This is a genomic window from Streptomyces ziwulingensis, assembly GCF_039542605.1.
Taxonomy (GTDB): Bacteria; Actinomycetota; Actinomycetes; order Streptomycetales; family Streptomycetaceae; genus Streptomyces; species Streptomyces ziwulingensis.
Genome location: NZ_BAABIG010000010.1, coordinates 113,347 through 169,137 on the forward strand (window position 1 = coordinate 113,347; position 55,791 = coordinate 169,137).

Annotated in this window: 57 protein-coding genes and 1 other RNA gene (1 of these 58 only partly in view); 35 read left to right on the forward strand and 23 right to left on the reverse strand. The window is 71.7% G+C overall.

Features of this window, described 5'->3' with window-relative positions; genetic code table 11:
• The 5 genes from ABEB00_RS05505 to ABEB00_RS05525 all read right to left on the reverse strand — a co-directional run.
• A protein-coding gene (locus tag ABEB00_RS05505) for an SCO6880 family protein (protein ID WP_345617761.1) crosses the window boundary here: on the reverse strand, positions 1–182 show its 5' end (the start). 1,315 nt of this gene lie to the left of the window's left edge; 182 of the gene's 1,497 nt are visible here — the first part of the coding sequence; the start codon lies at positions 180–182; its stop codon lies off the left edge, out of view.
• Entirely contained in the window at positions 172–1,506 is a 1,335-nt protein-coding gene (locus tag ABEB00_RS05510) for a TrbL/VirB6 family protein (protein WP_345617762.1), read from the reverse strand. Before ABEB00_RS05510 ends, ABEB00_RS05505 begins: the two co-directional genes overlap by 11 nt.
• Positions 1,506–2,264, reverse strand: coding sequence for a DUF8175 domain-containg protein (locus tag ABEB00_RS05515; protein WP_345617763.1), 759 nt, complete (start codon positions 2,262–2,264; stop codon positions 1,506–1,508). Before ABEB00_RS05515 ends, ABEB00_RS05510 begins: the two co-directional genes overlap by 1 nt.
• A gap of 105 nt (positions 2,265–2,369) precedes the next feature.
• Positions 2,370–2,690 (reverse strand): hypothetical protein, encoded by a 321-nt coding sequence (locus ABEB00_RS05520; protein WP_345617764.1) that lies wholly within the window; start codon positions 2,688–2,690, stop codon positions 2,370–2,372.
• 23 nt (positions 2,691–2,713) lie between these two features.
• A complete protein-coding gene (locus ABEB00_RS05525; protein ID WP_345617765.1) occupies positions 2,714–3,223 on the reverse strand; it encodes a DUF6668 family protein in 510 nt (169 codons plus the stop codon).
• Positions 3,224–3,477: 254 nt separating this feature from the next.
• Here ABEB00_RS05525 and ABEB00_RS05530 point away from each other — a divergent pair, with 254 nt between their 5' ends.
• The 3 genes from ABEB00_RS05530 to ABEB00_RS05540 all read left to right on the forward strand — a co-directional run bounded on the left by ABEB00_RS05530 (position 3,478) and on the right by ABEB00_RS05540 (position 6,463).
• A complete protein-coding gene (locus ABEB00_RS05530; protein WP_345617766.1) occupies positions 3,478–4,584 on the forward strand; it encodes a C40 family peptidase in 1,107 nt (368 codons plus the stop codon).
• Positions 4,581–5,303 (forward strand): hypothetical protein, encoded by a 723-nt coding sequence (locus tag ABEB00_RS05535; RefSeq protein ID WP_345617767.1) that lies wholly within the window; start codon positions 4,581–4,583, stop codon positions 5,301–5,303. Before ABEB00_RS05530 ends, ABEB00_RS05535 begins: the two co-directional genes overlap by 4 nt.
• Before the next feature lie 71 nt (positions 5,304–5,374).
• Positions 5,375–6,463, forward strand: coding sequence for a hypothetical protein (locus tag ABEB00_RS05540; RefSeq protein WP_345617768.1), 1,089 nt, complete (start codon positions 5,375–5,377; stop codon positions 6,461–6,463).
• Between the two features lie 76 nt (positions 6,464–6,539).
• On the opposite strand, the gene ABEB00_RS05545 is transcribed toward ABEB00_RS05540, so the two are convergent.
• The 3 genes from ABEB00_RS05545 to ABEB00_RS05555 form a co-directional block, all read right to left on the reverse strand.
• Complete coding sequence (locus ABEB00_RS05545) at positions 6,540–7,199, reverse strand: sigma-70 family RNA polymerase sigma factor (protein ID WP_345617769.1); 660 nt, start codon at positions 7,197–7,199, stop codon at positions 6,540–6,542.
• A 286-nt stretch (positions 7,200–7,485) separates the two neighbouring features.
• A complete protein-coding gene (locus ABEB00_RS05550; RefSeq protein ID WP_345617770.1) occupies positions 7,486–8,265 on the reverse strand; it encodes a hypothetical protein in 780 nt (259 codons plus the stop codon).
• Positions 8,262–9,110, reverse strand: a complete 849-nt coding sequence (locus ABEB00_RS05555; RefSeq protein ID WP_345617771.1) for a transglycosylase SLT domain-containing protein — start codon at positions 9,108–9,110, stop codon at positions 8,262–8,264. Before ABEB00_RS05555 ends, ABEB00_RS05550 begins: the two co-directional genes overlap by 4 nt.
• 193 nt (positions 9,111–9,303) lie before the next feature.
• Between ABEB00_RS05555 and ABEB00_RS05560 the strand changes: the two genes are divergently transcribed.
• The 8 genes from ABEB00_RS05560 (at position 9,304) to ABEB00_RS05595 (ending at position 17,672) form a co-directional block, all read left to right on the forward strand.
• Positions 9,304–9,900 carry a DUF6668 family protein gene (locus ABEB00_RS05560; protein ID WP_345617772.1) on the forward strand — a complete coding sequence of 199 codons (597 nt, stop codon included), beginning with the start codon at positions 9,304–9,306 and terminating at the stop codon, positions 9,898–9,900.
• Positions 9,897–10,175, forward strand: coding sequence for a hypothetical protein (locus tag ABEB00_RS05565; protein WP_345617773.1), 279 nt, complete (start codon positions 9,897–9,899; stop codon positions 10,173–10,175). The genes ABEB00_RS05560 and ABEB00_RS05565 overlap by 4 nt, the downstream gene beginning before the upstream one ends.
• 97 nt (positions 10,176–10,272) lie before the next feature.
• Positions 10,273–10,584, forward strand: a complete 312-nt coding sequence (locus tag ABEB00_RS05570; protein WP_345617821.1) for a hypothetical protein — start codon at positions 10,273–10,275, stop codon at positions 10,582–10,584.
• 24 nt (positions 10,585–10,608) lie between these two features.
• Positions 10,609–11,397, forward strand: coding sequence for a DUF8175 domain-containg protein (locus ABEB00_RS05575; RefSeq protein ID WP_345617774.1), 789 nt, complete (start codon positions 10,609–10,611; stop codon positions 11,395–11,397).
• 1 nt (position 11,398) lies between these two features.
• Positions 11,399–12,664, forward strand: coding sequence for a hypothetical protein (locus tag ABEB00_RS05580; RefSeq protein WP_345617775.1), 1,266 nt, complete (start codon positions 11,399–11,401; stop codon positions 12,662–12,664).
• Positions 12,665–12,769: 105 nt separating this feature from the next.
• A complete protein-coding gene (locus ABEB00_RS05585; RefSeq protein WP_345617776.1) occupies positions 12,770–14,266 on the forward strand; it encodes an SCO6880 family protein in 1,497 nt (498 codons plus the stop codon).
• Positions 14,267–14,394: 128 nt separating this feature from the next.
• Positions 14,395–15,858, forward strand: coding sequence for an ATP/GTP-binding protein (locus tag ABEB00_RS05590; protein ID WP_345617822.1), 1,464 nt, complete (start codon positions 14,395–14,397; stop codon positions 15,856–15,858).
• Positions 15,855–17,672: a type IV secretory system conjugative DNA transfer family protein gene (locus ABEB00_RS05595; RefSeq protein WP_345617777.1), complete on the forward strand. Its 1,818-nt coding sequence runs from the start codon at positions 15,855–15,857 to the stop codon at positions 17,670–17,672. Before ABEB00_RS05590 ends, ABEB00_RS05595 begins: the two co-directional genes overlap by 4 nt.
• A gap of 3 nt (positions 17,673–17,675) precedes the next feature.
• Here ABEB00_RS05595 and ABEB00_RS05600 read toward each other — a convergent pair whose 3' ends face one another.
• The gene (locus tag ABEB00_RS05600) at positions 17,676–18,875 is read right to left on the reverse strand and encodes a DUF418 domain-containing protein (protein ID WP_345617778.1); all 1,200 of its coding nucleotides are present in this window, start codon (positions 18,873–18,875) and stop codon (positions 17,676–17,678) included.
• A gap of 445 nt (positions 18,876–19,320) precedes the next feature.
• Here ABEB00_RS05600 and ABEB00_RS05605 point away from each other — a divergent pair, with 445 nt between their 5' ends.
• Entirely contained in the window at positions 19,321–20,601 is a 1,281-nt protein-coding gene (locus ABEB00_RS05605) for a DMT family transporter (RefSeq protein WP_345617779.1), read from the forward strand.
• Here the strand turns inward: ABEB00_RS05605 and ABEB00_RS05610 are convergent.
• On the reverse strand, positions 20,598–23,483 hold the full coding sequence (locus ABEB00_RS05610; RefSeq protein ID WP_345617780.1) for an AfsR/SARP family transcriptional regulator: 2,886 nt from the start codon (positions 23,481–23,483) through the stop codon (positions 20,598–20,600). The two genes, ABEB00_RS05605 and ABEB00_RS05610, sit on opposite strands and share 4 nt — an antisense overlap.
• A 1,208-nt stretch (positions 23,484–24,691) precedes the next feature.
• Positions 24,692–26,821, reverse strand: a complete 2,130-nt coding sequence (locus ABEB00_RS05615) for a tetratricopeptide repeat protein (RefSeq protein ID WP_345617781.1) — start codon at positions 26,819–26,821, stop codon at positions 24,692–24,694.
• A gap of 286 nt (positions 26,822–27,107) precedes the next feature.
• Here ABEB00_RS05615 and ABEB00_RS05620 point away from each other — a divergent pair, with 286 nt between their 5' ends.
• Together ABEB00_RS05620 and ABEB00_RS05625 are read left to right on the forward strand one after the other, a co-directional pair.
• Complete coding sequence (locus ABEB00_RS05620) at positions 27,108–27,377, forward strand: hypothetical protein (protein ID WP_345617782.1); 270 nt, start codon at positions 27,108–27,110, stop codon at positions 27,375–27,377.
• Positions 27,370–28,008 carry a DUF6879 family protein gene (locus tag ABEB00_RS05625; protein ID WP_345617783.1) on the forward strand — a complete coding sequence of 213 codons (639 nt, stop codon included), beginning with the start codon at positions 27,370–27,372 and terminating at the stop codon, positions 28,006–28,008. The genes ABEB00_RS05620 and ABEB00_RS05625 overlap by 8 nt, the downstream gene beginning before the upstream one ends.
• Before the next feature lie 68 nt (positions 28,009–28,076).
• Here the strand turns inward: ABEB00_RS05625 and ABEB00_RS05630 are convergent, their stop codons facing one another.
• Positions 28,077–28,280, reverse strand: a complete 204-nt coding sequence (locus ABEB00_RS05630; RefSeq protein ID WP_345617784.1) for a DUF397 domain-containing protein — start codon at positions 28,278–28,280, stop codon at positions 28,077–28,079.
• A complete protein-coding gene (locus ABEB00_RS05635) occupies positions 28,277–29,107 on the reverse strand; it encodes a helix-turn-helix domain-containing protein (protein ID WP_345617785.1) in 831 nt (276 codons plus the stop codon). Before ABEB00_RS05635 ends, ABEB00_RS05630 begins: the two co-directional genes overlap by 4 nt.
• 206 nt (positions 29,108–29,313) lie before the next feature.
• On the opposite strand from ABEB00_RS05635, the gene ABEB00_RS05640 reads away from it, so the two are divergent.
• The 3 genes from ABEB00_RS05640 to ABEB00_RS05655 all read left to right on the forward strand — a co-directional run bounded on the left by ABEB00_RS05640 (position 29,314) and on the right by ABEB00_RS05655 (position 32,005).
• Positions 29,314–29,922, forward strand: coding sequence for an ATP-binding protein (locus ABEB00_RS05640; protein WP_345617823.1), 609 nt, complete (start codon positions 29,314–29,316; stop codon positions 29,920–29,922).
• Positions 29,923–31,001: 1,079 nt separating this feature from the next.
• Complete coding sequence (locus ABEB00_RS05650; RefSeq protein WP_345617786.1) at positions 31,002–31,490, forward strand: hypothetical protein; 489 nt, start codon at positions 31,002–31,004, stop codon at positions 31,488–31,490.
• An 11-nt stretch (positions 31,491–31,501) separates the two neighbouring features.
• Positions 31,502–32,005: a GNAT family N-acetyltransferase gene (locus tag ABEB00_RS05655; protein WP_345617787.1), complete on the forward strand. Its 504-nt coding sequence runs from the start codon at positions 31,502–31,504 to the stop codon at positions 32,003–32,005.
• A 278-nt stretch (positions 32,006–32,283) separates the two neighbouring features.
• Here the strand turns inward: ABEB00_RS05655 and ABEB00_RS05660 are convergent, their stop codons facing one another.
• Together ABEB00_RS05660 and ABEB00_RS05665 are read right to left on the reverse strand one after the other, a co-directional pair.
• Positions 32,284–32,637 (reverse strand): hypothetical protein, encoded by a 354-nt coding sequence (locus ABEB00_RS05660; protein WP_345617788.1) that lies wholly within the window; start codon positions 32,635–32,637, stop codon positions 32,284–32,286.
• 16 nt (positions 32,638–32,653) lie between these two features.
• Positions 32,654–33,910, reverse strand: a complete 1,257-nt coding sequence (locus ABEB00_RS05665) for a helix-turn-helix domain-containing protein (protein ID WP_345617789.1) — start codon at positions 33,908–33,910, stop codon at positions 32,654–32,656.
• A 182-nt stretch (positions 33,911–34,092) separates the two neighbouring features.
• On the opposite strand from ABEB00_RS05665, the gene ABEB00_RS05670 reads away from it, so the two are divergent.
• The 8 genes from ABEB00_RS05670 to ABEB00_RS05705 all read left to right on the forward strand — a co-directional run bounded on the left by ABEB00_RS05670 (position 34,093) and on the right by ABEB00_RS05705 (position 37,910).
• Positions 34,093–34,260 carry a hypothetical protein gene (locus tag ABEB00_RS05670; RefSeq protein WP_345617790.1) on the forward strand — a complete coding sequence of 56 codons (168 nt, stop codon included), beginning with the start codon at positions 34,093–34,095 and terminating at the stop codon, positions 34,258–34,260.
• Entirely contained in the window at positions 34,257–34,463 is a 207-nt protein-coding gene (locus ABEB00_RS05675) for a hypothetical protein (protein WP_121832497.1), read from the forward strand. The genes ABEB00_RS05670 and ABEB00_RS05675 overlap by 4 nt, the downstream gene beginning before the upstream one ends.
• A gap of 79 nt (positions 34,464–34,542) precedes the next feature.
• Positions 34,543–34,803: a putative ATP-grasp-modified RiPP gene (tgmA, locus tag ABEB00_RS05680; RefSeq protein ID WP_345617791.1), complete on the forward strand. Its 261-nt coding sequence runs from the start codon at positions 34,543–34,545 to the stop codon at positions 34,801–34,803.
• 4 nt (positions 34,804–34,807) lie between these two features.
• Positions 34,808–35,767, forward strand: a complete 960-nt coding sequence (gene tgmB, locus ABEB00_RS05685; protein ID WP_345617792.1) for an ATP-grasp ribosomal peptide maturase — start codon at positions 34,808–34,810, stop codon at positions 35,765–35,767.
• Complete coding sequence (gene tgmC, locus ABEB00_RS05690) at positions 35,764–36,927, forward strand: ATP-grasp peptide maturase system methyltransferase (RefSeq protein ID WP_345617793.1); 1,164 nt, start codon at positions 35,764–35,766, stop codon at positions 36,925–36,927. The genes tgmB and tgmC overlap by 4 nt, the downstream gene beginning before the upstream one ends.
• A 17-nt stretch (positions 36,928–36,944) precedes the next feature.
• Complete coding sequence (locus tag ABEB00_RS05695) at positions 36,945–37,247, forward strand: DUF6087 family protein (protein ID WP_345617794.1); 303 nt, start codon at positions 36,945–36,947, stop codon at positions 37,245–37,247.
• Between the two features lie 81 nt (positions 37,248–37,328).
• Positions 37,329–37,502, forward strand: coding sequence for a hypothetical protein (locus ABEB00_RS05700; protein ID WP_345617795.1), 174 nt, complete (start codon positions 37,329–37,331; stop codon positions 37,500–37,502).
• A gap of 108 nt (positions 37,503–37,610) precedes the next feature.
• Positions 37,611–37,910, forward strand: coding sequence for a hypothetical protein (locus ABEB00_RS05705; protein WP_345617796.1), 300 nt, complete (start codon positions 37,611–37,613; stop codon positions 37,908–37,910).
• 242 nt (positions 37,911–38,152) lie between these two features.
• On the opposite strand, the gene rnpB is transcribed toward ABEB00_RS05705, so the two are convergent.
• Positions 38,153–38,565, reverse strand: an RNA gene (gene rnpB / locus ABEB00_RS05710) — RNase P RNA component class A.
• A 184-nt stretch (positions 38,566–38,749) separates the two neighbouring features.
• Here rnpB and yaaA point away from each other — a divergent pair.
• Both yaaA and eda read left to right on the forward strand, forming a co-directional pair.
• On the forward strand, positions 38,750–39,532 hold the full coding sequence (gene yaaA / locus ABEB00_RS05715; protein ID WP_345617797.1) for a peroxide stress protein YaaA: 783 nt from the start codon (positions 38,750–38,752) through the stop codon (positions 39,530–39,532).
• A 72-nt stretch (positions 39,533–39,604) separates the two neighbouring features.
• The gene (eda, locus tag ABEB00_RS05720; RefSeq protein WP_345617798.1) at positions 39,605–40,276 is read left to right on the forward strand and encodes a bifunctional 4-hydroxy-2-oxoglutarate aldolase/2-dehydro-3-deoxy-phosphogluconate aldolase; all 672 of its coding nucleotides are present in this window, start codon (positions 39,605–39,607) and stop codon (positions 40,274–40,276) included.
• On the opposite strand, the gene ABEB00_RS05725 is transcribed toward eda, so the two are convergent.
• From ABEB00_RS05725 to ABEB00_RS05735, 3 genes are read right to left on the reverse strand one after another with little or no spacing between them, the layout of a single operon-like run.
• The gene (locus ABEB00_RS05725) at positions 40,251–41,540 is read right to left on the reverse strand and encodes a bifunctional RNase H/acid phosphatase (protein ID WP_345617799.1); all 1,290 of its coding nucleotides are present in this window, start codon (positions 41,538–41,540) and stop codon (positions 40,251–40,253) included. The two genes, eda and ABEB00_RS05725, sit on opposite strands and share 26 nt — an antisense overlap.
• Before the next feature lie 11 nt (positions 41,541–41,551).
• Complete coding sequence (locus tag ABEB00_RS05730) at positions 41,552–42,295, reverse strand: zinc ribbon domain-containing protein (protein ID WP_345617824.1); 744 nt, start codon at positions 42,293–42,295, stop codon at positions 41,552–41,554.
• The gene (locus tag ABEB00_RS05735; RefSeq protein ID WP_345617800.1) at positions 42,292–43,182 is read right to left on the reverse strand and encodes a Nif3-like dinuclear metal center hexameric protein; all 891 of its coding nucleotides are present in this window, start codon (positions 43,180–43,182) and stop codon (positions 42,292–42,294) included. The genes ABEB00_RS05730 and ABEB00_RS05735 overlap by 4 nt, the downstream gene beginning before the upstream one ends.
• Positions 43,183–43,371: 189 nt before the next feature.
• Here ABEB00_RS05735 and ABEB00_RS05740 point away from each other — a divergent pair, with 189 nt between their 5' ends.
• Positions 43,372–44,628 (forward strand): hypothetical protein, encoded by a 1,257-nt coding sequence (locus ABEB00_RS05740; protein WP_345617801.1) that lies wholly within the window; start codon positions 43,372–43,374, stop codon positions 44,626–44,628.
• Positions 44,629–44,725: 97 nt separating this feature from the next.
• Positions 44,726–44,908 (forward strand): hypothetical protein, encoded by a 183-nt coding sequence (locus ABEB00_RS05745; protein ID WP_345617802.1) that lies wholly within the window; start codon positions 44,726–44,728, stop codon positions 44,906–44,908.
• A gap of 161 nt (positions 44,909–45,069) precedes the next feature.
• Here the strand turns inward: ABEB00_RS05745 and ABEB00_RS05750 are convergent, their stop codons facing one another.
• Positions 45,070–45,942, reverse strand: a complete 873-nt coding sequence (locus ABEB00_RS05750) for a MaoC/PaaZ C-terminal domain-containing protein (protein ID WP_345617803.1) — start codon at positions 45,940–45,942, stop codon at positions 45,070–45,072.
• A gap of 315 nt (positions 45,943–46,257) precedes the next feature.
• Here ABEB00_RS05750 and ABEB00_RS05755 point away from each other — a divergent pair, with 315 nt between their 5' ends.
• The 5 genes from ABEB00_RS05755 (at position 46,258) to ABEB00_RS05775 (ending at position 51,239) form a co-directional block, all read left to right on the forward strand.
• Positions 46,258–47,997: an MFS transporter gene (locus ABEB00_RS05755; protein ID WP_345617804.1), complete on the forward strand. Its 1,740-nt coding sequence runs from the start codon at positions 46,258–46,260 to the stop codon at positions 47,995–47,997.
• A 170-nt stretch (positions 47,998–48,167) separates the two neighbouring features.
• On the forward strand, positions 48,168–48,821 hold the full coding sequence (locus ABEB00_RS05760) for a class I SAM-dependent methyltransferase (protein WP_345617805.1): 654 nt from the start codon (positions 48,168–48,170) through the stop codon (positions 48,819–48,821).
• Between the two features lie 22 nt (positions 48,822–48,843).
• The gene (locus ABEB00_RS05765) at positions 48,844–49,794 is read left to right on the forward strand and encodes an N-acetylmuramoyl-L-alanine amidase (RefSeq protein WP_345617806.1); all 951 of its coding nucleotides are present in this window, start codon (positions 48,844–48,846) and stop codon (positions 49,792–49,794) included.
• 156 nt (positions 49,795–49,950) lie between these two features.
• Positions 49,951–50,811: a hypothetical protein gene (locus ABEB00_RS05770; protein WP_345617807.1), complete on the forward strand. Its 861-nt coding sequence runs from the start codon at positions 49,951–49,953 to the stop codon at positions 50,809–50,811.
• 140 nt (positions 50,812–50,951) lie between these two features.
• Complete coding sequence (locus tag ABEB00_RS05775) at positions 50,952–51,239, forward strand: hypothetical protein (protein ID WP_345617808.1); 288 nt, start codon at positions 50,952–50,954, stop codon at positions 51,237–51,239.
• 22 nt (positions 51,240–51,261) lie between these two features.
• Here ABEB00_RS05775 and ABEB00_RS05780 read toward each other — a convergent pair whose 3' ends face one another.
• From ABEB00_RS05780 to ABEB00_RS05790, 3 genes are read right to left on the reverse strand one after another with little or no spacing between them, the layout of a single operon-like run.
• Complete coding sequence (locus ABEB00_RS05780; protein WP_345617809.1) at positions 51,262–52,332, reverse strand: prenyltransferase/squalene oxidase repeat-containing protein; 1,071 nt, start codon at positions 52,330–52,332, stop codon at positions 51,262–51,264.
• On the reverse strand, positions 52,329–53,063 hold the full coding sequence (locus ABEB00_RS05785) for a class I SAM-dependent methyltransferase (RefSeq protein WP_345617810.1): 735 nt from the start codon (positions 53,061–53,063) through the stop codon (positions 52,329–52,331). The genes ABEB00_RS05780 and ABEB00_RS05785 overlap by 4 nt, the downstream gene beginning before the upstream one ends.
• Positions 53,057–54,532, reverse strand: a complete 1,476-nt coding sequence (locus ABEB00_RS05790; RefSeq protein ID WP_345617811.1) for a glycosyltransferase family 4 protein — start codon at positions 54,530–54,532, stop codon at positions 53,057–53,059. Before ABEB00_RS05790 ends, ABEB00_RS05785 begins: the two co-directional genes overlap by 7 nt.
• 172 nt (positions 54,533–54,704) lie before the next feature.
• Between ABEB00_RS05790 and ABEB00_RS05795 the strand changes: the two genes are divergently transcribed.
• On the forward strand, positions 54,705–55,382 hold the full coding sequence (locus tag ABEB00_RS05795; protein WP_345617812.1) for a TetR family transcriptional regulator: 678 nt from the start codon (positions 54,705–54,707) through the stop codon (positions 55,380–55,382).
• Positions 55,383–55,791 lie beyond the last annotated feature (409 nt).

Genomic DNA, 55,791 nt, shown 5'->3' on the forward strand with positions numbered 1-55,791 from the left:
ACCACCGCCAGCGTCAACGCCAGCCCCAGTGCCGCCCAGAGGGAGATCAGTGAGGCCAGCACCACCGCGACCAGCCCGGCGAGCAGCAGGAGCGTCGCGCCCAGGGACAGCCCGCGCAGTCCCGCGGTGCGCGGCTTGCGGTAGTTGCCGTAGGTACGCGGGGTGAGGTGTTCAGTGGTCACGGCGCTGCTCCTGCTGAGGGTGGTGGTCGGGGTGCCGGCGGTCCGGGACGGGTACCAGGGCCGGTGCCGGTGCCTCCGTGCGGTCCGCGGACCCTGTCTCCACGGGATGGGCCGCGGGACGGGCCGCGGGGTCGGTCACGGAGTCGGTCACGGAGGTGCCGGCGGCGTCCGGCCGGACGGGTCCGGTCGCGGGGTCGGCGGTGCCGCGGGCGCCCTCGGCGCCCCGCGTGGCCGCCGTGGTCGGCAAGGCCGGCGCGTGACGGGACCGCGGGCCGGTGGCGTTCGGGCTGACGGCGGCCCCCGCCACCGAACGGCCGGTGGCCAGACTCCGCAGGTGCGGTACGGGCAGCGCTCCGGTGCCGACGGCGGCCGGCGCGCCCGCGCCGCCCGCGGCGGACGCCTTGGCCGCACGGCCCGCGCCCGACACCGCGGCCTGGACGACGGGGGCCGCGAACCGCATCAGAGCCGGCAGCGTGAACGAGGCCAGCACGATCAGCACGACTCCGGAGACCATGGAGACGACCTCGTTGTCCTGCCGTTGGCCGGTGATCGAGAACGCGGCCGCGTACACGACGGCCGCGGCCGGTTTGTACAGCACGAAGGCGAGCAGCCAGCCCACGGACCTGCGGAACCAGAGCCGGCCGGCGGGAGTGGAACTGGCCGCCGCGGCCAGCGGCAGCGTCCCGGTGAGGATGACCAGCATCGCCACCCGCACGATCATCAGGGCGATCTGCGCGACGGTGCCGGCGATCACCAGCACGGCCATGATCAGGACGAGGAACGAGGAGTCGGTGCCGCCGAGCGCCAGCATGGCCGAGGTGCGTTTCTCGAACTCGGCGACGCACTGCGCGACCGGCTCCCCGGTCGCGCTGATCTGCCGGCACCCCGTGGACCTGTCGATGATCCAGACGCTGAACTTGTCCCCGGCCGTCGTCAGCAGACTGACCATGGCGACCCCGACCGAGGAGACGATCACCAGGTTGAGCAGCCCCTGGAGCGCCTGCCGGGCCGGCTCGCCACGCCGCTGCCAGGCGAGTTGCCCGGCCGCGACCAGCAGGAACAGTACGGCGGTGAACGAGGTGACCCAGAGGGTGGAGCCACGGAGGAAGGCCACCGGTCCGGCCTCGTCGCTCAGGTCGGGACTGCCCAGGTCCATCCAGGCGCTGCCCAGTGCCTTGACGGTCGTACTCGCCGCCTTCGCGGCGCTCTCGGCGATGTCGTCGAACGCGCTGCCGCCGAGGTCGTCCGGGGCCGTGCCGGTGCCGTCGCCCACGCAGTAGCCGCCGACCGAGGGCGCCACCCAGCCGAAGTCGCATCCGGCCATCACACGCCTCCCCACTCGGCGTAGCCGGCCAGGGAGCCGACCGGGGTGGGAGCGACCGGGTCGGCCGGGTACTCCAGCCGCCAGTCCCCGTCCTGCCAGAGGACCGTCGTGGTCGCGGCCTGCATCCGGCCGTCCGGGAAGCGCCACACCGTCTCGATCACTCCGGTGCTCGGGTGGTAGGTGACGAACCGGAATCCGGCGATCTGTCCGTGCGCGCCGCCGTCCTGGTCGGTGGAGCCCGCCTTCTCCGCCTCGGTACGTGCGGCCACGTAGGCGTCGCGGCCCGCTCCGACGGTCTGGAGCCGGGTCACCTTCCGCCAGTCGTCGGCCGCCAGATAGCGCACGCTGATCTGACTGGCGGCCAGCAGAGCGCCGACGGGAGTGTGGGCGTAACAGCGCGCCACGTCCTTACCGGCCACGGCGGGGCCGGACGCCTCGGACGTGGGAACGGCCACCGCGCCGAACAGCGCCCAGGTCACGTTCCGGGGTGCGGCGGTGGGCACGTCCTGGCGGGTGTCGGACAGTTCGGGGCAGGACTCGCCGGCGCCGGACGGGGACGGCTCCCCGGCGGCGGCACGGTCGGCGGGCGGCCGGGGAGTCGCGGCGCGGTCCTGCGGGGCGGCGGTGTCCGAGGTGAAGACGACCGCCCCGGCGATGACGGTCACGAAGCCGATGAACGCGGCGGCCAGGACGAAGCCGCCGCGCAGCCACGGACTTCGCGGCTCGTCGGTCGCCGGGTGGTTGCCGGGGTCTGCCATGGTTCCTCCCCCTCCTCATGGTGGTCGGACGAACGGGACGGGACGTTACGAATAGGACGGGACGTTACGAACGGGACGGGTGAGTGCTGAAGGTGGAGAGCGGAACTAGACGAGCGCGCCGACGATGCCCGAGGCGGAGCCGACCAGCAGGCACGCCCCGAGGACGAAACCCAGTCCTCTGGCGTGGTCCCGGCCGCCTCCCTTGGAGTGGTCGACCGCCATCCGCCCGGCGACGCCGAGGATGCCCGCGACGCACAGGACGGTCACGCTCCAGGCCACCCATCTGAGGATCTTCAGCAGGTCCTCGGCGCCGGGCGGCGCCTCACCTCCGCCGACGTCGGGCACACCGGAGGGCCGCGGTGCGGCCGCGACCGCCTGGGTCAGGTGCGGCGAGGCGTCCATGAGGGCCGCCATCAAAGTGGACAACTCGGTTCCCCTTCAGGTGGGTTCTACATGGGTTGCGTGAGTCGGGCCAGGTCGTGGGCGAGGGATACGCATTCCTTGGGCAGATGCGGCTCGCCGAGCCGCCAGGGCTCGACCCAGGGGATCTCCCACAGCCGGGGTACGGCGCCGGAGACCAGCAGCACCCGGTTGCGCAGTAGCCGGGGGCGCCGGCCGGGAGCGTCGGCGACGACGACCAGGCCGAGCAGGTCGACGCCGGTCACCATGCGGGAGGCCCACTGCTGAGCGGCGCTCTGTGCCGCGCCGAGGCCGTGCGCGCTGGAGCGGGCGACGAGGACGACCGGCTGGTTCTCCGGCGCCGACGGCCAGGCGCGCTCGGCGTCCCTGCCGCCGGGCACGGTCCGCTCCAGCGTGCTGACGCCCGCGCCCCCGTGCACGCCGAGCCACCACCAGGACCGGCCGTCACCCAGCCGCGGCCGTGCCACGGGCAGCGCCCGCTCCGGCCGCGGCACCCCCGCGCCCTGCGGTGTGCCCGGTCCGGAAAGTCCGGCCGGCATTCCTTGAACCGATTGCCGGGGTTTTCCGTTGGTGTCCCCCGGGCGGCGCGACTGCGGCAACCAGGGATTGACGACCTGCTCATCCCCTGCCAAGACATCTCCTTCGGCCGTCGACACAACTGGCCGAATAATACACATGAGTAGATAAATCGCAACAAACAACTCTTGTTGGCATTGCGGTAGTTAAGGGCGGATTTATCCATGTTCGATCTCAGGTTCTCGCGGGGGGCCGCACCGCGCGGGGGAGATCGCCGGTGAGCGGCCGCACCGCCCGGACGAGACCGGTCACGCTGGTGACGGGGTGCGCTGTCCTGGGGCTGGTCGGCTCCCTGGTCGCCCTGTCGGTCCTGGGGGCCGTGGGCCAGGAGGAACAGGACATCGCACCCGTGGGGCTGGTCACCGGGCTCAGGTCCGATCTCGTTCCACCGGAGTACGTACGGTGGATCGAGCGGGCCGGCGACCTCTGTCCGGAGGTCAGCGCGCCGCTGGTGGCCGCCCAGATCGAGGCGGAGTCGGGCTGGAACCCCAAGGCCGTGAGCCCCGCCCGCGCCGAGGGACTGAGCCAGTTCATCCCCGGCACCTGGGCGACGTGGGGGGTGGACGCGGCCGGCAAGGACGGCACGCCCGAGCCGGACGGTGTGGCCGACCCGTTCACCCCGGGCGACGCGATCATGACCCAGGCCCGCTACGACTGCTGGCTCGCGGACAAGGTCAGGGAGATGGGTATCGGCGGTGACCTCACCCGGCTGATGCTCGCCTCGTACAACGCGGGTCCCGGAGCGGTCCAGCAGGCGGGGGGAGTGCCCCCCTACCCGGAGACCCAGGGCTATGTCACCAGGATCATCACACTGATGACCAAGTACAGCGGTGTCGGAACATCCGGAACCTCCGGGAAATCCGGAACATCCGGCCCCGGCGATTCCGCCGAACCCGGCGCGGCGGACGGCTCGTTCGGGAACAGGGTGGTGGCCAACGCCAAGGAGTGGCTCGGCACCCCCTACTCATGGGGCGGCGGCGGACCGGAAGGCCCCAGCCTCGGTTTCGCCCAGGGAGCGGGCACGGTGGGGTTCGACTGCTCAAGCCTCGTGCAGAACGCCGTCTACCACGCCTCCGGCGGCCGTCTCCTCCTCCCCCGCGTCAGCCAGCTTCAGGTCAGGTCCGGCAAGGCGGTGGCGCGGGACGATCTGCGCCCCGGTGACGTGATCGGGTTCCAGCTCAACGGAAGTTACGACCACATCGGTATCTACCTGGGCGGGCGGCAGTTCATCCACGCGCCGAAGACGGGTGACGTCGTGAAGATCAGCAACCTCGACGAGCAGTACTACGCGAGCAAGCCCCAGACGGTGAGGCGATTCGGATGACTTCCCCACGAATCTGGGGCGTCGCCGCCACGGCGGCGACGGTGCTCGCGCTCGGTCTCGCGGCCGAGGGGTGCGGCTGGGGCGGCGGCGAGGAGAACGCGCGGCCGTCGTCGGACAGTCCCGCGGCCGCCGCGACTTCCCCGGCGCCCGCGGCGACCGGCACCGGACCGTATCCGACACCGTCCGCCCCGGGTACGCACACGTCCGTGGCCGTGGAGCCCTCGAAACCCCCGGGGCCCGCCACTCCCTCCGAGCCCACGGACGCCGGTACGCCAGGCGTGCGCACGGTCCGGCCCGGGGACATCGACCGTACCGACGCCGACGCGGTCAGCAAGGGCGCGCTCACCGCACTGTGGACCTTCGACACCACCGTCGATCGCGGTCCGCACGACGCCGAGCTACGTGCCGCGGACGCGGGCTGGCTGACGAAGGCGTACGCGGAACGGCTGCGTGCGCGCGAGCAGCCGCCGGTCGCCGGCGCCGAGTGGCAGACGTGGGCCGACCACCAGGCCCGTACCACGGTCGTGCCGGAGAGCACCCCGGACGCCGCCCAGCCCCCCGACACCGACACCGAGGCATGGCGGCAGTGGATCGTCACCGCCACCCCGTCGGGGCGCGCGGGGTGGTCCGGCGAGCCCGTCGTCGTCGCGGTCTACGTACGCCTGACCCGCACGGCGGCCGACAAGCCGTGGCGGGTCGCCGACGTCACCGTCCGCTAGCGCCCGTCCCGGACCGGGGCGGGCCTTCCCCGGGATCAGGTCGGGGTGTCCAACCGCACGGGAGAAACGCCATGTCAACGATGCAGGATGCCGCGGATGTACCGGCGTGGCCGGTCTACGACCTCACCGTCCACGAGGACGGCCGGGTGCTCGTGTCGGGGCCGCTGGTGCCGACGTCGGGGCACGCCACACGCGCCGCCGCCCTGGACGTCGTAGCCCACGTCGCGGCCGGGCTCGGCCGGGCCGTGCGGGCCACCGCCGCCGAGCCGGGTGGCGCCGTATGGCGGTTGATCGTCTCTCCCGAGGGAGAGGTGAGCGAGGTACCGGACAGCGCAGCGCGTGCCACGGGACCGAAGCGGCGTCGGTCGAGGCGCCGGGGGAGGTCGGCGGCCACCGGCGCGACGGCGACAAGCCCAACGGCCGCCGACGCGCCGGCGATCAGCCCGCCTCCGGTCGGCACGCCGGCGGCCGGCCGCACAGCAGTCGGCGTGCCGGTCACCGGCACGACGGTCACCGGCGCGACACCACCCGGCTCCTCCACTCCCCTCCCGGCCTCCGCCGCGCGGAGGGAGCCGCAGGCGTACAAGGAGCCGCAGGCGTACCCGGAGTCCCTGGAGCAGGTGGAGAACCATCTTGCGGCGGGCCGTGCCGACCGGGCCGGCGCGCTCGCCGCGCTGCTCGACACGCGGGCCACGGCCACCCTCGGTGTGTCCCACCCCGACACCCTGCGCATCCGCGAGGTCCGGGCCCGGGCCACCGCACTCGCGGGTGACCCGGTCGGCGGCATCCAGTTGTACCGCGACGTCGCCGAACGCTGGCACTACCGGGGGAACGCGGAGCAGGCGGAGGCGGTGGCGAGCCGCGCCGAACGGCTCTGGAAGCAGATCCCCCAGGTGGACGAGGCGCTGACCGCCGGGGTCGCCGTGATCCGGATGCGCAGCCAGATGCCGGGCCCGGGGGGCGACGCGCTGACCGCCGTCCTCGCTCACCGTGAGTCGCTGCTGCGGGCGTACGCCACGGCGAACACACCGGCGCCGCTGCCACCGCCGCCGCCGGAACCCGCCGTGGACAAGTCGCCCGCGCCGCAGAAGCCGCGGGCCACGATGTCCTGGGAGCGGCCCGCGGTGGACGACACGATGCGGCTCCAGAGTGCGGGCTGAGCCCGGCCGGCCCGAACCCCCGGCGGGACCCGCCGCGGACTTTCGCCGCCCCGCCACCGGGAGGCGATGACGAAGCTCAGGCGGCGGAGGGCAGGTACCGCGGGGACGCCTTGCCGGCTTCGTCGCGGGAGGCGCTGGAGGCGTCGGAGGCGCTGGAGGCGTCGGAGGTGCTGGAGGCGTCGGAGGTGCTGGAGGCGTCGGGGTTCTCGACCACTTCCATGGCCAGCCGCAGGGCGCGCACCGCGTGATGCACACGCGACTTGACCGTGCCGGACGGAATGCCCAGTACCTCTCCCGCCTCGCGCATCGACCTGCCGGAGAAGTACGTCTCCCACAGCGCGTCACGATGGTCGGGCGACAACTGCTTGAACGCCTCCTGGAGCAGGATGGAGGAGAGCAGCCAGTCCACGTCGTCGGGCCTGGGCTGCAGATCCTCCAGCCAGGCGTTCCCGTTGACCTCCTGGGGACGGGTCTTGCGCATCCGGTACTCGTCGATGACGAGGTTGCGGGCCACTCTGAACAGCCAGGGCCGCAGGGGCTGGTCGCCGGTCACGTCCTGCGTCCGCCAGCAGCGCAGCAACGCCTCCTGCACCACGTCCTCGGCCTTGTACCGGTCGCCGTTCAACAACTTCACCACGTAGGCGTACAGCGGGCCCGACTGTTCGTCGTGGAGCGTACGCATCGCGCGTTCCGCGGCGTTCACCGCCCCTAGAGAGCCCATCACTGTCCAGCTCACGTACTTACTCCCTCGCTACATGACCTCGGAGCCAGGTCAGGTCTTGAAGGCCGCGCTCGATGGCCTAGACCGGGGAGTGTTCCGACTGGGTATCCACATCGCGTTGACGTTCGATTGATGTCGGAGCGCCGGGTTCCGCCGAAACGGAAGGGCGCATACCGCGAAAGGGGCGGCGCCGCATATCGGACACCTGTACCGATGAGCTGTGGGTTTCCCCTCGGGTGAGGGTGTCCGCGGGCCCGGCGGTGACACTGTTGACGGGCGCGTATACATCGGTCCGCGCTTCTCAACTATTCGGCGCCGTCGCGGTTGAACCGCGTTCCGCGGCGAGCCGGGACCAGGTCGCGAGCACCGCCCGGCCGTGGTCGACGGCCGACGACGGGTCGTCGATCAGCCGCCACAGGGCGACCGCGCGCAGCAGTTCCTCGTGGGCGCGCGGGTCGTCCAACTGCCGACGGGTCTCCGCGAGTTCGAGGCAACGCGCGCCCGCGGCGGTGTAGTCGCCGCACCGGTACGTGGTGAACGCGTCCAGTGCCCGCGCCTCCAGCGTGTAGGGGTGGGTGTCGCCGTAGGTCCGTGTGGTGTGCTCCAGCAGCCGGAACGCCAGCGCCGCCGCCCGTTCCAGCGCACCGGTGTCGATGGCGACGCGTATCCGCGCGACGAGTTCGGCGAGTGCGTCCGGGACGGGTACCGGCATCGGTACCGGTACCGAGGGCGACGGCGACGCCGGTATGTCGGCGGGCCACCCGGACCCGGCCGGGCTCGGCCCGGGTCCGGAGGGGGGCTCCGCCCCGGGCACCTCCCGGCTGCTCTCGTGCCGGACGATCCGGCAGGCGCCGTCGGCGGTGACCTCGACGTGACTGGCGTACTCCGCCTGCCGGTCGACGATCGACGCCGCCACGGGGCCGCCCGCGGCCAGGGCCCGGCGGCGCATCGTGCCGAGTACGAACACCAGGACCGGTTCGCCGGCCGGCACCCGGACGGGGGCGCCGTCGACCAGCACACCGCCGTCGGAGGTGATCAGCACCTTCATGGGCAGTGCCCGGGTACGCAGAAGGTCGCTCACCGTCCGATCCCCTCCTCCTCACGGCGGCCCGGGCCGATGGAGTCGAGCGGCAGTGGGCTGACGCTGGGGTAGGTCTCCCCCTCGGGGAGGTCGACGGCGCCCGAGTACATGCCGAAGGACGTCCTGACGCCGAAGATGTAGTTCTGCGCGCCGCCCTGGGCCGGTACGCCCTTCGCCTTCTTCACCTCGTCGAGACCCACGTGGTAGGCCGCCAGGGTGAGATCGAGCCGGTCCAGGTCCTTTCCCCGCAGTTCGTTGTTGGCGATGAGGGTGTCGATGTCCTCGGCCAGGGAGCACATGTACCTGCCCTGTGCCCTGATCGAGTCGCCCGCGTCCAGGGCCGAGGTGTCATCGTTGTCGTCGTCGTCCTCGCCGAACTCGTCGAACTTGTCCGGCGGCAACTGGGAGATGCCCTCGGCCCCGTCGGGTCCGACCAGGCTCGCGTTGAACATGGACTCCTGCTGGATCTGCGCGGCGATGACGATCGGGCCGATCTGATCGCACTCCTTCCCGGCGTCCCGGATGTACTCGAAGTAGTCCGCGGACACGCTTTCCTCGATCAGCTCGCCCTTGCCGTCGCTGGCGAACGCCTCGGCGACCTTGTCGCTGTCGACGTGCGCCCCGTCCCCTCCGCCACCGCAACCGAAGATCTGACAGATGATCACAAGGGGCCAGAAGATGACCCCGATGGCGCATACCACGATCACCCCGACCAGCAGGAGCAGCAGGATCAGCGGGCTGAACAGACATCCCAGGTAGCCCGCACCCGCGCCGGCGACCACGAGCGCGGTGTTCATCCCTTTGCCGTCGGAGGACTGGGCCTTCTTGGTGCCACCTGCGCCCACGCTCCGGTCGCTCCCCTCATGTCCGCCCGCGTGAGCTGGTTTCAAACGGCGCTGAACCAGGTCACGCGATTTCCCGTAGTAGCTGCCCGACGGATCACCGCCGCCCGGCACCGACCCAACGGGCGCGGAGGCCGATCAGTTCAATGCGGGATTCATCGCCACAGTTCGGAACCGAGGGAAGGGGTGGACGCTCATGGGTGTCCCGTCGACGGCATCCGCCGGCTCGCAGATGTGGACTCGTGGTCCGGCCACTCGGCAGGCCGCTCCGGCGGCCACCGTGCCGCCGGACGCGCTGCCGAGGTCCGGCCGGCCGGGCCCGGCCGGGCCCACCGCGGAGGAGCCTTCGCCGCACCGGGGGCAGCGGATCGCCTGGGTCAACGCGCACGGCGGCGGCGGGGCGAGCACCCTCGCTCGCGTGCTGGGCGGCGCTGACCTGGGGCTGCGCTGGCCCCTGCCCGCCCGGGGTGAACCCGGCGGGGTCCTCCTGGTGGCCCGCACGCACGCCGGCGGGATGCAGGCGGCGTCCCAGTTCCTCAACGCACTGCGTCTGGGGGATCACCCCGCGGGCGTGCACCTCGTCGCCGTGGTGCTCGTCGCCGACGCGCCGGGACGGCTGCCCCGGCCGCTCGGCCGGCGGGTGCGCGTACTGCGGTCGGCCGCCGAGGTCCACCGCGTTCCGTGGGTTCCCGCGTGGCGCCTCGGCGAGGAGGCGGATCCGTTGCCGAAGCAGGTGCGAGCACTGGCGGAGCTGACCTCCGGTGCACCCGGCCGATCGGCGGGACCGCGATGAACCTCGCGGGCCCCGATCCCGAGTTCGCCCCCAACGGAACGTTCGATCCGAACCCGCAGGCAGGCGAGTTGCTGGGCAACCTCGCCTGGATCGTGACGGCCGCCGCCGTGGCCGGTGTGATCATCATCGGCACCCAGATGGCCCTGCAACTGCGCCGCGGCGAGATGGGTGAGGGGGCGACACACTTCCGAGGGTTCGCCACCGTCCTGGGCGCCTGCATCCTCGGCATCAGCGCGGGGCCCCTCGTCAATTTCGTGATCACGCCCTATCTCTGACCCGCCCCTCCCGGGGCGTTCCTGATGACACCGCACACCCGACCTTTTGATGACAGCGGAGAACCCGATGAAGGACACCTTGCACTCCCTCCATGCCATGGGCTGGAACTACCTGGCCGGAGCCGACACCGGCGGAGGCGAAGGCGGCACCAACAAGGTGCCCACCCCGGACCGGCAGGCCCCCGGCGCGCTGGCCGACGCGGTCGACACCGTGCTGGGCATCGCCGGCTGGGCCGGGACCGCCGCCGGTGTGGCCGGAGTCCTGGTCACCGGAATCATGATGGCCGTGTCCATGAAGCGCGGAGAGGGTTCCGAGCACCTCAGCCGGCTGGGCATGGTGCTGGGAGGCTGCATTCTCGTCGCCACCGCGGGCCCCATCATCTCGTTCGTCTTCGCGGACGACGCCTGATCAGCGGCGAAAGACAGCACCGACATGTTCAGCGCGATACGGAAACGGAGCCCGGCCGACGGGCCCTTCTACAAGCAGCGGGGCTGGCGGAACTCGGCCGGGTTCCTCGGTCTTCTCGTGGTCATGTCGCTGGTGGCCCTCCTGAGCGGTGTCACCACGGGCAGGTCCGTCGACGGGGAGACCGAGGTCGCGACCGTCGGCCGGGACGAGCTGTCCGGACTGACCGGCCCGCTGTCCCCCGGTGACCCGCAGCAGGTCCGCAGCGGTCCGGGCGGCCGGCCGGAGAACTGCCGTACCGACGACCGGAACACCGCGCGGCCGACCACCACACCGACGGATCTACGATGGCGAGAGCTCGTCGGCATCATGGTTCCCACCTCACCGACGGCCGGCCCGCTGCACACCGACACCTCCGTGTGGTGGTGCTTCGCCCACACACCCACGGGCGCGGTACTGGCGGCGCACGTCATACCCGTCCAGTTGAGCGGCGCCGCCTGGCGCAGCGCCGCGGAGCAGCAGGTCGTGCCCGGGACACCGCGCGACGAATTCGTCGCGGGCATGGCCGAGAAGGGGACGACGGACCTCGGCGAGAGCGCCATCGGGCGGTTCGTGGGCTTCTCGCTGTCCTCGTACGCGGCCGGCTCCGCGACCGTACGGCTGCTCCTGACCAATCCGGCCGGCGGCTATCTGTCGACGTCGGTGTCCGTGCGCTGGCGGGACGGTGACTGGAAGGTGGCTCCGCACGACGACGGGTCGCTCTACTCAGTGGTGCGGCAGGCACAACCCGGCGACTTCGCCGCGTGGGGAGATTGACGTGTACTTGGCTGCGAAATGCGGCGGTAGCCCGCTCGACTTCTTCGGCATGTTCTCCGATCCGATCGGCGAGATGATCAAGATGGTCGCCAAGATCGTGATGCGTGGCGCGCTCGGGATCTTCGATTCGGTGGGCGAGATCGACTCCTACGACGAGGCGGCGTCGAACGAGATCAACAGCCAGATCCAGTGGATCGTCGTCTACCTGTCCATCGGGTCGATCCTCTTCGCCGCGATCAAGATGGCGCTGGACCGCAGGGGCGAGGCGGGCCAGACCGCGCTGAAGGGGGTCATGCGCGTCACCCTGGTCAACACCGCCGCCAGCTCCGTGATCATCACATTCATCGTCCTCATGGACAGGTACTCGCACCACCTGTTCGAGAAGAGTCTCGAAAATCTGATGCGCGGCATCGACTGCAGCGATGACATACCCGCCATGCTGCTGCTGGTCGTCGGCTGCCTCCTGCTCCTGGCCGGCATCATCCACGCGCTCCTCATGTGGATCCGGCTCGGCGTGATGATCATCCTGATGGGGACGTTCCCCCTGGCCGCCGCCGCCTCCATGTCGGACTGGGGCGGCAACTGGTGGCGCAAGCACCTCGGCTGGCTGATCGCCTGGCTGCTGTACAAGCCCACGGTCAGCCTCGTGCTCTACTCGGGCTCCGTCATGGTGAACGCGGACAACACCAGCCAGACCAATACGCAGATCGCCGGCATGGGAGTACTCCTGCTGTCGGCCATCGCCCTGCCGGCGCTGATGCGAGTGATCGTTCCGGCGACGGAGGCCCTCGGCGGCGACTCGGTCGGGCAGGCCACCATGGGCATCGCCGGCGGCATCGCCTCCGGAGCGAAGTCGATCGCCGGCGGCGCCCTCACCCGGGCGAACCCCGCGGCCGCCGCGGCCACCGCGGCCAAGGCACCCACGGGGGCCAGCGGCAGTTCCGGTTCCTCGCCCGGCCGCGCCTCGGGCGGCAGCGGCGGAGGGGGAGGAGGAAGCGGCGGCCGAAGCGGCGGCGGCAGCGGCGAGAGCAGGGCGTCGGGCTCGTCCGGCGGAGGCGGCTCGTCGTCGGGCGGCGGAGGTTCGTCGTCGGGCGGCGGAGGTTCGTCGTCGGGCGGGGGCAGCGCCGCCGCCGCGCGGGCGCCACTGCCCGTCATCGGCGCCGCGGTGCTCGGCGCCGCGGCGGTCGCCGCCAAGACCGCCAAGGGCGCCGCGAACATCACCGCGAGCGGGGTGTCGGACGCCAACCGGAACAGTGACAGGCACTGATCGCCGGCACCCACCCGGTTCGCGGGCACCGACCGCACAACACGGGCCGTACGCCCTCCTCGTCGGCCGCACGATCCACTCACCGGAAGCGAAGCAGGTACCCCCATGTCCACCGAAGCCTCCGTCGTCCAGCCCACGTACGGGAACTGGCGCAGGCCCAGACGGCCCGGGCTGGGGCCGCTCGGCCTGATCGGCACCGTCGGGGTGTTCGGCGGGATCGTCCTCGACCTCATGCTGTCCCTGATCTCGCTTCAGGTCACCCTGGTCGCCGTCGTCATCCAGGCCGTGCTCCTGCTGCCGCTGACCGCGCGCACCCAGGACGGGCGGAACGTCTACCAGCTCATCGCCCTGCGCCTCAGTTGGTTCCAGCGCAAGGCCAAGGGATCGACCACCTATGTGTCGGGTCCGCTGGCCTCCCGGCCGGGCGGCCGGTTCCGTCCGCCGGGGCTGCTGAGCCGGGTGCAGGTCAAGGAGGGCAGGGACGCCTATGACCAGCCCTTCGGTGTACTGCACCACCGCAGCCGCAACCTCTACACCATCGTGCTCGGCTGCGAACCCGACGGCGGTTCCCTCGTCGACCCCGACCAGGTGGACACCTGGGTGGCGTCCTGGGGCCACTGGCTGGCCCGCCTCTCCGCCGAGCCGGGCCTGCGCGGCGCCGCCGTGGTGGTGGAGACCGCCCCGGACACGGGCAACCGGCTGGCCAACGAACTGATGCCGCGGATCCGCCCCGACGCCCCGGCCGCGGCACGGGCGGTGATGGAGGAGGTGGTCCAGCGCTACCCCGCCGCCTCCTCCGAGATGCACACCTACATCTCGCTGACCTACGGGCCGGCCAACGGCCAGCGGCGCAAGAGCGACGAGATCATCACCGACCTGGCCATTCGCATCCCCGGCCTGCTGGCGGGCATCGTGGGCGCGGGCGGCGGACCGGCCACCCCCCTGTCCGCCGAGCGCATCGCCGAGGTCGTACGGGTCGCCTACGACCCGGCCGTCGCGGGCGACGTCCTCGACGCCCGTGCCCAGCACGGCGGTACCGGACTCGACTGGGACGACGCGGGCCCCACCGCGACCCTGGAGACGGCCAACGCCTACCTGCACGACTCCGGGGTGTCCCGGACCTGGATGCTGACCCTCGCACCGCGCGGCACGGTCCGTGCCAACGTGCTGCACGGTCTGCTGGAGGCCACTGCGGGCACCCGCCGCAAGCGGGTCGCGCTGCTGTACCGCCCCATCGACCCGGCGACCTCCGCGCGCATCGTCGAGGCGGACCGGCGTTCCGCCCAGTTCATGGCGACCTCCCGGCGCGGCATGGTGCAGGCGCGGGCCGCCAACGAGGTGAGCGCGGCCGAGCAGACCGCGGTGGAGGAGGCCACCGGTGCCGGCCTGGTGGAGTTCTCGCTGATGGTCACGGTGACGGTCGACTCCGAGGCCGACCTGGACGACGCGAACGCCTCGGTGCGCAACCAACTGGCCGGCGCCCGGCTGCTGATGCGCCCGGCCGACCGGATGCAGGCGGCGGCGTTCAGTTGCACCCTGCCGACCGGAATCCTGCCGTGGGAGTACACCCTGGTCCCGCGCGAGCTGAAGGAAGCGCTGTGAGAACGACGAACAAGGCGACGAAGCAGGCGACCAGGCAGGCGGCGAAGAAGGCCGCCGGGAAGGCGCCCGCCCGGCCCCGGGAACAGACCGTCCCGGCCCGCGGCTGGCCCGGCCCCGGGGGCGGCCAGGTGGCCAACCTGGACCCCCCGACGATGTGGCGGGCCACGACCGTGCAGGCGTGCGGGCTCTGGCCGTTCGCCGCGGGCTCGGGCGCCCCCATGAGCGGCGTCCCGCTGGGCCAGCACCTGTACACCGGGGCCACCGTGTGCGGCGATCCGCTGTCCTGGTTCACCCGCGCCCACTACATCTCCAACCCCTCGCTGTTCATGCTCGGCATGCCCGGCCTGGGCAAGTCCACCCTGGTCAACCGCATGCTGATCGGACTCGCCGCCACCGGTGTGGTGCCGCTGGTGCTGGGCGACCTCAAGCCCGACTACGCGGACACCGTGCGCGCCCTGGGCGGCCAGGTCATCTCGATCGGGCGCGGGGTCGGCGGCATCAACGTCCTCGACCCCGGCGCCATGGGTGCCGCCGCCCGGCGGATCGGCGGCGAGGCCGGCCGGGTGCTGAGCGCCGAGACCCACGGCCGGGTCCTCAACATGGTCGCCGCGCTGGTCACCATCGTGCGGGACCGTCCCGTGGACGACCACGAACAGTCGGTGCTGTCCGCCGCGTTGCACCACCTGCGCGAGCGCACGCCGCCCGACCGCCAGCCGCTCCTGCCCGACCTGCTGCGCATCCTCGCCGAAGGGCCGGACCGGGTGCGGGCGGTGACCCTGGACCGCGGCGACGAGACCCGCTACCGGGACGCCGTGGACCCGCTGCACCGCTCGCTGCTGGGCGTCCTGGACGGACCGCTGGGTGACACGTTCGCCTCCGAGACGTCCACCCGCATCGACCTGGACTCACCGGCGGTGTGCGTGGACATCTCCCGGATCGGCGAGGCGGACACCCAGCTCACCGCGGCCGCGATGCTGGCCGCCTGGTCGGACGGCCTGGGCACGGTGGCCGCCTCGCACGCCCTGGCGGACGCCGGACTGCGGCCCCGCCGCTGGTTCTTCACCGTGCTCGACGAGCTGTGGCGGCCGCTGCGGGCCGCCTCGGGCATCGTGGACCGCATCGACGCGCTGACCCGCCTCAACCGAAGCCTCGGCCTGGGCGACGCCAAGATCACCCACACGCTGAAGGACGCCGAGGCGCTGGGCACCGACGCCGACCGGGTCAAGGCACGCGGTTTCGTCGAGCGGGCCGGCATGGTGGTCTGCGCGGGGCTGCCGCGCCAGGAGATGGAGGAGCTGGGCCAGATCGTGGGCCTGTCCCGCCGGGAGATCGAACTGGTCTCGTCCTGGTCCTCGCCCCCGGGCTGGGCCGCACACGGAGACCGCGAGGAACCACCCGGTCGCGGACGTTTCCTGATCAAGGTCGGTGGCCGGCCCGGCATCCCGATCCAGGTCGCCATCACCGACACCGAACGGCGGCTGCACGACACCAACAAGCGCTGGATCGAGAACGAGGACGTCATCGAGAAGGCGTCCGCGCGGGCCGCCGAGGGCGTCAAGCGGTGGCACGCGGAAGGAGCGCCGACCGCATGAGCGAGGCGGCGGCCAAGGGCCGGGGGTACGGCAGCGAACTGGCGCCGTGGGCCATCGTCCTCGTGGCGGGGGCCGGCGCGGTGCTCTTCGGCGGGGTGTGGCTCGGCGGGACCCTGGGCGCCGCGCTGACCGGCTCGGGCTGGCACCCCCCGCCGTTCACCCTGGCGACCTTCGGCACCTTCCTCTCCGACGGACCCGCGCACCTGTGGCCGGGCGCTCCGGCGGCCGGGGTGTTTTTCGGTGTCGCCCTGGTCTTCGGCTCGGCCGTCGCCGCCGCCGTCCTGACCGCGCGGCGGGTCCTGCGGTACGTCTCCCGGCCCCGGGGACTGGCCGACAACCGGGAGCTGGCCGCCCTGGCCCCGGCCGGCATCGCGGAGCGGGCCCGTGATCTGCGCCCCTCGCTCAAGGGCCGCGCCCACCTCCATCCCGACGAGACCGGCAACCTCCTCGGCGACCTCGCTCCGAACGGCCCGGAACTGCGTTCCTCCTTCGAGGACGTGGAACTGGACCTGATGGCTCCCCGGGCGGGCAAGTCCACCGGCATCGCCGTCCCCCGGGTGCTGCGCGCCCAGGGCGCGGTGCTGCTGACGTCCAACAAGTCCGATGTGTACGCCGTCACCCGCGCCGCGCGCGAGAAGGCCGGCCGGGTCTGGACGTTCGACCCGCAGGGCATCGCCCACACTCCGCGCACCATGTGGTGGGACATCCTCTCCGACTGCCACACCATCGAGGGCGCCCGTCGTCTGGCCGGGCACTTCGTCGCCTCCGTCAACGACGACCAGTCGAAGAAGGACTTCTGGATCTCCGCCGCCCAGAACACCCTCACCTCCCTGTTCCTGGCCGCCGCCCGCGGCGGGGCTTCCGTGCTCGACCTGCTGGCCTGGCTCGCCGACCCCGCCGACCGCACCCCCATCGACCTGCTGCGCGACGTCGACATGACCGCGATGGCCGAGCAGTTGCAGGGCACGGTCCGGGGCGCTGTGGAGACCCGCGACGGCATCTACGAGACCGCCCGGCAGTGCGTGGCCTGTCTGCTCGACCCCGAGATCGTGGCCTGGGTGACTCCCGATCCCGCGCTCGCGCAGTTCAAGCCGCACCAGCACGTGCTGGGCCGGGACACCCTCTACCTGCTGTCGAAGGACGGCGGCGGCTCGGCCGCGGGCGTCATCGCGGGACTCGCCGACACGACGATGCGGGCGGGCGTCGTCGCCGCCGAGCGCATGGGCGGCCGGCTCGACCCGCCGATGACCGCCGTCCTCGACGAGGCGGCCAACGTCTGCCGCATCTCCGACCTGCCGGACCTGTACAGCCACTTCGGCTCCCGGGGCATCAACGTCGTGACGTTGCTGCAGAGTTACCGTCAGGGCAGCCGGGTGTGGGGCGAGGCGGGCATGGACGCCCTGTGGAGCGCGGCCACCATCAAGCTGCTCGGCGCCGGACTCGACGACGCCGACTTCGTGGAGAAGATCTCCAAGCTCGTCGGCAACCAGGACGTACGCACCGCGTCCGTCTCCAGGAGCAAGGACGGCACCTCCCGCTCGTACTCGTACCGGCTCGACCCGGTGCTGCCCGCGGACCGTATCCGGGCGCTGCCCAAGGGCACCGCCCTGCTGCTGGCCACCGGTGTACGGCCGGCGCTGATCCGCCTGCGCCCCTGGTACAAGGAGCCCGACGCCGGTGTCATCTCGGCGGCGGCCAAGGCCGAGACGGCCGCCATCACCGAGCGGGCCACCCGCTCCTGGACCGCGTCCGCCGGCCCCGCGGACGGCGCGAGCCGTTGGGAGCGGGACGCGGTGTCCCTGCGCAAGCCGTAGTCCTCAGGGTCTGCGGGCCAGCGTCACCGCGCGCAGCAGCCACTCGGCCGGCCCGTACCGGACCCGGCCCGACAGCCACGTGCTGTAGGCGAGTTGGGCGCCGTACAGGGCGCAGCAGCCGATCAGCAGGGTCACGGTGCCGAAGCGGCCGTACCACGCCAGTCCGTAACCGGTGAAGACCAGTGCCATGACCAGCGACTGGGTGAGGTAGTGGGTCAGGGCCAGGCGGCCGGCCGCGGCCAGCGGGCCGGCCGCCCGGCGGCCGGGCCGGGTGCGCGACAGGAGCAGCACACCGCAGGCGTAGGCGGCCGTCAGCGCCGGGGCGGTGAGCATGCCGACGGCCGAGCCGACGTCGTACCAGCGGGTGTCGAGCGGCCCGTTGCGGCAGACCGCCATGAAGGCACCGCCGGCCAGGCCGAGGGGAAGCGCGCTGACCGTGATCTGCACCAGCCACGCGCGGTACCGGTGGCTGTCGGCGAGGAGCCGGCGGCGGCCGGCGGCGAGCCCCAGCAGGAAGGCCGCCAGCATGTCGGCGCCGTACAGGATGTTCCACCCCAGCGCGTCGCGCCACTGCCCCGCGTTGGCCGCTACGGCCGACCCGAAGTCATCGGGGCGGGCCGCCGCCATCTCCTGGATCACGACGGTGATGTCCCGCGCCCGCGCCGGCTCCGCGAGGGCGACCGTGAACAGCCCCGAGGCCAGCAGACCCGCCGCGACCACCGCGATGAGGCAGACCGCGATCCGTACGGCTGTGCGCGGCGCGAGGTCGCGGGCCGCGAACAGTACGAGGCTCAGGACCGCGTAGACCACCAGGACGTCGCCGGGGAAGAGGAGGACGGCGTGCGCGAGGCCCAGGAGGAACAGCGCGGTCAGCCGGCGCAGGTGCCGGGGTGCGAAAGGCGCGCCCGCGCGTTCGGCGGCGGCCCGCTGCAGCGTGAAGCTGTACCCGAACAGGAAGGAGAAGAGCAGGTAGAACTTGCCGCTGACCAAGGCCGTGACCAGCCATCGGGCCACCGCGTCCGCCCGTGACGCGTCCAGCGCCCCGCCCGCACCGATGTGCGGCCCGGCCATGACGGTGGCGTTGACCAGGAGGATGCCGAACAGGGCGAACCCGCGCAGTACGTCGACGTCCGGTATCCGCGGGGGCTGGGGGGATGCGGGGGGCGAGGACCGCGGGTCGGTGCCCCTGGTGACGTTGTCCACTCGGCGCAACCCGGCTCAGCCCGCGCGGTGCGCTGGGTTCCGCCCGGATTCCTCCAGGTACGCGGCGGCTTCCGGCGACAGGTCGAACCCCTCGGGCAGGGGGAGCAGAGCGGCGGGGGGCGGGGATACCGGAATCCGCACCGTAGTGGCGCGAGGCGCCGCGGGCCGCGGCGAGGGGGCCGCGGCCGCGGCCGCTCCGGTCTTCCGCCACTTCAGCAGACCGTTCGACGGGAAACGACGGTCCGGAGGTCGTTCAGGCAACGCGTTCTCCTTGGCGGGTCGGCCGGGGGTGGACGGGAGGCATAACGGCATCGGCGCCCGAACAGTTCACCGCCACTCGTACGAGCGTCGAGTGAACCGTTCCAGGTTCCGATGAACCGTTCCCGGTTCCGATCCGTCGCGTGGGGTGCACGGCCGCCCTCCCAGTTAAGGCCCCTGTCTCGTCATGCGCTCCAGACTCGACGCCACCTCCCTGCTCGCGGTGCTCCTCACCGTCATCGCCTTCTCCGCGACCGCGCCCCTGACCGCGTTCGCCACCGCGCCCGCGCTCACCCTGGCACTGGGCCGCAACGCGCTCGGGCTGTTCACCATGGGCCCGGTCCTCCTCGCGATCCGACGGGGCGAACTGCGCGGCATCCTCCGGAAGGAACGGCGCCTCGTCCGGGACCGGCAACGCCGCGCCGTGCTCTACAGCGTCCTGGCCGGCACCGCGCTGGCCGTCCACTTCACCACCTTCATGACCGGCGCGAAGATGACGAGCGTCGCGATGGCGACCGCCATGGTCGCCACCCAGCCGGTGTGGCAGGCCGCCATCGCCACGGTGCAGGGCACCCGCCTCTCGCGTACGGCGTGGCTGGGACTCTCGGTGTCGGTGCTGGGGGCGGTGCTCGCGAGCGGCGCGGACCTGCGGGCCGGCTCCGCGGCCCTCGTCGGCGACCTCCTCGCCCTCGCGGGAGCGATGGCGCTCGCCGGTTACACGGCACTCAGCGAGCAGGCCCGCCCCGGTCTCAGCACTCCGCTGCACTCGGTCCTGTGCTCCACCGTGTGCGCCGTGGAGCTGTTCGTCCTCTGCCTGGCCACGGGCACCCCGGTCGTCGTCTCCACCACCGAGACCTGGATCGCTCTCCTGGGCCTGCTGCTCCTGCCCCAGTTGCTCGGGCTGTTCTCCCTGAACTTCGCGCTCGGCCGGGCACCGGCCACAGCCGTCAGCGTGCTGCTCCTGCTGGAGGCGCCCGCGGCCGCGATCATCGCCTGGCTGTGGCTGGGGCAACTGCCGGGCGGGATCGCGTATCCGGGACTTCTCATGATCATGATCGGGGTGGTCGCGGTCGTGGCGGGCCGGACCCGCGACACCGGTGCCGTCGTGCCCGGGGTGGCCGGCCCCCTCGGACACGTCCCGGATCTGCTCCACGCGCGCACCTCGACGACGCCGGCGGACGACCACAGTCACCTGTACGACGCGGCGTACGACGGAAGACTCGATGAGGTGGAGGCCGAGATCGCGAGACGGGAGAGGCGGGACATCGGAGCCCACGGCGTGCGGTCGCCCGAGGCGATCGGCTGGATCGAGGTGCGGGCCGACGTCGCACGTATCTCGGGCGACTCCGAACTGGCCGCCCGGCTGTGGACGGCCGCCGCCCGCTTCCACGCGGACGCGCCGCGTTCCGGTCCCGAAGCGGTACGGGCGTGTCTGGACCGCGCCCGCCTGGAGTGGGACAACCCTTAGGGCCCGTCCGGTGCCGCGTCGTGCGGGGGTTCGTTCAGGCGGCGGAGCCGGTTCCGCATGCTTTCGGCGTCGGGGTGATCGAAGTTCTTCCAGATCGCCAGCGCCCGGAGCCAGCTTGTGCGCGCCTCGTCGACGTTGCCCATCGCGAGCTGGATGTCGCCCAGATGGTGCAGGGTGTGGCCCTCCCCCCATTGGTGGGCGACGTCCCGATGCGCCTCAAGAGCCTGCTCGTAGTGTTCGACGGCCGCGTCGTAGCGGTGCAACTGGTGGTCGACCGTGCCGAGGATGTCGAGTACGACACCTTCGACCCAGCGATTGCCGACGGACCGGAGAACCGTCAACGACTGCTCCAGGCACTCGTCGGCCTCGGCGAACCTGCCGAGCTGCTGGTAGGCGTCCCCCAGGTTGGCCAGGGCGATCGCCTCTCCCCAGGCGTAGCCGCGGTGCCTCACCATCATGAGTCCTCGTCGGCAGTACTCGACGGCCTTGTCGAACCTGCCGCTGTTCAGGTACACGTTGCCGAGGTTGCTCACGGCATGCGCCTTGCCGTCCACGTCGCCCAGTTCCCTGCAGAGGACCATCGCCCGCCGGTAGTGGTCGATGCTCTCGTCGAACCGGCGCAGGTGCGTCAGGGCGCCGGCCACGTCGGCGAGGCTCTGCGCCTCGCCCCTGCGGTCGCCGGCACCGCGGGCGGCGGCGAGCGCCGTCCGGGAGGTGTCGAGCCAGTCGTGCAGGTGACTGCGGAGATAGAAGAAGGCCCAGGAGGCCGCCGCGAGCCGCCAGGCGGTGCCCGCCCGGCCGGAGGCCGCGGCCTGGTGGACGGCGGCGACGAGGTTGGCCCGCTCGACCTCGCACCACTGCAGTGCCTGGTCGTGAGCGGCGAACTGGAGCGGGAGGCAGTCCGGTGGCGCCGGCTCCAGGAGAATCCGTCGGCGGTGCGGGGCGAGCAGGGGGTAGGCCGCGTCCGCGGTGTGCAGATACCAGGCCAGGAGCCGGTCGACCGCCTGCTCCCGCTCCTTCTCGGTCTCTTCGATGCTCAGCCGTTCGCGGGAGTAGACGCGCAGCAGGTCGTGCACGGTGTACCGGCCGGGTGAGCGTTCCACGAGCAGGTGCGCGTGGGAGAGTTCCCTGAGCACGGTACGGGTCTCCCGCAGCGGGAGTCCGGCCAGGGCGGCCGCGGCGGGTGCGGAGATGTCCGGCCCGGTGTGCAGGCCCAGCAGGCGGAACAGGCGTGCGGCCGGGCCCGGGAGAGCGTCGTACGACCACGAGAAGATGGCGCGTACGTCGGTGCTGAGGTCGCCGCTGGCGAAGGCGTCGAGGCTGTCCTGGCCGTCCCGGAGTTCGTCGGCGATGGCGCTGAGCGGGAAGTCGGGATTGGTCACCGCCCGGGCGGCGACGATGGCCAGCGCCAGCGGCAGCCGGCCGCAGCGGGTGATGATCTCGTCCACCGCCAGGGGCTGTGCCGAGAGTCGCTTCGGGCCGAGGCGCAGCCTCAGGAAGTCGTGCGCGTCCGCGGGGGTCAGTTGCTGCAGAGTGAGCGGCTGCGCTCCCTCGCCGGCGATCAGACTGGTGAGCCGGTTGCGGCTGGTGACGATCACCAGGCAGCCCGGCGAACCGGGCAGCAGCGGACGCACGTGGTCGGCGTCGCGCGCGTTGTCGAGAAGGACCAGGACGCGTCGGCGGGCCAGCAGGGTGCGGTACAGCAGGGCCTGGGCCTCGGGCTGCGCGGGGATGCGCTGCGGGGGGATGCCCAGCGCGTCGAGGAAGATGCGGATGGCCTCCTCCGGCGTCATGATCGAGCCGGTCGCCTCGAACCCCCGCAGGTTGATGAAAAGCTGCCCGTCGGGGAAACGGTCGGCTATCTCGTGGGCCAGGTGCACGGCCAGCGTCGTCTTGCCCACCCCGGCCATGCCGCTCACCACGCTGGTGGTCATCGACTCGGCGCGCTCGTCGCCGGCCGGCAGCAGGGCGCGCACCTCCTCCAGCTCGCTGTGCCGGCCGGTGAAGGCGGGCAGGTCGGCCGGGAGCTGCGCGGGACGGAGGGACGGCGTGGGGGGCGCCGGCACCGGGGCGCTCGCCGGCGCGGGCAGTCGTGGCGAGGGCGGGGAGTACTCGAGTGACGCGTCGGCGGTCAGGATGTCGTGATGGAGTTTGCGCAGCGGCGCACCGGGTTCGATGCCCAGCTCCGCCACCAGGGTGCTCCGGGTGACGCGGTAGCACGCCAGCGCCTCCGCCTGACGCCCCGACCGGTACAGGGCGATCATGAGCAACTGGCACAGGCGCTCCCGCAGCGGGTGCTGGTCGCTCAGGGCACGCAGCTCGGGGATCACCTTCTCGTGCCGCCCGAGTTGCACATCCACGTCGATCCGGACCTCAAGGGTACTGAGCCGGGTCTCGTTCAGCCGGGACCGCTCACTCTCGGCGAGCGGGCCGGTGAGGCCGGCCAGCGGGGTCTCGGACCACTCGTGGAGCGCGGCGTGCAGGAGCTGGGAGGCGGCGGACAACTCGCCCGCGGCCCGCGACTTCGTCGCCCGGGCGACCCGCTGCTCGAACACGCCCAGGTCCACCGCGTCCTCGGAAACCCTGGCGAGGTACCCGTCGGCGGCCGAGATGATCACCCGGGACTCGTCGGAGGCCCGGACCGGCTCCAGGACCTTGCGCAGCCGGGACACGTAGGTGCGCAGCACGGGCACGGCGGCCGAGGGCGGTTCCTCACCCCACACGGCGTGGACGAGTTCAGCGGTGGTGACAAGGCGCCCGCGGCGCAGCAGCAGCGCCGCCAGCACCACCCGTTGCTGGGGTGAGCCGAGCAGCAGTTCCTCCGCGCCACGCCACACCCGGACCGGCCCCAGCACGGCGAAGCGCAGGGAGGCTGTTTCCACGTCGTGATTGAACAAGGGATGTCCTACGGTCCTCGGTCGAACCCAATGGATGAGCCGGATGTGCCACGTGAGTGTGCGCAGCGGACGATCCGGCCGGGGTGGACAACCGTTCCCTCATGGTCAAGCGAGGAGACTGCCACCTGGCGGCAACCATTGCAAACGCCGTATGCCTGACTTCTCCACCCGCCCCGGCTCGACTGCTCCTGTCCGGCGGTGCGCAGTGCCGGTCCCAGTGCCAGTGCCAGTGCCTGAACCGTCTGTCGCTCTTGAGCCGCGTGATGCCATGCCCGCACTACGTGGTCCGCCCGCCCGCGGTTCACCTGCCGGCCGCCGCACGGGGCGACGGCCGATCTGAACCAACCCTCCGGCGAGGACGTTGTCCCCCGCGCGGGAACCCACGTCCATGGAGAGAAGGGTCAGTAAGTGGATGACTACAGCGGCTCCGACGATTCCGACGGCTACGAGGAACCAGACCAATACACCTCAAATCAGCAAGCGAGTCTCCGCTATTTGGAAGCGCTGCGGGACAGCAACGTGGAGCGCGGATTCCTTCAGGATTACCACGCGGGGCGTTTCCCCGGTCTTACAGCGGGGGAGGTCGACACCGCCGCGAGAGCCCAAGATCGTTTCCGGCAAACCGGACAGGCACTCGACAGGGTCGCGGATTCCTGGCAGCGTCACCCGGAATCGCAGTCCCGACAAGCGGCTTACCACACCGCGTCAAATCATCACGACATGGCTCTCCAGCGGTGGGTCGACGTCGGGATACCGTTCCATGAGCGCGTGGCGGCCGGCCTGAATGAGCGGGACGTGCAGGAGGCTGCCGCTGTCAGAGAGGCGGCCTACGCACGGGCCGTAGCCGCGCAGGCAGGACAGGGAGCGGCTGCACAGCCGGCGCAGGGAACGCAGGGAGCGCAGGGAGCGCAGAATCCTATGGCCGCCTACGCGAACTTCCTCGGTGAGAGAGCAACGGAGGTGGAGGCGGAGATCACGGCGGCCACGAGAAGGCGCGATACCCAGAGCAGTCGCCGTGACCGCCGCAATGGGACCTCACATGGTGGGTCCTCACACGGCGGGTCCTCTCGCAATGGAGCGAACGGACAGGGCGGCACACGCAGACGCCCTTCCCGAGGCTGACGTCTCGTCGGTCCCGAGGCCCGCTGTCACCTCTGAAGCGGCCGTTCCCCGTCGCGGCACCCGTCGTCATGTCAGCGGCCCGACCGGTACGTGTCCAGGAGCCGGCGGCCCGCGGCGGTGAAGGGGTGCTCGGGGCCCAGGCCGCGTTCTCGCCGGGTGACGACGTCGGTCATCAGCTCGATCGCCTCGTCCACCTGGCCGAGCGCGGCCCGGGTCCGGGAGAACAGGTGCCGGGCCGCGAGCACGATCGGGTACTCCGGCCCGAAGCGCCGTACATACGCTTCGGTGACGAGCCGGATCTCGCGGTCGGCCTCGTCGAACCGGCCCAGGAGGTACAGCGCCCACGCGTGGTTGTGTCCGGCGCCCAGCGTCACCGTGTGGTCGGGGCCGAGCAGCCGCTCGCACTCCGAGGGCAACGAGAGCAGCGCACCGTCCTCCTCGGTGACCACCTCGGTCGCGGGCAGCATCTCCAGCAGGCTGGCACGGGCGCGCAGGGTCAGCGGATGCGCGGGGCCGAGCACCGAGCGCCGACCGGCGACGGTGGTTCTGAGCAACGCGATCGACTCCTCGCGTCCGCCCTGGTTGGCCAGTACGAGCTGGAGGCCGTAGGAGGTGTCCAGGGTGTCGGCGTCGTCGGCCCCGAACAAGCTCTCCTGCGTGGTACGGACACCGCGCAGCAGCGACTCGGCCTCCGCGAACCTGCCCAGGCGGAACAGCGCCCGCCCGGCCCTGGAACGGGCGGCCAGCACGCCGCGGTGGTCCGCGCCGAGCAGTCGCCGCGCGAGGTCAGCGGCGGTGCGGGAGGTCTCCCAGGCCGAGAGGTAGTCACCGGTCCGGTGCAGCGCGACCGACAGCCTCGTCGCCACGGCCAGGGCCTCGGCGGCGGCCGGCGGCTCACCGACGCGCCGCAGCAAGGCCAGCGCATGCGGTACCAGCAGGCGCAGTCGCGGCTCGTGCGGCCCGGCGTCCGGTACGCCGGGTAAGGCCGCGTCGAGCAGTCGGACGGCCGCCGTGTCGAGCGCGGGCGCCAGTGCGGCGGGGGTCGCCGCGCAGACGCTGTCGAGCAGGACGCCATGGCTCTGCACGCACCGCATGCCGACGATGTCGACCAGTTCGGACAGCGACTGGTCGAGCAGGGCCCGCAGAGCCGTCTCGGTACGGGCCCGGGGCAGGACACCGCCGATGCCGTCGTGGTTGAGCAGGGCCAGCGGCAGCGGTTCGGCGGCGAACCGGGCCAGCAGTCTCAGCAGGGCCGCGGCCTCGGGCAGTCCGCGCGCCTCGAACGTGTCGAGGGTCAACTGCCAGGTCAGGCCGACCAGATGCCGGGGGTCCGTGGCGAGCAGCGGGTCGGCTCCGCGGTCGATCAACTGAACCCGTTCGTCTCCGTCGAGACGATGTCCGTACGCCTCCATCGTCCAGGGGTCGAGCACCTGGTGGGAGAGGAAACCGCCGGCCAGGGTGAGGGCGAGCGGCAGCCGTCCGAGCCGGTCCGCGATCCGCGCCGCCTGCTCCGTCGTACCGCTGTGCGGGGCGAGGTCGCGCAGCACGAGCGCGGCGTCCTCCCGCGGCAGTACGCCGATGTGCTGGAGTTCGGCGCCCGGCCACCAGCGGGCCGCCGCCCTGCGTGTGGTCACCACGACGATGCCGCGCGGGCTGGTGCGCAGCCAACTGCCGTCCCGCAGGATCTCCGGCTCGTCGGCGTTGTCCAGGACCAGCAGCCAGGGCTCGGCGGAGCGGTCGAGGTACCGCCAGACGAGATCGGCCGCGGGCCGCAGGCCGTTGCGGGCGGCCAGCAGTTCGCCGTCGCCCGCCCCCCGGTCGGCGGCAACGGCCAGCATGCCGCCGCGCAGGCTCGCACGGTCGGCCACATTGACCCACAGGGCTGCCCGGCCGCGCTCGCCGGCCACCTCCTGGAAGAGGGTGCACGCGACCGCCGTCTTGCCCGAGCCACCCATGCCGTACAGCACGTACACCTCGCCGCCGCGCCCCGCCGCGACGCTCGCCCGCAGGCGTTCCATCACCTCGCTGCGGTCCCGCAGTACGACGGGAGGCCGCCCCACCGCCGGGCGGCGCACCGAGTCCGGGCCGCTGGGCTCGGGGCCGTCCCCGCCGTAGTGGTGGTGCTCGTTGATGTGCTGATCGCCGGAACTCTGGAAAACCCGACCGCGGTCCTCGGCGTGACCGTCCATCCCACCCGTCATCGCTCTGCGCTCTGTGCGAGTGACGTCACTTCCGGGTCCACAGCCACCCCTCCATTCACCCGATTTTCCGACAGCACACCAGGAAAAACGTGCCTGCCAGGCGTGGGCAAGATTTTCTTTCCCATCAATATCATTCCACCACCGAGCAACATGAGACAAGGAGGAACCAATCCTCGCCACTACCCTCGGGGACCGGTCCTCACACATGGTCAGGCAAGCCCGTTGCAAGCTACAGTGAGACCTTCCGTACCGACCGACCGACCGAACGAACGAGGGGGCGACGAGAATGACCAGACCTTGGGAAGCAGATCCGGACACGACTTTCAAACGGCGGCTGGGAAAAACACCCCAGGAACTCGGAAATACAACCGGCACTCCCGAATGCCCCGACATCTGGGAACTCGCCAACGGGGACATCGCCGTCATCGGCCGTGACCTCACCCGGTCGCTCGCCAAGAACCTGCCCGACGGGGTCTCGATCGGTTCGGACGAACGCCTCGTGGTCATCCCCAGGAACATGCTCATCGCGGCGAAGCCGGACATCCCCAGTGTTTGACTCCTTCCCGGCCGGCGTCTCCCGCCGTATGGACCGCCCTGCGTACCACGCGGACCTCGCCCGGGTCTACACCAGCGGCATCGGCTTCCTGAACAAGCTGGAGCGCGGACAGCACTTCGAGGAACGTGGCTTCGCCAGTTGGGAGGCTTTCGCCGCAGGCGACTGGAACCGGGCCCTGTCCGCGGCCGACGAAAGCCGCGAGGAATACGCGCAGGAACTCCGTCGGGCCAGCAGGCTGGGAATCTCACACCGTCGCCTCCGCGTGGTCGAATTCCCGATCACACCGTACGTGCAATGGGAGCTGTCCGTCCTGCGCGTACGCGTGGACCTCGGCGACCAGATCAGAATCCTCGACGCCCGGGAAATCACGGACATCGAACAGAGCCACCCGGTACCGGAAGTGGTGATCCTCGGCGATGCGGTGATGTACGAGGTCGTTTACGACGACGCCGGAAACGCGGACGGCGCCAATCGGTACACCGACCGGTCGTTGATCCGGGAGACCAACCTGGGATTCAACGCGCTCTATGGACGCGGCGAGGATTTCCACGAATTCTTCGAGCGGGAGATCGAGCCACTCCCCCCGCCCAAGCCCGCCAGAAGCGGAGCGGGTTGCCACGACCGGGGCTGACCCCCGGTGCATCGCGTGGGCGGCCCGCTCCAGGAGGAGCGGGCCGCCCAGCGAGGGTCCTGCCCCTGTCAGAGTGCCGCGAACTCCACGAACGCGGTCCACGCCGTGGGCTCTACGGTCAACGTGGCACGGGTGGTGTCCTTTGAGTCGCGGACGTGGACCCGGTCGGGGCGGGGGGCGACCTCTACGCACTCGCCGCCGGAGCCCGTGCTGTAACTGCTCTTGCGCCAGGCCGAATCAGGTACCGGCTTTATGAGCTGTTGGGCATTCATCTCTCTCCAAGCAACTTCTCGATGAGGGCCAGCGACTCGCGCGGAGTGAGGGCCTGGGCGCGAAGGATGCCGTACTGCTCCTCGATCTCGCGTACCTGCCTCCGCTCCGTGTAGAGGCGGCTGTCCTTGTACGCCTCCACGTAGGCGATCCTCTGCCCTTCGTGTGTCTCGATCAAGGTGAAGGGACCTTCCAACCCGGCGTGCTCGTCCCGTTCGATCGGCATCACCTGGATCTCCACGTTGCGCCGGTGCCCGTGCAACAGCGTCTGCTCCAACTGGCCCTGCATCACGGTCCGTCCACCGAGCGGTCGCCGCAGGACGAACTCCTCGATGACGAAGCTGATGGTGGGTGACAGCGGCCGGGAGAAGACCTCCTGGCGTGCCAGGCGAGCCGCGACCCGTTGATTGATGGTCCCCTCGTCCAGCAGCGGCCGCCACATGGAGAACACCGCTCGTGCGTACTCTTCCGTCTGCAAGAGCCCTGGTACGGCCTTGGTGGCGTAAACATGAAGGGCTGCCGCCTTGGCCTCCAACCGGGCCGCATCCCGAAAGAACGCCGGATACTGAGCCCGAGCCACCTCCTCCTTACCCGCGCTCAACACGCCACCGGCGTCCAGTACCTCATCGGCCCGGTCGATGAACTTCGGTGGCGGGATACGCCTGCCCTGCTCGAACGACGCGATGGTGGAGGCCGAGTACCCGGTCAGTGACCCGAGCCTCGCCCGGTCCATCCCCGCCCGCTCCCGGAACAGCTTCAACTGGCGCCCGAACACGCACAGAATGCCCGTCCCGAACTCGTACTCCGGCTGCTGAACCTCGTCGTCCATGCCGCGTCTCCTCCCGTACGACCATCGCGGTCACCGAGCACCACCCGCCCAACGCGGGGCCCGGAAACCGGTCACGCCCGACACCACGTACAGGCGCACCACCGACGTGTACACCCCGCACCCGTCAGCCAGTCACTCCTGTTCAACGCTACGCAGTGTCCGCGACCGTTTACCGCATGAAGTCAGCAACTCCCCCGAACGGGCAGATGTCACCCCACCCGGCACGTGAGCGCGAGTTCACCATGCGCTTCACCTCGACACCGCGCGGTGCCCGCCTCGCCCGCCGACTCGTCTCGCACCGCCTGAACGACTGGGGCCACCCGTACCCGACCCCGGTCAACGAGACGCTCACCCTCATCACGGCGGAACTGACCGCCAACGCCGTACAGCACGGCCACGTCCCCGGCCGCGACTTCCACGTGCGACTCACGTTGACCGAGGGCGTGCTGCGCGTCGAGGTGACCGACACCCGCGGCGAGCAGCGACCCCCTTCCAGCGCTCCGGCGGCCCCCGATGCCGCGTCCGAGTCCGGCCGCGGCCTCTTTCACGTCGCCGCCCTCGCGGACGAGTGGGGCGTCACCCCTCGCCCGACCGCCCCCGGCAAAACGGTCTGGGCGGAGCTGCGCGTACGCCCCGAAGGCCGCCCGCACACCGACCCGCCGGCCCCTCATCCGGCAGACGCGGCCTCGGTCACCACAGACCTCTGGCACCACTACGGCCGCACCCGTGCCGAGCAGGACCGCGCCGTGCCCGACATCTTCCACTGGATTGGAGTCAGGACCGCGGCCCCGGCGCCGAGGTGCTGGGCGACCTGACGGGCAGGGTCGTCGGAGACCTCGGCGGGGGAGCCCGCTCCGGAGGTTTTTCCCCGGAGCGGGCTCGAATAGGCAGTCGCATCAGGTATCAGCCCGGTATCTGCCGAATGCGGTTGGCCGCTGGCTCGCGTCGCGCGGCGATTCCCCATCCTCCTCGTTACCGGCGTGACGAAGGCTTCTTGGGAAACGCCCCGGCGCTCACATGTTTCGTCATCGGTGAGCCCTGTGCACGGTGGTCCTCATGAGGCGCGTTGTTGTACTCCTGCTGAGTTTTGTGAGCTTGTTCTTGCCTGGCTGCCCACGCTGTTTGCCACGTTTTTTTGCTCAGTACGGCCTGTTGGTCCTTCAGTAGATCCGCCATGACGCTGTTGCCAGCAGGGGGGTCCGTGGGTGGCATGTCTCTCCTCGACTAGGGATCGGATGGGTCTACCCACCTCAACGGCAGGGCCTAGGGAACGGTTCGGTGGGACCTGGTAAAGCCGTTGCTGCCGTCGGCACAGCGCCTCGGCCGGGGCTGTGGTGTGACACGTTCCGGTATTTCCGCACGCTGGGTGACGTCGGGGCCGATGTCCACCGTGACGACGCGGCCGTGCTCGCCCACCAGCGAGGTAAGCGGCATTCACCCCGCCGGAACCGATCTCCAGGACGTTCATCCCCGGCTGGATGTCGGCCTGCTCGATCTGGATGATGTCCACCCCGGTCTCGTCGGTCTTGGTGATCAGCGCGTTCTCGGCGCCCGCGCGCCGAGGTTTCCGGATGGGGCGATGCGGTGTCGGCGCCCGGGCCCACCAGAGGGGCGTAGACCCGGCGCCGGTCCGGATGCCTGAATCGACGGCTTGACGCCTGAGTTACGCCGGAGTTACGCCGGTCTCGGTAAGTGCTGCCTCCAGAGGGCACCGTGAGCAGGTCGGCGGCTTACCCTCGTAGCACTGAGGAGAAGCAGCCGTGTTGTTCTTCAGGCTCCTGCTGGAGCGGCGAGGAATCCGAAGCGCTGAGGAATTCCTCCCTCAGTACGTGAGAGCGGCGAGCAATCTCCGCGTCGAACCCACACCGCCCGCGCCCGCGCTGCGGACGATCGAATGCGGGACCTCAACGTCAAGGGCGCGGTGCTCTCCTTCCTGGTGGCGAAGGGGTTCAACGATCTCCAAGTGCCGCACCAGGCCATGACGATGACCCGAGTCGCTGCGGCGTGTGCCCGGGATGCTGAACACCCAGGACTCATTGCTCTCACCGACGGCCTCAAGTCGCTCATCGCCTACTGGGCAGAAAGGCCAGAGGACGCCCACCACTACGCCCGCCAGGGCGCCGAGACGGCGGCTCAGCTTCGCGGCACCGTCGGCCTCTGGCTGCTCGGCTTGCAGGCTCGCGCCGCTGCTGCCATGGGTGACGAGGCAACCGTGCGAGACCTGAACCAGCGGGCGGCGGACCGGAGAGACCGCGTCATGAGCGCACGGCGCGTCCGGCGGGCCCTGGTGGCTGGTCGCGCCCAGGATGCAGTCGCCGCCCGCAACCTCCGCGCGGAGATCGAGGCTTTCCCGGCGAGTCGGCCAGCGCTGCCCCGTGGGTAGGGTCCCTCCCCATGCACCCGGTTCAACGCTCCGATTCACACCTTTTCCTGCGCGAACTGCTGCTCACCGATGTGGAGGCGGTCTACGCCGTCTACGGCAGCCAAGTGGCAACAGAACACCTCTCGTTCGAGCCGCGCACTCTGCAACAGGTCGAAGGGATCGTGACGCGCTCCATCGCCGCAGCCACAGCGTCACCCCGCACTGAGTACGGCCTGGCGGTCGTGGATCAGACCACAGCCGACCTCGTCGGCTTCGGCCGGCTGGCCCTTGACCCCCACCAGCAACGCGGGGCCACCATAGGGTTCGCTCTACACCCGGGGACATGGGGGGGCTACGGCACAGAAACTGTACGGCTACTACTCAGCCTCGCTTTCGAAGACCTCCGACTCCATCGGGTACGGATCGAGGAGGGGACGATCCCAGAGCACGTGATGAAGGCCAGCGTGTGGCGAGACTCCGTTGTTCACTCGATCCTCGACCGCGAATGGACCGGACAGCCGTCAACGGACAGGTGACGCCGGTCCCCCCAGCGTGTGGCAGGGGCTGACCGTGGTCGAGACCGCCGGGCGTCCGCTGGGCTGCTGGGGTAGGTGGTGGGCTCCCGATCCGCGAGGACCCGGCCTTGCTCGGCATGCTCCGAGATCTGCCGCGAACGCCCAGCCCAGAGGCCTCGCCCGCCCCTCCGCTCCGGGGACTTCTCAGGGACTTCCGGCGCTGTCCGAGGGACTTTCCGCCGATAACAAGACGTCCCCGTCCGGATCGGCCCCGGACGGAGACGTCGTCGCTCCCGAGGTCAGACGGTCCGCTCGATGCGTTCGAAGATGTCCGTGTCCGTCTCCTGCTGCCAGGTCGGCAGGTCGGCCCAGTCCGCGACGTATCCGGGCTTGGGGTCCTCGAAGTGCTTGAACATCTGGGCGGTCCAGCAGATCGCGACGAATCGGCCCTTCTGCTCACGGGTGAGCCGGGCCGCATGCCCGTCGCTGACCTGGATGAAGTCGCGCACCTGCCCGTACACAGCGGCGGCGGCTTGGCGCTCCCACTCCGGCGTCTCGTCCCACGGCGTGACGTAGCCGGGCTTCGGCTCGCCGGGATAGTGCTTGTTCACACCGTCGATCCACGCCTCGCGGAAGATCCGGCCGTCGTTCATGCGCGTGTCCCTCTCGTCATGCGGTGCGCGTAAGCGCCGCGATTCGGTGATCAAGAGTCGAGACTCGATCATCGGACATGAGCGGGGCAAGACGTCCCCGAAGCCCGTCCAGCTTCTTGCCGATGAATCCCGAATTCGACCGGTCGGCCAGTCCGAGTGATTGCTCCGCGTAGTGCACGACCTGGTCGATGTCCCGCCTGTGCGCCCCGAGCACGGCGAGGTCGCTCAGAACAGCAGCGCGGCGACGCAGGGACAGAGGCTGGGCAAGGGCTGCGGTGAGCGCTTCCTCTGCGAGATCGGGGCGGCCGAGTTGGAGGTAGCAGGCCCCTCTCTCCTCTGCCAGGCGGGAGCCGTCGAAGCGGAGCCAGCCACCGTTGTGCGAGTGAACGCCGTCGAGGGCGTGCACTTTCTCAGCTTCGTCCAGAGCCCGGTTGCACGCATCGAGATCGCCTACGGCCGCGTACGCCTGCGCCTGAACGGCCGCGACCCAGTGACGGGTGGAGAGAGTGTCGTCGCCACTCCGGGCGATGCGGAAAGCCGCCGTGAGCAGGGGTTGGGCAGCGTGTGCGCGGCGCGCGTACAGCTCGACGTACGCGTGGCGGGTCATGGCACAAGCCCACAGGTCGTGGTCACCACCGGCGTGGGCCGCGTTGGCGGCCAGTGTGTAGCAGTGCGCGGCGTCGGTGTACCGGTTGGCGTCGAAGAACAGCTCACCGACGAGCTGGTAGAGGTCAGCCGTCATCCGACACAGTCGGGACCGATCCACAGCGATACGGGTCTCGGTCAGCCCCTTCGCCATCGCATCGAGCTGTGTGCGCACCGCGGGGAAGACGACCTGCTTCGAGTCCGACAGCGCGTAGACCTGCCAGAGGCTGCGATGTAAGACGTCCCCCGTCTCCAGGAGCGTCGATGCAGCCCGCCCGCGGGCGGCCTCGCCGGAATCGGGAAGAGCGACCAGCGCACCCGTGACGGTGAGCAGACCCAGGACTTCGCGGCGCTTCATGTCGTCATCATCACCATGGAGGAGGGGTGGAGCAGCGGGGAGCCTGGCTGCCTCGGCCTGCTGTTCTTCGGAGAGAAGGGCCTCCAGCTCGGGGAGGGTCACTCCCAACAGCTTTGCGATCTTCGGCCGTTGGTGGGGGCGCGGGGCGGCGCGACCACTTTCCCAACGGACCACGGTGGACGCGGCCACCGAGAGCGCTTCTGCGAATTCCTCCTGAGAGTAACCCCGGGCCGCACGCCGTTCCGCAAAGTGCTTCCGTCTCGACGTCATAGGTCTCCCCTCACGAGAACCCTTTCACGCGCTCATGCCGCCATGCGCCAACGCTTGGAAAACGCCCGGGTACTGCGCGAGCTTCGCTCTGGGAGAAGGTAACGGATCGCCGTTCACTGGTGACACACCGCTCGGAGGCCGAAGGGCACTCCGGGCGACTCCCCACAGAGAGGAGCGACCGCGTGACGACCTCCGGACTGCCCCGCAGGAACCCTGCCGCCAGTGGCCGTACGTACACGCCGCCGGAGCCCCGGCCGGGTGCGCCGAGCCGGGCTCTGCGGGTACGGGCGGCCGGCGGGTGGGAGAGATTCATGCGCCGCGCCGAGGCCCGGCAGGAGCCGGAGGAGTGAACCCGGTCGGTTCCGACGGCTACGAGCACCACCCGCTCCTGGACACCCGTGTCCGTGACATCGCCTCGCGTGGGGAGGGCGTGCTCGTCGCCGTCACACACGAGCTCCACAGCCACGGCACGGTCCGCATTGCGCACATCCGACCTGCGTCCGGAGTCGAGTGGACGACCGCGGCCGACAACATCCAGGCCGCTCGCCCCTGAGGCGCCGCCCACAGATCGCCGTCCGTGCCCTCTGGCGCAGGCGGTTTCCTGCACCACACCCTTCAACCCAAGGAGCCTCATGACCACCTCTGTCACACTCCCTTCCCCCACGCGGCCGTGGGGCGCGAGCCGACTCGCGCCCTACCCGACGGTCATCCATCGACCCCACGCCACGGTCGCCATCGACCCCACGACGCAGCTCGGGGTGTTCCGCGACCGCGTCGGGCAGGTGGTCGACATGGGCAAGCACGGCACCAGCTCCGGGACCGAGACCTCCACGACGACGAACTCGGACTCCAAGAACGACCAGGGCCACGACCAGGACAGCAATCAGGACTGATGCCATGACCGAGGAGAGGCCGGTTCTGGTGGTCACCGAGGCGGACGACATCACCGCCGACATGGTGATCACCGAACTCAACCGGCGCAATGTGCCGGTGGTCCGGTTCAATCCCGCCGACATCGGTGAGGACCTCATGATCTCGGCTCGGTTCGGCACCTGCCCGGCCCCTGTGGTCGGGCAGGTGCGCACCCCGTCGAGAACCGCTGATGTGGCTCAAGTCCGATCGGTGTACTGGCGCCGCCCGGAATGGCCTGCGTTCCCCCACCTGTCCGCTGACGACTCACGATTCGCGGCGGCGCAGGTGCGCTACGGACTCGGTGGCACCCTCTACGCCTTGGGTGGCCCGCTCTGGGTCAACCACCCCCTGCGCATTGCCGCAGCCGACTACAAACCCGCTCAGCTCGTTCTCGCCCAGCAACTCGGCTTCACCATCCCGCCCACCCTTGTCACCAACGACCCGGACGAGGCCCGCGAGTTCGTCCACGCTCAGGGACAGGCGATCTCCAAGACGCTGCGATGGACCCCCTATACGCGCGACAACGTACCGGTGACCGGCTGGGCGGACCCGGTCACCGCCGCCGAGATCGACGACAGCGTCCGGGTCACCCCCCACTTGTTCCAGGCTCGTGTGGACAAGGTCGCCGATGTCCGCGTGCTGATCGCCGGTCGGCATACATTCGCCGTACGCATCGACTCCGACCTCCTGGACTGGCGCAAGGACTACAGCGCCCTGACCTACACCGTGGAGCACCTTCCCGACCGGGTGGCCAAGGGCCTGCATGCCTACCTGAACCGACTGGATCTGGTATCGGGGAGCTTCGACCTCGCGGTCGACCGCGTGGGGGACTACTGGTGGCTGGAACTGAATCCCAACGGACAGTGGGGATGGCTCGAGACCGAGACCGGCCTCCCGATGTCCGCTGCCTTCGCCGACCTACTCGCACAAGGAGACCGCCGATGACCGACCCGGCATCCGAGCGACGCCGCATGGCGACCGTGCTCATGAGCGAAGGTGTACTGAAATCCCCCTGGCTGCGTGCGTCCGTCGAGGTCGTCCCCCGTGAGCGGTTCCTCCGCCCGGGAGTCTTCCTGGACGAGGAGCGGACCTGGCGGCCCGTCACCGCCGCCGACACGGACCCGGATGAGTGGCTGAAGATCGCATACAGCGTCGACACCCTCACCACCCAGCTCGACGGCCACCTCACTGCCGACCAGGCCGACGAACCCGTCGTGGGTGTGCCCACGTCCTCCTCGACCGACCCGGCCACCGTCGTCGGCATGATCGAGACCCTGGACCTCGCGCCGGGCCACCGAGTCCTGGAGATCGGCACGGGCACCGGCTACTCCACTGCCCTGATGTGCCATTGCCTCGGCGAGGACAACGTCACCACGGTCGAGGTCGACGCACAAGTGGCGGCACGCGCCGATGCCGCTCTCGAAGCCGCCGGCTTCTCGACGTGGACGGTGACGGGCGACGGGATCCTCGGCCACCCGTACCGGGCACCGTACGATCGTGTCATCGCCACCTGCGCGGTCCGCCGCATCCCGTACACGTGGATCAAGCAGACTAGACCCGGAGGCGTCGTCCTCGGTACGGTCGGCTCGTGGCCGTGGGGAACCGGCCTCGGGAAACTGACCGTCGGCGATGACGGCACCGCCGAGGGCTCGATCGTCGGGCGCTCCTCCTTCATGCAGGCGCGGGCCCAGGCAGCGGCCCCCGTGGCTGGCGACCTCTCCGCCCGGACCGCGTACGCGGACAGTGAGCGGCACACTCAGGTGTCTCCTCTTGTCCTGGAGGAGTGGATGCCCGCCTTCCTCACACAGTTGGCGGCGCCCGGCGCTCAGTTCGTCCGCGCGACGGGCGGAGACGGTTCGCCCTTGCGGTACCTGTTCGATCCGGAGAGGGAGTCGTTCGCCGAGTTCCTCGTCGACGGCGAGAACTGGACCGTCCGCCAAGGCGGCCCAGTGGCCCTGTGGGACGACGTGGAACGTTCCCTCGTCGCCTGGCGGAACGCCGGGGCGCCGGAGATCGACTCCGTACGGCTCCGCGTGACGCCCGCGTCCCACCTGTACTGGGTCGACCAAGCCCCTTCCCTGCGGTGGGAACACCGGATCACGTGACCTACTACGCTCCGGCCATGGACGACGAACCGCTCGCAGAGTGGGCCGAGCGCCGGGACGCGAGGATCGGGCAGCTCCGTGCCGTGCCCCTCGTGACCGGCGACGGTCCGAGGGCATCGCATCTGAACCCCGATGCTCCCCGCGCGATCCAGCGGTGGAACGGCCATCTGTGGGAGCCGCACGGCTTCGCGGCGAACCTCGCGGAAGCAAGACTCCTCCTCTTTCCCCACACTGAGGCTGCCCCTCCCTCTGTCCCTGGGGCAACACCGAAGCTCGGCCCCGGGAGCGGCAGACATCGGAAGCCTACGACGCCCCGATAACTCGGCGGGAGAGTAGCGGCCCATGCCATACCGCTGAAATCTGCTCCTACCCGGTAGACCACCGACGGCACAATGACGCCCGTGAGCAACGACATATCCGATGACCCATGGGCCCAGCGGGTGTATCTGATGTGGCTGGCCCGCGACACTCGCTACGCTCTGGCCGCCCTGACTGCCCTGATCGCCTACGCGCAGAACACTCCGGTCCCGCCAGCCGCCTGGGTCTGCTTCGAGGACTTCCTCTCCTTCCTCTGAAAGGTTTCCCGAACTCTGTGGCCCACCCCTGGGAAGGTTCCGAACGGGACCGACAGGGGCTTGGAGTGGCGGACGAAGCGAGGTCCGTTTCTACGAAAGATCCTTGAGGTGAAGGACTCGTCCCCGCTGAAGGCCCGCGAAGTCCGTAACGGAAGTGAGCATTTCGACCAGCGCCTTGACGAGTGGATCGTCAGCCTGCCTCGCCCCACCGCCGAGGAGTGGCAGGCAGGCACCAAGCCCACGTTCCCGGCTTCTCCCATGCGCTTCATAAACGTAGCGGCAGGAACGATCCAAGTCGCCGGCGCGGACCTGGATCTGCGTTTCATGGCCGAGGAACCTCAGCGACTCCTGAGCAAGATCGAGGAGCGTGCCCGCGCAGAACCCTGGTGGCATTCGAGCCTGGCTTGACGAACAGAGTTCCACCGCCCCCGAGACCGCAATGGGAGACACCGAGGTGTAGACACATGGCGTGGAAGGCCCCCCCGGCCCAGCCGATTCCCATGCCAAGCCGCCCAGCGTGGCTACCTTCATGGCTACCTTCGTAGCGGTGAGGTCCGGTTTGAACCGGTACGAACAGGGGTGAGGCGACACTTACGATTCCGCGGAGAAAGGCCCCTGACCTGCGGTATCGAAGGTCACGGGCCTAAGGGCAGACGAGTCGGGCTGTACGCCGGGTTCTGTTCCCCGGGGTCCTCGCGGGCCCCGGGGCGACGGCCATCCATCTACGACCGGCGTTGCCGCCGGCCTCCAGCGGTCTACCCGCGGACTCGGGCGGGCAGCCCTCGAACGTCCGCGCAGAAGCGCCCCGTATCCCTACGGGTCCTTCCTTTTGACCTTGCTCCGGGTGGGGTTTACCTAGCTGCCCAGGTCGCCCTGGGCACTGGTGGTCTCTTACACCACCGTTTCACCCTTACCGGGGACCGAGGTCCCCGGCGGTCTGTTTTCTGTGGCACTGTCCCGCGGGTCACCCCGGGTGGCCGTTAGCCATCACCCTGCCCTGTGGAGCCCGGACGTTCCTCGGGAAGTCCCGTGAGGGACTCCACGCGGCCGCCCGCCCGGCTCGTCTGCCGTGTCGACCATGCTACCGGGCGCGCGCTCCGCCTCGGGCCCTCGCCAGCGGGCCGGACCGGGATCAGAGGAAGTCGACCAGAAGGTAAAGGGGGATCGTGGCCCACGAGTGCGGGCCGGGGGTGTCGGACGGACCGCCGTACCCTGTCCGGGGGCCGAACCGAATTCGAGGAGTACGCGTGCTTGTCCTGTTGCCGCCGTCCGAGGGGAAGGCGTCGTCCGGGGCCGGGGTCCCCTTGAAGCCGGAGTCCTTGTCGTTGCCGGGGCTGGCCGGCGCTCGTGCCGCCGTGCTCGACGAGCTGGTCGAGTTGTGTGCCGGGGACGAGGAGAAGGCGCGTGAGGTGCTCGGGCTGAGTGAGGGGCTGCGAGGCGAGGTGGCCAAGAACGCCGGGCTGCGTACGTCGGGGGCGCGGCCGGCCGGGGAGATCTACACCGGTGTGCTGTACGACGCCCTGGACCTCGGTTCGCTCGGCGCGGACGCCAAGCGGCGGGCCGGCCGTGAGCTGCTGGTCTTCTCCGGGTTGTGGGGTGCGGTCCGGGTGACGGACCGGATTCCGTCGTACCGCTGCTCGATGGGGGTGAGGCTGCCCGGCCTCGGGGCGCTGGCCGGGCACTGGCGGGCGCCGATGGCCGAGGTGCTGCCGGAGGCGGCCGGGGACGGGCTGGTGCTGGACCTGCGGTCGGCGGCGTACGCGGCGGCCTGGAAGCCCAAGGGCGAGGTGGCGGCGCGCACGGCGACGGTACGGGTGCTGCACGCGCCGACCCGCAAGGTGGTCAGCCACTTCAACAAGGCGACGAAGGGGCGGATCGTACGGAGTCTGCTGGCGGAAGGGGTCTCGCCCGCCGGTCCCGCCGCGCTGGTGGAGGCGTTGCGGGACCTCGGTCACGAGGTGGAGGCCGAGGCGCCCGCGAAGGCCGGGCGGCCGTGGTCGCTGGACGTGCTGGTGAGCGCCGTTCACTGACCGGACGGACAGTGCGTTGCAGCTAGCGCAACGGGCTTTGCGCATGGTGCTTCTCGCGGGCACGATGTGGCCATGACCTCTGCGCTGCCCGCCTCCGCCTCCGTCCCCGCCCCGGCCTCCGTGCTGGACCTCGCGCCCGTCGTGCCCGTCGTGGTGATCGAGGACGCCGCCGACGCCGTACCGCTCGCACGGGCGCTGGTCGCGGGCGGGCTGCCCGCGATCGAGGTCACGCTGCGTACGCCCGCCGCGCTCGACGCGATCCGGGCGATCGCGGCCGAGGTGCCGGGGGCCGTGGTGGGCGCGGGGACCCTGCTGACGCCGGCGCAGGTGGCGGAGGTCGTGGCGGCCGGGGCGCGGTTCCTGGTCAGCCCGGGGTGGACGGACGTACTGCTGGCGGCGATGCGGGCGTCCGGGGTGCCGTTCCTGCCGGGGGTGTCGACCACCTCGGAGGTGGTGGCGCTGCTGGAGCGCGGGGTGCGGGAGATGAAGTTCTTCCCGGCCGAGGCCGCGGGCGGCACCGCGTATCTCAAGGCGCTCGCCTCGCCGCTGCCGCAGGCCCGTTTCTGCCCGACCGGCGGTATCGGCGCGGCCTCGGCGCCGGAGTACCTCGCGCTGCCCAACGTCGGTTGCGTGGGCGGCAGTTGGATGCTGCCGAAGGACGCGGTCGACGCCCGGGACTGGGGCCGGGTGGCGGCGCTGGCCCGTGCGGCCGCCGCGCTCAGCGCAGGTGCGACGTCTCGTTGAAGAGTCTGACGCTGGCGCCGCCGTCGGCGTAGTACGCCACCGCGGAGAGCGAGGCCGCCGACAGCTCCATGCGGAACAGCGACTCGGGCGGGGCGCCGAGGGCGAGCTGGACGAAGGTCTTGATCGGCGTGACGTGCGAGACCAGCAGGACGGTGCGGCCGGCGTAGGCCGTGACCAGCCTGTCGCGGGTGGCGGCGATCCTGGCGCCGGTCGCCGCGAAGCTCTCGCCGCCGCCGGTGGGTTCGGCGTCGGGGGAGGCGAGCCAGGCGTCCAGGTCCTGCGGGTACCGCTCGCGGACCTCGCCGAAGGTGAGACCCTCCCAGGCCCCGAAGTCGGTCTCGCGCAGACCCTCGTCCACGGTGACGTCCAGGCCGAGGCGGGCGGCGACGATCCGGGCGGTCTCCCGGGTGCGGGCGAGGGGCGAGGCCACGATCGCCTCAATCCCCTGAGTTCCCTGAGTTCCCTGGCTTCCCTGGCTTCCCTGGATCGGCCCGAACGCCTGGCCGGTGGCGCGTCGGGCGAGGCTCTCGGCGACCCGCTCGGCCTGGTCCCGGCCGACCGCCGACAGCGCGGGGTCGCCGCCGCCACTGCCCGAGAACCGCTTCTGCGGCGTCAGGGGCGTCTCCCCGTGCCGCAGCAGTACGAAGGTGGCGGGGGCGCTCATGTCGGGCGGGCCCCAGCCGGGGGCGGCCACGGTCGTCGCGGCCCGCGTGTCGGAGTCGGGTGCGGTGCCACCGGGCTCCCTGTGCGCCTGCGCGCGCTCCCCGGCGGCCGGAGCACCCACCGCTCCCCCGGTCCGCCGTGCGCCCCCCGCGTCCAGTTCCGCCGTCGACGCCGACGCCGACCACCGCTCGCCGCGCGCGCCCGCGTCCATCGCCTCGTTGGCGAGCCGGTCGGCGTGCTTGTTCTCGGCGCGCGGGATCCACTCGTAGGTCACCCGGCCCGGCGGGAAGACCCGCCCCGCCTCGGCCGCCAGCGGCTTCATGTCGGGGTGCTTGATCTTCCAGCGGCCCGACATCTGCTCCACGACGAGCTTGGAGTCCATCCGGACGTGGACCGACGCCCGCGGGTCCAGGGCGTGCGCGGCCCGCAGGCCGGCCAGCAGGCCCCGGTACTCGGCGACGTTGTTGGTGACCACACCGAGGTACTCGGCGGCCTCGGCGAGGGTCTCCCCCGTGGCCGGGTCCAGCACCACCGCTCCGTAGCCCGCGGGCCCCGGGTTGCCCCGCGACCCGCCGTCGGCCTCGACCACGAACTCCCGCACCGCCCGCGCCCCTACAGGCCGGAGTCGGCGGTGCGCACCAGGATGCGGCGGCAGTTCTCGCACCGCACCACCGTGTCCGGCGCCGCCGCGCGGATCTCGTTGATGTCGGTGATCGCCAGTTCCTGGCGGCAGCCCTGGCAGGTGCGCTGGTACAGCTTGGCCGCGCCGACGCCGCCCTGCTGCCCGCGCAGCTTGTCGTAGAGCCCCAGCAGGTCCGCGGGGACCGAGCCGGCCACGACCTCGCGCTGCTTGGTCGCCGAGGCCGCCTCGGTGTCGATCTCCTCGAACGCGGCGTCCCGGCGGCCGGTCGCGTCGTCGATCTTCGCCTGCACCGAGGAGACCCGCTCGGTCAGCTCGGCGACCCGCTCCTGCGCGGACTCCCGGCGCTCCATGACCTCCAGGACGACGTCCTCCAGGTCACCCTGGCGCTTGGCGAGGGAGACGATCTCGCGCTGGAGGTTCTCCAGGTCCTTGGACGAGGTGACGGCACCGGAGTCCAGGCGCTGCTGGTCACGGGCGGCGCGCTGGCGCACCTGGTCCACGTCCCGCTCGGCCTTGGTCTGCTCGCGGGCGCAGTCGCTCTCCTCGGTCTGCGCGGCCACGAGCAGGTCGCGGAGCTGAGCGGCGTCCTTGCCCAGCGACTCCAGCTCGGCGTGCTCGGGCAGTGACTCACGCTTGTACTCAAGCTGCTGGAGGCGGGCGTCGAGGTCCTGGACGTCGAGGAGACGGATCTGGTCGGCGGGCGCGGCGTTCAGTTGGGGGCTCCTGCTGTGGGTTCGAAGGACGCCGCGTGGGCGGTCCAGGGGTCGGTGACCGTCTTGGAGACGTGGACGCGCAGGTCCCATCCGTGCCGGTCGGAGATCTCGTCGAGCTGTGTCGCGGCCAGCTCGCACCAGGGCCATTCGGTGGCCCAGTGCGCGGCGTCGAGCAGGGCGAGGGGAGGGAGGGAGGTGAGGGGGGCGGGGGCGGTCGTGGGGGCGCGGCCGGCGACGAACTCGGAGACCGGGTGGTGGCGCAGGTCCGCGGTGAGGAAGGCGTCGACGCCGGCCGCCCGTACCTGGTCGAAGAGGCTGTCGCCGGAGCCGCCGCTGACGGCGACCGTGCGGACGACCGCGTCGGGGTCGCCGGCGACCCGGATGCCCTGCGCGGTGGCGGGCAGCCGCTCGGCGGCGCGGGCGGCCAGTTCACGGACGGTCAGCGGGTGGTCCAGGGCGCAGATCCGGCCCAGGCCGCGGCGGCCGGCCGGGTCGCCCGGGTCCGGCACGAGGGGCCCGGTGACCCGCAGGTCCAGCGCGCCGGCGAGCGCGTCGGAGACGCCCGGGTCGGCGGAGTCGGCGTTGGTGTGGGCGACGTGCAGCGCGATGTCGTGCTTGATCAGCGTGTGCACGACGCGGCCCTTGACGGTGGAGGCGGCGACCGTGGTCGTGCCCCGCAGATACAGGGGGTGGTGGGTGACCAGCAGGTCGGCGCCCAGCTTCACCGCCTCGTCGACGATCCCCTGGACCGGGTCCACGGCGAACAGGACGCGGGAGACCTCCTGTTCGGGGTCGCCCACGACCGTGCCGACCGCGTCCCAGGACTCGGCCCGCTCGGCCGGCCACAGGTTCTCCAGCGCGGCGATGACTTCTGACAGACGGGGCACGCAGGCAAGGCTACCTGCCTGTTCTGCGGCGCAGTACCGCGACCGCCGACCCGGTTCCCGGTCAGCACGGCCACCTCGGTTTCCTCAGGAGAATCGTTCCTGAGCCATCCGTTCGTGTGAAGGGGACGGCCGACGGTGCCACGTCTGTGCGGGCGAAAACTAGCGTTCGTCGCCGGAGGTGACCGAACGATGACAGCCTGTGCGATCGAGCCTTCGGCGGACCACGGTCCCGGCCCCGGACACAGACACGGACACGGACACAAAGACGGACACGGATACGGGTCCGGGTCCGGGTCCGACGGGAGCGGGGGGCCGCGGGCGGGGTGTGCGATCACCGCGGACGGCGCCTACGCGGCGCGCCTCGCGGGCCGGGGCGACGCCCGGTACCCGGAGCGCTGGACGCTGGACGGCCACGAGCCGTACGCGGTGCCGCTGCCCGGCAACCAGCCGGAGGCGCCGGGCAGCGAGGTCCAGCCGATGGGTGACGGACGGGTCCTGCTGCACCGCCGGGTGGCCGGCCGGCACGTCTTCACGCTGCTGTACCCGACCGGCACCGGTACCGGTGAGGTGCCGCTGGGCGCGGTGCGCTGCCGGGACGAGCGGACCCGGCTGCGGCTGCTGCCGCCGGCGCCGGGCGGCGAGCGGGCCTACGCGCTCGCGGTCGGCCCGCGGTCGACGGCCGTGTGGCTGGTGGCCGGGGGCGCCCTCGGGCCCGAGCGGGTGGCGGAGGTGCCCGGCCGCTGCTCGGGCGGGGTGTGGCTGGACCGGACGGGCCGGATACTGGCGGTGGACCGCGAGTCCGACGGGTGCACGAAGACGGTCGTGGTGGACCTGGAACGGGACGGCGAGGTGTCGCCGCTGCTCCAGATCACCGACAGGAGCGACGACCGGCTGCTGCTGGCCGATCCGGACAGCGGGCTGCTGCTGATCCGCTCCGACGCGCCCCGGGCCGGTGCGGGACGGCTGGGCTGGGGGGTGCTGGGCAGCATGCTGCCGGTGCGCTTCCCGGAGTGCCTGCGGCTGCCGGAGTACGCCGTGACGCCGTTCGCGATCCAGCCGGGGCAGGTGCTGACGCCGGAGCGGTGCGCGGTCGCGCTGCGGGTGGACGGCGCGGGCGGGAGCTGGGTCGGGGTGTGGTGGCCCACCGAGCGGCGGGTGCACCACCTCGCGGCACCGCGAGGCTGGCTCACGGGCAGCGGGCTGTGGACACCGGAGGGCGAGCTGCGGCTGCCGTACGCCACGGCGGAGCGGCCCTGCGCCGTGGCCGCGCTGACCGCGGCGGAGGCGGTCGGCGGGGACGGCCCGGCGGGCCCGGCACGGACGGCGCGCGCGCCGGGGACGGAGAGGACGGAGACGACGGCGACGGAGTCGCGGGCCGGGGCGGCCGCCGCGTCCCGTCCGGTTCCGCTGCAACAGGCACCGCTGGCCCGGCTGGTAACGAAGTAGTGCCGGTTGGCGTGGCCGTCTGGATTCGCCCCGAGGGGCGCCGGATAGACTCCTTCGGCTGTAAGAAAGATCATGTTGACGGGGTGAATTCCTTCTGATGAACGACGCCAGCACGAACCAGTCGATGGGGGCCCGGGGCACCGGCGCCGACGTTCAGGCGGGGGCCATGGCCGACGGCGGCCGCGGTCGTCACCGGGGTCCGGTGACGCAGCGGGATGGCGAGACGGCCCCGCAGGGCCGCCACCGCAAGCCGGCCCAGGGCTCCGGGACCGCCGCCTGACGGCACACTCCCGCCCGGAAGGCCCCGCCCGTCAGCAGCACCGAGGGGCGGGGCCTTCCTCGCCCCTCTCCGCTCATGGCTCATGGCTCATGGCTCATGGCTCATGGCTCATGGCTCATGGCTCATCGTTCCTCTGAACGGCCGTGACCCGGGCCGGCGGGTCAGACGTACCCGACGACCGTGTCGGCGAGGACCGGCGCGTCGTCCCGTTCGACCGCGCTCACACCCACCCGCACCACACCCCCGCTCCCGGCCACGTCCTCCCGCCACATCCGTATCCGCAGCGTCTCCCCCGGGTACGCCACCCCGGCGAAGCGCGTGCGGTAGTCGCGGACGCGGGTGACCTCGCCGTCGAGCAGGGTGTCGGTGACCGCCTTGAGGGCGATGCCGTAGGTGCACAGCCCGTGCAGGACGGGCCGGTCGAAACCGGCCCGCGCCGCGAAGCCGGGGTCGGCGTGGAGCGGGTTGAGGTCCCCGGAGAGGCGGTAGAGCAGCGCCTGGTCCTCCCTCACCCGCCGCTCCACCACCGCCACCGGCTCCCCGGCGGGCGGCGCCGCCTTCCCCGACGGCCCACGCTCACCACCCCACCCGCCCGCTCCCCGTACGTAGATCCGCGCGTCGCCGGTCCACAGCGGCCCGTCGGCGTCCGCCGCCTCGGTCCTGACGACCAGGACCGCCGCCTTCCCCTTGTCGTACACGGCGACGGTGCGGGAGGAGGTGGTCGCGGCGCCGCTCACCGGGACCGGCCGGTGCAGCCGGAGGCGCTGCCCGCCGTGCAGGACGCGGGCTAGGTCGACGTCGACGCCGGGCAGGGACAGTCCGGCGATCACCCCGGGCTCGCCGGCCCCGGCGACGGTGGCGAAGCTCGGCAGGACGTGCAGCCGGGACTCCAGGGTGTAGCGCAGTTCACGGGGGTCGGTGGCGGGGACACCGGCGCCGATGCCCAGGTGGTAGAGCTGGACGTCCTTGGGCCCCCAGGCGATCTCGCCGGTCCGGGGTGCGGCGGCGAGCGCCGCGGCTGCGTCGATGGGCATGGCCGTCCCGATCCTCCTGGCTGTCTTCCGACTTCCCTTTGGCTTCCCGTCGGCTTCCTTCCCGCCCGGTCCGCCCAGGACAGTGGTCCTGAGTCCATCCTGAGTCCCGACGGCTTCCGTACGAGCGGCTCGGGGCGCGGGTCCGGCCCGCACTTCGTCAAGAGACGGTCAAGAAATACTTAGGGGCACGAAGCAACGGAATAGTCGCCCTGGCATACGAGGTTCAGACAGCACACATCCCGCACGCAAGCGCACCCGCATGACGTGACGTACGTGACGTATCCACTGAACTCCCCGGCCCGGAGGCCACACTCCATGACCCACACGACGATCGACGAACCCACCCGGAAGGCGAGCGGAGCCGTGGTCCCGGTGCTCGCCTTCGCGGGCATCGTCGTCGCGGTGATGCAGACCCTGCTCGTCCCGGTCATCAAGGACCTGCCCCAGCTTCTGCAGACCTCTCCCTCCAACGCCACCTGGGTGCTGACCTCGACCCTGCTCTCGGGAGCCGTGGCCACGCCGATCATGGGCCGCCTCGGCGACCTGTACGGCAAGCGCCGCATGCTGATCCTCAGCCTGTCCGTGATGGTGGTCGGCGCGCTGGTCAGCGCGTTCACCGACGCGCTGCTCCCGATGATCGTCGGCCGCGCGCTCCAGGGCTTCGCGATGGGCGCGATACCCCTCGGCATCGGCCTGATGCGCGACATGCTCCCGCGGGAACGCCTCGGCTCGGCGATGGCGCTGATGAGTTCCTCGATCGGCGTCGGCGGCGGCCTCGCGCTGCCCGCCGCGGCGCTCGTGGCGCAGCACGCCGACTGGCACGCCCTGTTCTACGGCGCCGCCGGTCTCGGCGTCCTCGCCATCGTCCTCACCCTCCTCGTCGTACCCGAGTCGCCGCTGCGCGCCCAGGGCACCTTCGACCTCCCGGGCGCGCTCGGCCTCTCCGTCGGCCTGGTCCTCTTCCTGCTGCCGATCACCAAGGGCAGCGACTGGGGCTGGTCGTCCGGCACCACCCTCGGCCTCTTCGCCGCCGCCCTCCTGGTGCTGGTCCTGTGGGGCCTGATGGAGCTGCGCCTGAAGGCGCCCCTGGTGGACCTGCGCACCACCGCCCGGCGCGAGGTGCTCCTCACCAACCTCGCCTCGATCATGGTCGGCGTCTCCTTCTACGTCGTCTCCCTCGTCCTGCCCCAGCTCCTCCAGCTCCCGTCCGCGACCGGCTACGGCCTCGGCCAGTCGATGGTCGTCGCGGGGCTGTGCGTCGCCCCGCTGGGTCTGACGATGATGTTCACCGCGCCGGTGTACGCCCGTCTGTCGGCCCGGTACGGCCCGCGCACGACGCTGATCATCGGCCTGCTCGTGATCGGGGCCGGCTACGGCGGCGGCCTCGGCCTGATGAGCGCCGCCTGGCAGACCATCGTCACCTCGGTGGTGCTCGGCGCCGGCATCGGCCTCGCCTACTCCTCGCTGCCCGCGCTGATCGTCGGCGCGGTGCCGGCCTCGGAGACGGGCTCGGCCAACGGCCTCAACACCCTGGCGCGGTCGATCGGCACCTCGGTGTCGAGCGCGGTCGTCGGCATGGTGCTGGCCAACACGGCCGACGACGTCGGCGGTACGGCCGTCCCCACCATGCGGGGCTTCCACGTGTCGTTCCTGATCGCGACGGGTGCGGTCGTCGCCGGTCTGGTCTTCGCCTTCTTCCTCCCCCGGCGCCGTCCCTCGGCCCACACGCAACTGCGGGCGAGCAGCGAGGAGGACGCCAACCTGGCCCGCGCCGAGGAGGCGCTGCGCGGCTTCCGCGGCCGGGTGCTGGCCGCCGACGGCGCGCCGGTCGGCCGCGCCAAGGTCACCCTGATCGACCGGCACGGGCGCCAGGCGGGGGCCACGCTCTCCGCCGGGGACGGCAGCTACCGCCTTCCCGTCCCCGCCGAGGGCGCGTACGTACTGGCCGCGCGCGCCGCCGGGCACGGGCCGCTGGCCCACTCCGCCTCGCACGCGGGCGACGAGCGTCCGGTCGACCTGGACCTCTCCCTGCCGGGCGAACCGGTCACCGCCTGACCCCGTCCCGTCCCGTCCCGTCCCTCCGTCCTCCGTCCTCCGTCCTCCGTCAGGACCCGCGTTCACCGCACCCCCTGCCGCCCGCCGCGGCGGGGGGTGCGGCAGCATGGTCGCCCGCACCACCGAGCACCACCCAGTACCGCCGGCCGAGCAGCACCGAGAGGAAACCCATGTCCGCGGCAGCACCCTCGCCCGAGATCCTGGCCGCCTTCGAGGCGGCGAAGGGGTTCATGCCCACCGACGAGGGGCTGGCGCTGTACGCGGCGGCGATGGCGGCCGGCGGGCTCGGACTGCCGCTGCTGGAGGTCGGCACGTACTGCGGACGCTCCACGCTGCTGCTCGCCGACGCGGCCCGCCGGGCCCAGGTCACCGCGGTCACCGTCGATCACCACCGCGGCAGCGAGGAGCAGCAGCCCGGCTGGGACTACCACGACCCGGAGACGGTCGACCCCGAACTCGGCGTGATGGACACCCTCCCCACCTTCCGCCGCACCCTGCGCCGGGCGGGCCTGGAGGAGCACGTGGTGGCGGTCGTCGGCCGCTCCCCCCAGGTGGCGGCCGTGTGGAACTCCCCCCTCGGCCTGGTCTTCGTCGACGGCGGCCACACCGACGAGCACGCGAACGCCGACTACGAGGGCTGGGCCCCGCACGTCGCCGAGGGCGGCCTGCTGGTGATCCACGACGTCTTCCCGGACCCGGTGGACGAGTTCACCGGACAGGCGCCGTACCGCGTCCACCGCAGAGCCCTGGCGTCCGGAGCGTTCACCGAGGTCTCGGCGACCGGTTCCCTGCGCGTCCTGCGGCGAACGGGAGCGGGGGCCTGAGGGCGCGGTTAGAGTCGCAGACGTGTCGTACACAGGTCCGGGCTTCGAACCGTCCCCGCCCCGCCGCTTCCCGCCGCGCCGCCCGCTGACCGTGGCGCTGACCGCGCTCGTGCCGGGCGCGCTGCTCGGCTGGGGGGTGTACGCGGCGGTCGGCGGACCTGACGACGGCGGCGGCGGTACCGACCGGACGGCCGCGTCGGCGTCGGCGTCCCCGTCCCCCCGGTCTCCCCAGTCCCCTTCCCCCCGCCGGTCCTCCGGTGCCGACGGCAAGCAGCCCTCCGGGGCCCCCGGCGCCGCCGGTCCCCTGAAGGGGAAGGTCGTCGTCGTGGACCCGGGGCACAACCCCGCCAACTTCCGGCACCCGACCGAGATCAACCGCAAGGTGGACATCGGTACGAACTGGAAGGAGTGCGACACGACGGGTACCGCCACCAACGACGGTCACACCGAGGCGGAGTTCACCCTGGACGTCGCGCACCGGCTGCGCACGCTGCTCCAGGAGCAGGGCGCCACGGTGAAGCTGACGCAGGACGGCGACCGTGACTGGGGTCCCTGTGTGGACGAGCGCGCCCGGATCGGCAACGAGGCGCACGCCGACGCGGCGATCTCGATCCACGCCGACGGCTCGGAGGCCGGCAACCGCGGCTTCCACGTGATCATGCCGGGCGCGGTGCACCAGGGCGCCGCGGACACCCGGAACATCGTGGACCCCTCGCACGACCTCGGCGTACGCGTCGCGGGGAACTTCGCGCGCGCCACCGGCAGTCCGCCCGCCAACTACCTGGGCGAGGGCACCGGTCTCGTCACGCGCACGGACCTGGGCGGTCTCAATCTGTCAACGGTTCCGAAGGTGTTCCTGGAATGCGGGAACATGCGCGATAGCAAGGACGCGGCGCTGCTGACCAGTGGCGCCTGGCGGCAGCAGGCGGCGCAAGGGATCTCTGAGGGAATCGTGAGTTTCCTGCGCGGGTAGCGGTCGGCGTGCTGACCTCTGCGGACACGTGATCGTACGGACGATAGGGTCGTCCGTACGATGAGGGTCATCCCCGCGCTCCCACCAGGACCCCCCAGGGCGGCCCGGTGCAGCGACGCCTCTACCGACGACGAGACGACCTGAGAAGGACCTGAAGTGAATATCCGCTCCCTCACTCGAGGCGACGGCGTGGTGATCGGAGCAGCGGTATTGCTGTTCATCGCGTCGTTCCTCGGCCTCTACTCGATCGACGGCGCTCCGGACAGCGTCGACCTGCCCAACCTGTGGGGCAGTGGGCCGGTCGTGCTCGGGGTAGTCCTGGCGGGCATCATCGGCGCCGCGCTCGTCGTCGTGTCCCGCGGACTGCCGCAGCCGCGCAAGGTCGCGGGCCTCGACCTCGGCCAGTTCGGCATCGCGTTCGCGGTCTTCGCGGCGTGGAGCGCGCTCGGCAACGTCTTCGACCCGGCGGGCGGTGCCGACAACATCGGCGGCGCGTCCGACAGCGGTCCCGACGCCGGCACGGGCCTGATCCTCGCGCTGATCGCCACGGTCGTCATGGCCGCCGCGGCCATCGCCACACCCCTCGTCCCGGCCCTCAAGGCCGCCCTCCTGCCGGCCCCCCGCCCCGCCCAGCCGCAGCCCTACGGCGGTCAGCCGCAGGGTGGTTACGGCTACCCGGGCGCACAGCAGCAGCCGCCGTCGTACGGGGGTCAGCCGCAGTCCGGTCAGCAGGCCGCGCCCTACCCGGGTCAGGTCCAGGGCCAGCCGCAGCAGGGGGAGCAGCGGTCGCAGCCCCAGCCGGCGCACGGTGGCGGCGGGGAGTTCTCGCCGTTCTGGTTCGCCGTGCCGGTGCCGCGTCCGCTCTTCGCGGAGGACGGTTCGCCCACGCCGATCGCGGAACTCGCGCCGGGCACCTGGTACCTGGCGGTCGAGCAGCGGGGTCCCGGTCTGGTCGCCCAGACGCAGGACGGCCGCCGCGGCGTGCTCCAGGACACCTCGGGCATCCAGCGCGGCTGACGCCCCGCGGCCCTTCGCCGACGGCCCCCTCCCTCTCCGGGCGGGGGCCGTCGCCGTACCCGCCACCTGCCCCGGAGCAACTCCCTTGCGGGCCAAGGAAGCAGACGTTTCAAACAGGCTTTCGGGGCCAGACGGTGTCCATGTCTCGCTCTCGTGGTTCCAACTCCGCCGGGACGGCCGTCGCGGTGATCGCGGACATCATGGCCGTCATACTCGGACTGTGGATATTGATGTACCTGCTGGACGCCAACCGGGCCAATGACCTGGTGCAGATCGTCCATGACACGGCCGCCTGGCTGGCCGGCTGGTCGCGCGACCTGTTCACCTTCGATGAGGCGTGGGCGCGGGTCGTGGCGGGCTACGGTCTCGCCGCCGTCGTCTACCTCTTCATCGGCCACGCCATCGCCAACCGCCTTCACCGGCACTGACGCCGGTCCGGTACCGGACGCTTCAGGCGCAGCAGTCCGTGTCGAGGCCGGTGGGGAGGTGGTCGCCGCCGAAGACCTGGCAGGTGGCCTCGTGGCCGCCGAGCGCGGCGACGGCCAGCAGCAGGGAGCCGGCCGTCCAGGTGGTCAGCTCCAGTGGCCAGACCGCCTTGTCCTCGTAGACGTAGCCCGTCCAGTACAGGCCGCTGTCGGCGTCCCGCAGGTGCTGGATGGACTGGAGTATCTCCAGCGCGCGGTCGGACTCGCCCCTCGCCCAGAGCGCGAGGGCGAGTTCGGCCGACTCGCCGCCGGTGACCCACGGGTTGGGCACCACGCAGCGCACGCCGAGGCCGGGGACGACGAAGCGGTCCCAGCCCTCCTCCAGGCGTGTCTTGGCCGCCGCGTCGGTCAGCGCGCCGCCCAGGACGGGGTAGTACCAGTCCATCGAGTAGCGGTCCTTGTCGAGGAACCGTTCGGGGTGGCGGCGGATGGCGTGGCGCAGCGTGCCCACGGCCAGTTCCCAGTCCGGCTGCGGCTCCTCGCGCTGCTCGGCGATGGCCAGCGCGCAGCGCAGCGCGTGGTGGATGGAGGAACTGCCGGTCAGCAGCGCGTCCGTGGCGGCCGTGCCGTCGTCGTCGCGCCGCCAGCCGATCTGCCCGCCGGGCCGCTGCAGCCGCAGTACCCACTCGATCGCCGCGTACACGGTGGGCCACATGCGGTCCAGGAACGCGTCGTCGCCGGTGGAGAGGTGGTGGTGCCAGGCGCCCACGGCCACATAGGCGACGAAGTTGGTCTCGCGCCCGGTGTCGGTGACGTCGTCGGCGGCGCCGTCGGCGTAGGCGGCGTACCAGGAGCCGTCGGGGTTCTGGTGCCGGGCCAGCCAGTCGTAGGCCCGTTCGGCGGCCTCGTGCTCACCGGCCGCGTCCAGCGCCATCGCCGCCTCGACATGGTCCCAGGGGTCGAGGTGGTGGCCGCGGAACCAGGGGATCGCCCCGTCCTCGCGCTGCACGGCGAGGATGCCGCGCACGGTCGCCGCGGCCTCGTCCTCGGTCAGGACTCCGGGCAGGACCAGGTGTTCCGTCCGGGGTGTCGTCACGCGGCGCCCACCGGCGGCAGGTGCGGCTTGGTGGCGTAGGCCACGAAGCTCTTGCCGATCAGCGGGTTCAGTGCCTGCTCGGCGACGCGTGTCGCGAGCGGCTTCTTCATGATGTCCCAGACCAGCAGCTTGTGGTACGCCCGGACCGGCAGCGCCTTGTCGTTGTCGACGCCGAACGCGCACTTCAGCCACCAGTACGGCGAGTGCAGCGCGTGCGCGTGGTGGGAGCCGTAGGGGCGCAGGCCGGCCTCGCGTATCTTGCCGAGCAGTTCGTCGGCGCGGTAGATGCGGATGTGGCCGCCCTCGACCTCGTGGTAGGCGTCGGAGAGCGACCAGCAGACCTTCTCGGGGCCGTAGCGCGGCACGGTGATCGCGATCCGGCCGCCGGGCTTGAGGACCCGCACCATCTCGGCGAGGACGCCCTTGTCGTCGGGGATGTGCTCCATCACCTCGGAGATGATGACGACGTCGAAGGACTCGTCAGGGAAGGGCAGCGCGAGCGCGTCGCCCTCCATCGCGGTGGCGGTGGCGCCCTCGGGGGCCTCGCCCTCCTCCTTCATCGCCGCGAACCACTTGGCGACCTCGCGGATCTCCTCGGCGTTCTGGTCCAGGGCGACGACCCGCGCGCCGCGCCGGTAGCACTCGAAGGCGTGCCGGCCGGCGCCGCAGCCCAGGTCCAGGACGCGGTCGCCCGGGGCGAGCGGGAACCGGGAGAAGTCGACGGTCAGCACGTGGCCCTGCTTTCGTGTTCTTCCGGGGCCGCGGGGCGGCCGGGGCGGTGGGGCGGCCGAGGCTGGGGGCCGCCGGGGCGCGGCGTGGTGGTGCGGCGGGTCTCCCGGTCGGCGGCGGTGCGGGCGATGGCCTCGCGGTAGCGGGCCACCGTGCCCTCGGCGGCCCGTGCCCAGGTGAAGTGGCGCAGTACGCGCTCGCGTCCGGCCGCGCCGAGCCGCGCGCGCAGCGCCTCGTCGCCGAGCAGCCGCTTCAGTCCGGCGGCCAGCGCGCCCGCGTCGCCCGGCCGGACGGCCAGGCAGGTCTCGCCGTCGGCGCCCGCCACCTCGGGGATGGCGCCGCCGGTGGTGGCGAGCAGCGGGGTGCCGGTCGCCATGGCCTCCGCGGCCGGCAGCGAGAACCCCTCGTAGAGGGAGGGCACGCAGGCGACCTGCGCGGAGCGGACCAGGTCGACCAGTTCGGCGTCGGAGATCCCCTTGACGAACTCGACGGCGCCGCCCAGCCCGTACCGCTCGATCGCCTGCGCGACGGGGCCCTCGGCGGGCCGCCTGCCGACGACGACGAGGTGCGCGTCGGGGTGCTCGGTGCGCGTCTTGGCCAGCGCCTCGACGAGGTGGACCAGGCCCTTGAGGGGGACGTCCGCGCTGGAGGTGGTCACGATCCGGCCCGGCACCTTCGCCACCGCCGGGTCGGGTCTGAACAGGTCGGTGTCGGCGCCGATGTGGACGACGTGGACCCGGTCCGCGCGGACGCCGAGGTCGGCGATGATCTCCTGCCGGGAGGTGCCGGAGACGGTGAGCACGGTGGGCAGCCGGCGGGCGACGCGCTTCTGCATGCGGGTGAAGGCGTACCAGCGGCGCACGGAGTACCGGCGCTGCCAGGTCTCGGCGGCGGCCAGCTCCAGCCGCCGGTCGACGGTGATGGGGTGGTGGACGGTGGTGACCAGCGGGGCACCGACGTCGCCGAGGAGCCCGTAGCCGAGCGTCTGGTTGTCGTGGACGACGTCGAAGTCGCCGCGGCGGGCGCGCAGATGGCGGCGGGCGCGCAGCGAGAACGTCAGCGGCTCGGGGAAGCCGCCGGTCCACATGGTGGCGACCTCCAGCGCGTCGACCCAGTCCCGGTACTCGTCGCGTTTCGGGGTGCGGAAGGGGTCGGGCTGGCGGTACAGGTCGAGGCTGGGCAGCTCGGTGAGGCGCGGGGGGTCGGTGTGGCGCGGGGGGTCGGTGTGGCGCGGGGGGTCGGTCGCGGGGGTGCCGTCGAGGACGTCGAGGACGGGGTAGGGCTGGGCGCCGATGACCTCCACCCGGTGTCCCAGGCGGGCCAGTTCGCGGGAGAGGTGGCGGACGTAGACGCCCTGGCCGCCGCAGAACGGGTTGCCCTTGTAGGTGAGGAGTGCGATGCGCAGTGGTTGTTCCTCAGCGCCGGCGGCGAGTTCCCGGCCGGGACCCGTCCGGCTGGCCTCAGCGGTCACTCCGGGCCCCCTTCTGCCTGCATGGTCCCGCGAGAGTACGCCGGGACGCTAATCTAGAACAAGTTTCAGACTTGATCGTCAGAGCTTTGAATCTACCGGCCGGTAGGGCCGCTGTGACCCGTGGACCAGGTGATTCACACCACGGCGGCCGACGTGGAACAAGGTGGTCGATGTGACCAAGGTGACCGGGGCAGAGCGGGCGGACCGGGCGGAGCGGGCGGGCAGGGCGGAGCGGCCCGGCAGGGCGGACACGGCGGCCGCCGTCGACGCGCGGCCCGCGGCCCTTCCCCTCACCGAGCGGCAGGAGGCACGCCGCCGCCGCATCCTGGACGCGAGCACCCGGCTGGCCGGCGGCGGCGGGTTCGACGCGGTGCAGATGCGGGAGGTCGCCGAGGTCTCCGGGGTGGCGCTGGGCACCCTGTACCGCTACTTCCCGTCCAAGATCCATCTGCTGGTCGCGATGATGCAGGACCAGTTGGAGGAGTTGCACGGCACACTGCGCCGGGACCCGCCGGGGGGCGGGACGCCGGCCCAGCGGGTGACAAGGACCCTGATGCGGGCCTTCCGCGCGCTGCAGCGCGAGCCGTTGCTGGCCGACGCGATGGTCCGGGCGCTGATCTTCGCCGACCGCGGGGTCTCGGCCGAGGTCGACCGGGTCTCCCGGCGGACCACGGCGATCATCCTGGACGCGACCGGTCTGGCCGACCCCACCCCGGCGCAGCTCTCCGCGGTCCGGGTCATCGAGCACACCTGGCACTCGGCGCTGATCACCTGGCTCTCGGGGCGCGCCTCCATCGCCCGGGTCCGCGCCGACATCGAGACGGCGTGCCGGCTGATCGACCTGACGTGAGCGACGGCGGCCGGGGGTTCCGTGGCGACGGCGGCGGGTTCCGTACCGACGGCGGCGGGTTCCGTACCAGCGGCGGCGGGTTCCGTACCGGCGGCCGAGGGTTCCGTACCGGCGGCCGCCATCCGCCCCGTACCGGCGCCCCCGGCGTCCCCGGCGCCCGCCACTTATGGCGGCCCTACAGCCGGGTAAAGTAGCCGGGTCGTATCACGCCCGTACGGGGGAAGCCGGTGCAATTCCGGCGCTGACCCGCAACCGTGAGCCGTCCGGTCTCCCCGGCACGGCGCAGCCGGATCGCCCGGACGGGGCCGTGACCGGCTCACGTGCCCGGCGCCGCCGGTGCACGGCACCGTCGAGGCACACGGAGCCGAGCCGCCCGGGGGTGCCCCGTGCTGTCCGGCCCGCACAGGGA

Excerpts from the sequence above, each read along its gene's own strand:
- ABEB00_RS05740 (WP_345617801.1), top strand. The coding sequence starts at position 43,372 with ATGACAGCCTGTGCGATCGAGCCTTCGGCGGACCACGGTCCCGGCCCC.
- eda (WP_345617798.1), top strand. The coding sequence starts at position 39,605 with ATGACCTCTGCGCTGCCCGCCTCCGCCTCCGTCCCCGCCCCGGCCTCC.
- ABEB00_RS05630 (WP_345617784.1), bottom strand. The coding sequence starts at position 28,280 with ATGAATGCCCAACAGCTCATAAAGCCGGTACCTGATTCGGCCTGGCGC.
- ABEB00_RS05565 (WP_345617773.1), top strand. The coding sequence starts at position 9,897 with ATGAACCTCGCGGGCCCCGATCCCGAGTTCGCCCCCAACGGAACGTTC.
- ABEB00_RS05510 (WP_345617762.1), bottom strand. The coding sequence starts at position 1,506 with ATGGCCGGATGCGACTTCGGCTGGGTGGCGCCCTCGGTCGGCGGCTAC.
- ABEB00_RS05585 (WP_345617776.1), top strand. The coding sequence starts at position 12,770 with ATGTCCACCGAAGCCTCCGTCGTCCAGCCCACGTACGGGAACTGGCGC.
- ABEB00_RS05605 (WP_345617779.1), top strand. The coding sequence starts at position 19,321 with ATGCGCTCCAGACTCGACGCCACCTCCCTGCTCGCGGTGCTCCTCACC.
- ABEB00_RS05540 (WP_345617768.1), top strand. The coding sequence starts at position 5,375 with ATGTCAACGATGCAGGATGCCGCGGATGTACCGGCGTGGCCGGTCTAC.
- ABEB00_RS05665 (WP_345617789.1), bottom strand. The coding sequence starts at position 33,910 with ATGACGTCGAGACGGAAGCACTTTGCGGAACGGCGTGCGGCCCGGGGT.
- ABEB00_RS05570 (WP_345617821.1), top strand. The coding sequence starts at position 10,273 with ATGGGCTGGAACTACCTGGCCGGAGCCGACACCGGCGGAGGCGAAGGC.
- ABEB00_RS05575 (WP_345617774.1), top strand. The coding sequence starts at position 10,609 with ATGTTCAGCGCGATACGGAAACGGAGCCCGGCCGACGGGCCCTTCTAC.
- ABEB00_RS05515 (WP_345617763.1), bottom strand. The coding sequence starts at position 2,264 with ATGGCAGACCCCGGCAACCACCCGGCGACCGACGAGCCGCGAAGTCCG.
- ABEB00_RS05775 (WP_345617808.1), top strand. The coding sequence starts at position 50,952 with ATGTCTCGCTCTCGTGGTTCCAACTCCGCCGGGACGGCCGTCGCGGTG.
- tgmC (WP_345617793.1), top strand. The coding sequence starts at position 35,764 with ATGACCGACCCGGCATCCGAGCGACGCCGCATGGCGACCGTGCTCATG.
- ABEB00_RS05620 (WP_345617782.1), top strand. The coding sequence starts at position 27,108 with ATGACCAGACCTTGGGAAGCAGATCCGGACACGACTTTCAAACGGCGG.
- ABEB00_RS05750 (WP_345617803.1), bottom strand. The coding sequence starts at position 45,942 with ATGCCCATCGACGCAGCCGCGGCGCTCGCCGCCGCACCCCGGACCGGC.
- ABEB00_RS05745 (WP_345617802.1), top strand. The coding sequence starts at position 44,726 with ATGAACGACGCCAGCACGAACCAGTCGATGGGGGCCCGGGGCACCGGC.
- ABEB00_RS05640 (WP_345617823.1), top strand. The coding sequence starts at position 29,314 with ATGTCACCCCACCCGGCACGTGAGCGCGAGTTCACCATGCGCTTCACC.
- ABEB00_RS05615 (WP_345617781.1), bottom strand. The coding sequence starts at position 26,821 with ATGACGGGTGGGATGGACGGTCACGCCGAGGACCGCGGTCGGGTTTTC.
- tgmA (WP_345617791.1), top strand. The coding sequence starts at position 34,543 with ATGACCACCTCTGTCACACTCCCTTCCCCCACGCGGCCGTGGGGCGCG.
- ABEB00_RS05595 (WP_345617777.1), top strand. The coding sequence starts at position 15,855 with ATGAGCGAGGCGGCGGCCAAGGGCCGGGGGTACGGCAGCGAACTGGCG.
- tgmB (WP_345617792.1), top strand. The coding sequence starts at position 34,808 with ATGACCGAGGAGAGGCCGGTTCTGGTGGTCACCGAGGCGGACGACATC.
- ABEB00_RS05655 (WP_345617787.1), top strand. The coding sequence starts at position 31,502 with ATGCACCCGGTTCAACGCTCCGATTCACACCTTTTCCTGCGCGAACTG.
- ABEB00_RS05525 (WP_345617765.1), bottom strand. The coding sequence starts at position 3,223 with ATGCCGGCCGGACTTTCCGGACCGGGCACACCGCAGGGCGCGGGGGTG.
- ABEB00_RS05650 (WP_345617786.1), top strand. The coding sequence starts at position 31,002 with ATGCGGGACCTCAACGTCAAGGGCGCGGTGCTCTCCTTCCTGGTGGCG.
- ABEB00_RS05695 (WP_345617794.1), top strand. The coding sequence starts at position 36,945 with ATGGACGACGAACCGCTCGCAGAGTGGGCCGAGCGCCGGGACGCGAGG.
- ABEB00_RS05560 (WP_345617772.1), top strand. The coding sequence starts at position 9,304 with ATGGGTGTCCCGTCGACGGCATCCGCCGGCTCGCAGATGTGGACTCGT.
- ABEB00_RS05635 (WP_345617785.1), bottom strand. The coding sequence starts at position 29,107 with ATGGACGACGAGGTTCAGCAGCCGGAGTACGAGTTCGGGACGGGCATT.
- ABEB00_RS05535 (WP_345617767.1), top strand. The coding sequence starts at position 4,581 with ATGACTTCCCCACGAATCTGGGGCGTCGCCGCCACGGCGGCGACGGTG.
- ABEB00_RS05755 (WP_345617804.1), top strand. The coding sequence starts at position 46,258 with ATGACCCACACGACGATCGACGAACCCACCCGGAAGGCGAGCGGAGCC.
- ABEB00_RS05660 (WP_345617788.1), bottom strand. The coding sequence starts at position 32,637 with ATGAACGACGGCCGGATCTTCCGCGAGGCGTGGATCGACGGTGTGAAC.
- ABEB00_RS05760 (WP_345617805.1), top strand. The coding sequence starts at position 48,168 with ATGTCCGCGGCAGCACCCTCGCCCGAGATCCTGGCCGCCTTCGAGGCG.